This window comes from Paenibacillus sp. NRS-1782, assembly GCF_050467685.1.
Lineage (GTDB): Bacteria > Bacillota > Bacilli > Paenibacillales > Paenibacillaceae > Paenibacillus > Paenibacillus terrae_A.
On the sequence record NZ_JBITPH010000031.1, the window covers coordinates 1 to 53,137 of the forward strand.

General features: G+C 47.0%; 55 protein-coding genes, 4 pseudogenes and 1 riboswitch. Of the genes and pseudogenes, 37 read left to right on the top strand and 22 right to left on the bottom strand.

The annotated features are described in order from the left end of the window. Positions 1–11: 11 nt before the first annotated feature. From ACIFQM_RS12555 to ACIFQM_RS12565, 3 genes are all read right to left on the bottom strand, one after another. Positions 12–350, bottom strand: a complete 339-nt coding sequence (locus tag ACIFQM_RS12555) for a hypothetical protein (protein WP_430065655.1) — start codon at positions 348–350, stop codon at positions 12–14. Positions 351–574: 224 nt separating this feature from the next. Next, positions 575–853: a hypothetical protein gene (locus ACIFQM_RS12560; RefSeq protein WP_430038346.1), complete on the bottom strand. Its 279-nt coding sequence runs from the start codon at positions 851–853 to the stop codon at positions 575–577. Between the two features lie 19 nt (positions 854–872). After that, positions 873–1,511, bottom strand: coding sequence for a hypothetical protein (locus ACIFQM_RS12565; protein ID WP_430047268.1), 639 nt, complete (start codon positions 1,509–1,511; stop codon positions 873–875). Positions 1,512–1,722: 211 nt separating this feature from the next. Here ACIFQM_RS12565 and ACIFQM_RS12570 point away from each other — a divergent pair, with 211 nt between their 5' ends. Further along, the gene (locus tag ACIFQM_RS12570; RefSeq protein ID WP_430038342.1) at positions 1,723–2,163 is read left to right on the top strand and encodes an AbrB/MazE/SpoVT family DNA-binding domain-containing protein; all 441 of its coding nucleotides are present in this window, start codon (positions 1,723–1,725) and stop codon (positions 2,161–2,163) included. A 489-nt stretch (positions 2,164–2,652) separates the two neighbouring features. On the opposite strand, the gene ACIFQM_RS12575 is transcribed toward ACIFQM_RS12570, so the two are convergent. From ACIFQM_RS12575 to ACIFQM_RS12585, 3 genes are all read right to left on the bottom strand, one after another. After that, positions 2,653–3,372, bottom strand: a complete 720-nt coding sequence (locus ACIFQM_RS12575) for a hypothetical protein (protein WP_430038340.1) — start codon at positions 3,370–3,372, stop codon at positions 2,653–2,655. Between the two features lie 714 nt (positions 3,373–4,086). Continuing rightward, a complete protein-coding gene (locus ACIFQM_RS12580; protein WP_430038338.1) occupies positions 4,087–4,245 on the bottom strand; it encodes an aspartyl-phosphate phosphatase Spo0E family protein in 159 nt (52 codons plus the stop codon). Between the two features lie 373 nt (positions 4,246–4,618). Next, the gene (locus ACIFQM_RS12585) at positions 4,619–5,077 is read right to left on the bottom strand and encodes a hypothetical protein (protein ID WP_430038336.1); all 459 of its coding nucleotides are present in this window, start codon (positions 5,075–5,077) and stop codon (positions 4,619–4,621) included. A 210-nt stretch (positions 5,078–5,287) separates the two neighbouring features. On the opposite strand from ACIFQM_RS12585, the gene ACIFQM_RS12590 reads away from it, so the two are divergent. Then, positions 5,288–5,716 carry an AbrB/MazE/SpoVT family DNA-binding domain-containing protein gene (locus tag ACIFQM_RS12590; protein ID WP_430038334.1) on the top strand — a complete coding sequence of 143 codons (429 nt, stop codon included), beginning with the start codon at positions 5,288–5,290 and terminating at the stop codon, positions 5,714–5,716. 75 nt (positions 5,717–5,791) lie between these two features. On the opposite strand, the gene ACIFQM_RS12595 is transcribed toward ACIFQM_RS12590, so the two are convergent. Both ACIFQM_RS12595 and ACIFQM_RS12600 read right to left on the bottom strand, forming a co-directional pair. After that, positions 5,792–5,971, bottom strand: a complete 180-nt coding sequence (locus tag ACIFQM_RS12595) for an aspartyl-phosphate phosphatase Spo0E family protein (RefSeq protein WP_134911264.1) — start codon at positions 5,969–5,971, stop codon at positions 5,792–5,794. 250 nt (positions 5,972–6,221) lie between these two features. Then, positions 6,222–7,596: pseudogene (locus ACIFQM_RS12600) on the bottom strand (transcriptional regulator). Between the two features lie 251 nt (positions 7,597–7,847). On the opposite strand from ACIFQM_RS12600, the gene ACIFQM_RS12605 reads away from it, so the two are divergent. The 7 genes and pseudogenes from ACIFQM_RS12605 to ACIFQM_RS12635 form a co-directional block, all read left to right on the top strand. Then, a complete protein-coding gene (locus tag ACIFQM_RS12605; RefSeq protein WP_430065657.1) occupies positions 7,848–8,894 on the top strand; it encodes a hypothetical protein in 1,047 nt (348 codons plus the stop codon). A gap of 553 nt (positions 8,895–9,447) precedes the next feature. Beyond that, positions 9,448–10,284: a methyl-accepting chemotaxis protein gene (locus ACIFQM_RS12610; protein ID WP_430038330.1), complete on the top strand. Its 837-nt coding sequence runs from the start codon at positions 9,448–9,450 to the stop codon at positions 10,282–10,284. Between the two features lie 154 nt (positions 10,285–10,438). Next, positions 10,439–11,077, top strand: coding sequence for a pentapeptide repeat-containing protein (locus tag ACIFQM_RS12615; protein ID WP_430038329.1), 639 nt, complete (start codon positions 10,439–10,441; stop codon positions 11,075–11,077). 11 nt (positions 11,078–11,088) lie between these two features. Next, positions 11,089–11,694: a pentapeptide repeat-containing protein gene (locus ACIFQM_RS12620; protein WP_430038327.1), complete on the top strand. Its 606-nt coding sequence runs from the start codon at positions 11,089–11,091 to the stop codon at positions 11,692–11,694. 137 nt (positions 11,695–11,831) lie between these two features. Next, the gene (locus ACIFQM_RS12625) at positions 11,832–12,431 is read left to right on the top strand and encodes a TetR/AcrR family transcriptional regulator (RefSeq protein ID WP_430038476.1); all 600 of its coding nucleotides are present in this window, start codon (positions 11,832–11,834) and stop codon (positions 12,429–12,431) included. A 98-nt stretch (positions 12,432–12,529) separates the two neighbouring features. After that, entirely contained in the window at positions 12,530–12,631 is a 102-nt protein-coding gene (locus ACIFQM_RS12630) for a hypothetical protein (RefSeq protein ID WP_014599460.1), read from the top strand. A gap of 285 nt (positions 12,632–12,916) precedes the next feature. After that, positions 12,917–12,997 (top strand): annotated as a pseudogene (locus tag ACIFQM_RS12635) (MerR family DNA-binding transcriptional regulator); the annotation flags it as partial. A 239-nt stretch (positions 12,998–13,236) separates the two neighbouring features. On the opposite strand, the gene ACIFQM_RS12640 reads toward ACIFQM_RS12635, so the two are convergent. Beyond that, positions 13,237–13,701 (bottom strand): AbrB/MazE/SpoVT family DNA-binding domain-containing protein, encoded by a 465-nt coding sequence (locus ACIFQM_RS12640; RefSeq protein WP_430038325.1) that lies wholly within the window; start codon positions 13,699–13,701, stop codon positions 13,237–13,239. A gap of 263 nt (positions 13,702–13,964) precedes the next feature. On the opposite strand from ACIFQM_RS12640, the gene ACIFQM_RS12645 reads away from it, so the two are divergent. Next, the gene (locus ACIFQM_RS12645) at positions 13,965–14,354 is read left to right on the top strand and encodes a MerR family transcriptional regulator (protein WP_430038323.1); all 390 of its coding nucleotides are present in this window, start codon (positions 13,965–13,967) and stop codon (positions 14,352–14,354) included. A gap of 31 nt (positions 14,355–14,385) precedes the next feature. Here the strand turns inward: ACIFQM_RS12645 and ACIFQM_RS12650 are convergent, their stop codons facing one another. After that, positions 14,386–16,386, bottom strand: a complete 2,001-nt coding sequence (locus tag ACIFQM_RS12650; RefSeq protein ID WP_430038321.1) for an FAD-dependent oxidoreductase — start codon at positions 16,384–16,386, stop codon at positions 14,386–14,388. A gap of 196 nt (positions 16,387–16,582) precedes the next feature. Here ACIFQM_RS12650 and ACIFQM_RS12655 point away from each other — a divergent pair, with 196 nt between their 5' ends. After that, positions 16,583–17,176, top strand: coding sequence for a TetR/AcrR family transcriptional regulator (locus ACIFQM_RS12655; RefSeq protein WP_430038319.1), 594 nt, complete (start codon positions 16,583–16,585; stop codon positions 17,174–17,176). Positions 17,177–17,304: 128 nt separating this feature from the next. Here ACIFQM_RS12655 and ACIFQM_RS12660 read toward each other — a convergent pair whose 3' ends face one another. Both ACIFQM_RS12660 and ACIFQM_RS12665 read right to left on the bottom strand, forming a co-directional pair. Continuing rightward, entirely contained in the window at positions 17,305–17,784 is a 480-nt protein-coding gene (locus tag ACIFQM_RS12660; RefSeq protein WP_430038317.1) for a hypothetical protein, read from the bottom strand. 89 nt (positions 17,785–17,873) lie between these two features. Continuing rightward, the gene (locus ACIFQM_RS12665) at positions 17,874–18,353 is read right to left on the bottom strand and encodes a GAF domain-containing protein (RefSeq protein ID WP_430038315.1); all 480 of its coding nucleotides are present in this window, start codon (positions 18,351–18,353) and stop codon (positions 17,874–17,876) included. Between the two features lie 313 nt (positions 18,354–18,666). Between ACIFQM_RS12665 and ACIFQM_RS12670 the strand changes: the two genes are divergently transcribed. The 5 genes from ACIFQM_RS12670 to ACIFQM_RS12690 all read left to right on the top strand — a co-directional run bounded on the left by ACIFQM_RS12670 (position 18,667) and on the right by ACIFQM_RS12690 (position 23,939). Further along, positions 18,667–19,263 (top strand): GNAT family N-acetyltransferase, encoded by a 597-nt coding sequence (locus tag ACIFQM_RS12670; protein WP_430038313.1) that lies wholly within the window; start codon positions 18,667–18,669, stop codon positions 19,261–19,263. Beyond that, positions 19,247–20,005, top strand: a complete 759-nt coding sequence (locus ACIFQM_RS12675) for an energy-coupling factor transporter transmembrane component T family protein (protein ID WP_430038311.1) — start codon at positions 19,247–19,249, stop codon at positions 20,003–20,005. The genes ACIFQM_RS12670 and ACIFQM_RS12675 overlap by 17 nt, the downstream gene beginning before the upstream one ends. A gap of 125 nt (positions 20,006–20,130) precedes the next feature. Then, the gene (locus ACIFQM_RS12680) at positions 20,131–20,721 is read left to right on the top strand and encodes an ECF transporter S component (protein WP_430038309.1); all 591 of its coding nucleotides are present in this window, start codon (positions 20,131–20,133) and stop codon (positions 20,719–20,721) included. A 40-nt stretch (positions 20,722–20,761) separates the two neighbouring features. Next, on the top strand, positions 20,762–22,252 hold the full coding sequence (locus tag ACIFQM_RS12685; protein ID WP_430065665.1) for an ABC transporter ATP-binding protein: 1,491 nt from the start codon (positions 20,762–20,764) through the stop codon (positions 22,250–22,252). A gap of 172 nt (positions 22,253–22,424) precedes the next feature. Then, entirely contained in the window at positions 22,425–23,939 is a 1,515-nt protein-coding gene (locus tag ACIFQM_RS12690) for an MDR family MFS transporter (protein WP_430065667.1), read from the top strand. A gap of 172 nt (positions 23,940–24,111) precedes the next feature. Here the strand turns inward: ACIFQM_RS12690 and ACIFQM_RS12695 are convergent, their stop codons facing one another. Next, complete coding sequence (locus ACIFQM_RS12695) at positions 24,112–24,576, bottom strand: MarR family winged helix-turn-helix transcriptional regulator (protein ID WP_014279758.1); 465 nt, start codon at positions 24,574–24,576, stop codon at positions 24,112–24,114. A gap of 278 nt (positions 24,577–24,854) precedes the next feature. Here ACIFQM_RS12695 and ACIFQM_RS12700 point away from each other — a divergent pair, with 278 nt between their 5' ends. Next, complete coding sequence (locus ACIFQM_RS12700; protein WP_430038303.1) at positions 24,855–25,289, top strand: hypothetical protein; 435 nt, start codon at positions 24,855–24,857, stop codon at positions 25,287–25,289. 184 nt (positions 25,290–25,473) lie between these two features. On the opposite strand, the gene ACIFQM_RS12705 is transcribed toward ACIFQM_RS12700, so the two are convergent. Beyond that, positions 25,474–26,739 (bottom strand): NAD(P)/FAD-dependent oxidoreductase, encoded by a 1,266-nt coding sequence (locus tag ACIFQM_RS12705; protein ID WP_430038301.1) that lies wholly within the window; start codon positions 26,737–26,739, stop codon positions 25,474–25,476. Positions 26,740–27,032: 293 nt separating this feature from the next. Here ACIFQM_RS12705 and ACIFQM_RS12710 point away from each other — a divergent pair, with 293 nt between their 5' ends. From ACIFQM_RS12710 to nadE, 3 genes are all read left to right on the top strand, one after another. Next, a complete protein-coding gene (locus tag ACIFQM_RS12710) occupies positions 27,033–28,772 on the top strand; it encodes a two-component system sensor histidine kinase NtrB (protein ID WP_430048400.1) in 1,740 nt (579 codons plus the stop codon). 142 nt (positions 28,773–28,914) lie between these two features. Beyond that, positions 28,915–29,349, top strand: a complete 435-nt coding sequence (locus tag ACIFQM_RS12715) for a BrxA/BrxB family bacilliredoxin (protein ID WP_430038297.1) — start codon at positions 28,915–28,917, stop codon at positions 29,347–29,349. Between the two features lie 100 nt (positions 29,350–29,449). Continuing rightward, a complete protein-coding gene (nadE, locus tag ACIFQM_RS12720; protein ID WP_430038295.1) occupies positions 29,450–30,259 on the top strand; it encodes an ammonia-dependent NAD(+) synthetase in 810 nt (269 codons plus the stop codon). Between the two features lie 85 nt (positions 30,260–30,344). Here the strand turns inward: nadE and ACIFQM_RS12725 are convergent, their stop codons facing one another. After that, positions 30,345–31,172 (bottom strand): alpha/beta hydrolase family protein, encoded by an 828-nt coding sequence (locus ACIFQM_RS12725; RefSeq protein WP_430038293.1) that lies wholly within the window; start codon positions 31,170–31,172, stop codon positions 30,345–30,347. A gap of 177 nt (positions 31,173–31,349) precedes the next feature. On the opposite strand from ACIFQM_RS12725, the gene acpS reads away from it, so the two are divergent. After that, complete coding sequence (gene acpS / locus ACIFQM_RS12730) at positions 31,350–31,754, top strand: holo-ACP synthase (RefSeq protein ID WP_430038292.1); 405 nt, start codon at positions 31,350–31,352, stop codon at positions 31,752–31,754. Between the two features lie 4 nt (positions 31,755–31,758). After that, the gene (gene mutY, locus ACIFQM_RS12735) at positions 31,759–33,000 is read left to right on the top strand and encodes an A/G-specific adenine glycosylase (protein ID WP_430065669.1); all 1,242 of its coding nucleotides are present in this window, start codon (positions 31,759–31,761) and stop codon (positions 32,998–33,000) included. Between the two features lie 135 nt (positions 33,001–33,135). Here the strand turns inward: mutY and ACIFQM_RS12740 are convergent. Continuing rightward, positions 33,136–33,861: pseudogene (locus tag ACIFQM_RS12740) on the bottom strand (L-threonine dehydrogenase); the annotation flags it as partial. 49 nt (positions 33,862–33,910) lie between these two features. Here ACIFQM_RS12740 and ACIFQM_RS12745 point away from each other — a divergent pair. Together ACIFQM_RS12745 and ACIFQM_RS12750 are read left to right on the top strand one after the other, a co-directional pair. After that, positions 33,911–34,674, top strand: a pseudogene (locus ACIFQM_RS12745) (IS5 family transposase). Between the two features lie 22 nt (positions 34,675–34,696). Beyond that, complete coding sequence (locus ACIFQM_RS12750; RefSeq protein ID WP_430065659.1) at positions 34,697–35,161, top strand: IS5 family transposase; 465 nt, start codon at positions 34,697–34,699, stop codon at positions 35,159–35,161. A gap of 59 nt (positions 35,162–35,220) precedes the next feature. Here the strand turns inward: ACIFQM_RS12750 and ACIFQM_RS12755 are convergent, their stop codons facing one another. Continuing rightward, a complete protein-coding gene (locus ACIFQM_RS12755) occupies positions 35,221–35,793 on the bottom strand; it encodes a TetR/AcrR family transcriptional regulator (RefSeq protein WP_430038286.1) in 573 nt (190 codons plus the stop codon). A 240-nt stretch (positions 35,794–36,033) separates the two neighbouring features. Between ACIFQM_RS12755 and ACIFQM_RS12760 the strand changes: the two genes are divergently transcribed. Then, positions 36,034–36,783 carry an SDR family oxidoreductase gene (locus tag ACIFQM_RS12760; protein WP_430038285.1) on the top strand — a complete coding sequence of 250 codons (750 nt, stop codon included), beginning with the start codon at positions 36,034–36,036 and terminating at the stop codon, positions 36,781–36,783. A 181-nt stretch (positions 36,784–36,964) separates the two neighbouring features. On the opposite strand, the gene ACIFQM_RS12765 is transcribed toward ACIFQM_RS12760, so the two are convergent. Next, positions 36,965–37,420: an iron-containing alcohol dehydrogenase gene (locus ACIFQM_RS12765; protein ID WP_430048406.1), complete on the bottom strand. Its 456-nt coding sequence runs from the start codon at positions 37,418–37,420 to the stop codon at positions 36,965–36,967. Positions 37,421–37,582: 162 nt separating this feature from the next. Here ACIFQM_RS12765 and ACIFQM_RS12770 point away from each other — a divergent pair, with 162 nt between their 5' ends. Beyond that, the gene (locus tag ACIFQM_RS12770) at positions 37,583–38,461 is read left to right on the top strand and encodes a helix-turn-helix transcriptional regulator (RefSeq protein ID WP_430038281.1); all 879 of its coding nucleotides are present in this window, start codon (positions 37,583–37,585) and stop codon (positions 38,459–38,461) included. 80 nt (positions 38,462–38,541) lie between these two features. Here ACIFQM_RS12770 and ACIFQM_RS12775 read toward each other — a convergent pair whose 3' ends face one another. Next, positions 38,542–39,156, bottom strand: a complete 615-nt coding sequence (locus ACIFQM_RS12775; RefSeq protein WP_137061541.1) for a superoxide dismutase — start codon at positions 39,154–39,156, stop codon at positions 38,542–38,544. A gap of 526 nt (positions 39,157–39,682) precedes the next feature. On the opposite strand from ACIFQM_RS12775, the gene ACIFQM_RS12780 reads away from it, so the two are divergent. From ACIFQM_RS12780 to ACIFQM_RS12810, 7 genes are all read left to right on the top strand, one after another. Next, positions 39,683–40,108, top strand: a complete 426-nt coding sequence (locus tag ACIFQM_RS12780) for a GNAT family N-acetyltransferase (protein WP_014279774.1) — start codon at positions 39,683–39,685, stop codon at positions 40,106–40,108. A 130-nt stretch (positions 40,109–40,238) separates the two neighbouring features. Next, a complete protein-coding gene (lepB, locus tag ACIFQM_RS12785) occupies positions 40,239–40,823 on the top strand; it encodes a signal peptidase I (RefSeq protein WP_430038278.1) in 585 nt (194 codons plus the stop codon). 89 nt (positions 40,824–40,912) lie between these two features. Beyond that, positions 40,913–41,350: a ribonuclease HI gene (rnhA, locus tag ACIFQM_RS12790; protein WP_430038471.1), complete on the top strand. Its 438-nt coding sequence runs from the start codon at positions 40,913–40,915 to the stop codon at positions 41,348–41,350. A gap of 89 nt (positions 41,351–41,439) precedes the next feature. Further along, positions 41,440–43,152, top strand: a complete 1,713-nt coding sequence (queG, locus tag ACIFQM_RS12795) for a tRNA epoxyqueuosine(34) reductase QueG (RefSeq protein ID WP_430038276.1) — start codon at positions 41,440–41,442, stop codon at positions 43,150–43,152. Positions 43,153–43,259: 107 nt separating this feature from the next. Further along, the gene (locus ACIFQM_RS12800; protein WP_044646118.1) at positions 43,260–43,514 is read left to right on the top strand and encodes a YneF family protein; all 255 of its coding nucleotides are present in this window, start codon (positions 43,260–43,262) and stop codon (positions 43,512–43,514) included. A gap of 51 nt (positions 43,515–43,565) precedes the next feature. Next, complete coding sequence (gene folE, locus ACIFQM_RS12805) at positions 43,566–44,159, top strand: GTP cyclohydrolase I FolE (protein ID WP_430038275.1); 594 nt, start codon at positions 43,566–43,568, stop codon at positions 44,157–44,159. 120 nt (positions 44,160–44,279) lie between these two features. Next, the gene (locus tag ACIFQM_RS12810) at positions 44,280–45,125 is read left to right on the top strand and encodes a lipoate--protein ligase family protein (protein WP_430038273.1); all 846 of its coding nucleotides are present in this window, start codon (positions 44,280–44,282) and stop codon (positions 45,123–45,125) included. A 36-nt stretch (positions 45,126–45,161) separates the two neighbouring features. Here ACIFQM_RS12810 and ACIFQM_RS12815 read toward each other — a convergent pair whose 3' ends face one another. Together ACIFQM_RS12815 and ACIFQM_RS12820 are read right to left on the bottom strand one after the other, a co-directional pair. Next, positions 45,162–46,511: a Fe-Mn family superoxide dismutase gene (locus ACIFQM_RS12815; RefSeq protein ID WP_430038271.1), complete on the bottom strand. Its 1,350-nt coding sequence runs from the start codon at positions 46,509–46,511 to the stop codon at positions 45,162–45,164. Positions 46,512–46,765: 254 nt separating this feature from the next. Then, positions 46,766–47,803 carry an alpha/beta hydrolase gene (locus ACIFQM_RS12820; RefSeq protein WP_430038267.1) on the bottom strand — a complete coding sequence of 346 codons (1,038 nt, stop codon included), beginning with the start codon at positions 47,801–47,803 and terminating at the stop codon, positions 46,766–46,768. 299 nt (positions 47,804–48,102) lie between these two features. Between ACIFQM_RS12820 and ACIFQM_RS12825 the strand changes: the two genes are divergently transcribed. Both ACIFQM_RS12825 and thiC read left to right on the top strand, forming a co-directional pair. Further along, positions 48,103–48,846 carry an IclR family transcriptional regulator gene (locus ACIFQM_RS12825; RefSeq protein WP_430038265.1) on the top strand — a complete coding sequence of 248 codons (744 nt, stop codon included), beginning with the start codon at positions 48,103–48,105 and terminating at the stop codon, positions 48,844–48,846. A gap of 107 nt (positions 48,847–48,953) precedes the next feature. Continuing rightward, a riboswitch (TPP riboswitch) is annotated at positions 48,954–49,066 on the top strand. Between the two features lie 181 nt (positions 49,067–49,247). Then, entirely contained in the window at positions 49,248–51,035 is a 1,788-nt protein-coding gene (gene thiC / locus ACIFQM_RS12830) for a phosphomethylpyrimidine synthase ThiC (RefSeq protein WP_430038263.1), read from the top strand. 117 nt (positions 51,036–51,152) lie between these two features. Here thiC and ACIFQM_RS12835 read toward each other — a convergent pair whose 3' ends face one another. Continuing rightward, positions 51,153–51,305 (bottom strand): hypothetical protein, encoded by a 153-nt coding sequence (locus ACIFQM_RS12835; protein WP_010348453.1) that lies wholly within the window; start codon positions 51,303–51,305, stop codon positions 51,153–51,155. 485 nt (positions 51,306–51,790) lie between these two features. On the opposite strand from ACIFQM_RS12835, the gene ACIFQM_RS12840 reads away from it, so the two are divergent. Together ACIFQM_RS12840 and ACIFQM_RS12845 are read left to right on the top strand one after the other, a co-directional pair. After that, the gene (locus ACIFQM_RS12840; protein ID WP_430065661.1) at positions 51,791–52,627 is read left to right on the top strand and encodes a YitT family protein; all 837 of its coding nucleotides are present in this window, start codon (positions 51,791–51,793) and stop codon (positions 52,625–52,627) included. A gap of 220 nt (positions 52,628–52,847) precedes the next feature. Beyond that, positions 52,848–53,135 (top strand): hypothetical protein, encoded by a 288-nt coding sequence (locus ACIFQM_RS12845; protein WP_430065663.1) that lies wholly within the window; start codon positions 52,848–52,850, stop codon positions 53,133–53,135. Positions 53,136–53,137 lie beyond the last annotated feature (2 nt).

Genomic DNA, 53,137 nt, shown 5'->3' on the forward strand with positions numbered 1-53,137 from the left:
TTAAGTTCAACTTATATAGAAACCAGTTTTCCCATTTCAGCTCCAAATTCTTTAGGATTTTTAAATCCAATGATTAAACTTGGAATGAAAAAAATAATGGATAGAAAAAGGGTGTAGTGAAACCCAGTATTATCAACAGGGTTAGACCATGCGGGCAATCCTAAAAGGGAAAGCAACTGATCCCCCAATATGTAATTGCCAAATTCAAAAGAAACAAGCATACCAAGAAGAGATAAAAGCAGTGAAAGTGATCCCCAACCTACTTTTTTTTCGTTCCTTCTCAATAAGTTAAAGATAATTAGTAAAATTGCAATTGTTTGTATGCTGTATGTCAATATTGTTGAAAACATGAAGTACCTCCTTGAATTATTTGTCTATGTATTATATGAAGTAAAGTCGACAAACAATACTGGTGGCCCTTAAAGATGTGTTAGGAGCCACCAATAAAAACTAATTTATTGTTACATAATGGGAGCCAGTTACACTTTCACTGTATACTGTCCCAACACCTTGAAAGAAAATAACTAAACTATATCTTCCAGAGCCCTTTATTAGCCACTTTTTGTTGTAATAGCTATTTTTTTGTTTTATTATCTCTGCCTTTTCTCCAGCCATACAGGATGCGTCCAATAACAAGAGTAGAACCAAGCACAACGACTGTATAGTGCCAAGTCCACTCTTGTATGCCACTGAGAAAGACAGGAGTGATGCCTAACGCCAGTCCGATCACTAATCCTATAATTGTTACTACATCAGGCGCTTTACTACCTTCTCCTTGTCTTTTCTTAAAGATATTAAATAGTATATTGCCAGCAATGATTGCAATAAAAAGGACAAGCAAATATATATTCATAAATTATGATCCTCAGTTCTTAGTTACTTGTTACTTCGAAGTATCCGGGGTGAAAATTAATAGTTACACCTCTTCCGTAATCGTTAGCCTTCAACCGATTTAGCACCACCGAAACTCCAGTAGTAAGTATCACCGATGGTACGATTGTTCCTTGCAAGCCGGGGATTGCGGCAAGAATTGCAAATACAAATGCAGAGGTGTCCCTTGTGTTTTCGATCGCTTCAATTTGGTGCTTCGTCTCAGCGTTCGTGAGAGTTAGCGCATAACCCCACCAGTACCAATTACCGTACATATTCGTACCAATCTCTTTGTAGTTAGGGTTTGTGACAAGTTCCCCATTTTTTGTTTGCAGAATCCCATTTTTAAGTTGCTCATTTACAGATTCAACAGCTTTAGAGTAGTTAGTGAAAACCTTCTCACTCACCACAGATTTTGCGGCAGGATCAAGGACATAATGATCCCCATCCAGTTTTATAAACTTTTCAATATCCGTGATAGCATTTAAGGTTTCAGTGTCTACGCTCAGTTGTTTAACCTCTTTGTTTGCTTCTGCTTGTTCCGATTGTTGAATAGGTGCGGCAGAAGCTGCGATTGGAGCTACTGCCGTAAGAGCTAAGACACCCGTAAGAATTACTGCTGTGTTTTTCAATTTTAACATACTAACACGTCCTTTTCTATTATTTGTATTACTACACAACGGTAACACATATAAGGAATCATTTGTATAATTTTTTAAAATAAAATGTAAAATCATACTAAGGTACCATACTACCACATTTATCCTTTCGTTTATAAATTTTCTCTCATCAAAGGCATATATTTCTATCTTTATGAAAATAAGGATCATATGTCTTGGAGGGGTGTATACATTGAATGATGCGATAATGAAAAGAGATTTAGATAGCTTAGGGAGAGTTGTAATCCCAGTGGAAATAAGAAATCGGTTGGGTATCAACAAGAACACAGAAATGGAGTTTTTCACAACTGAAAGCGCTATTGTAATGCGTAGATCAGAAAGTGAATCATGTCTCCTATGCGGGGGAAACAAACAACTCATTCCCTTCAAAAAATCTTATGTATGTATCTATTGTGCAAATGTTCTCAAAGGGTACCCAATCGCAGAAAATCAGCTACCCTCTACATCAGTAGATATTCAAAATGTATCTGATGCACAAACGGTTAAGCTCCTGTTAGACCTCATGAAACAATATCCCGGTGCTTCCATGAAAACCTATGCGCAGCTATTGAAGATTTCACCAACTTATGTCTCTTTCCTTAAAAGTAAGACGACTGAAATAGATCCCCCCTAAATAAGACTAAGTGTTACAATAAATGGGCGAGCGGCCTCATCACAAGTTTCTCGCCCAGAACCATGGATTGTTTGAGTACACTAGCGTGACCAAAGCCATGTTTATTTTGGAGGTCATACAGTTGTTGTCTAGCTACTTCTACCGCTAACACAAAAGACCTCCTATAATTAAGGAAGTCTTTTATGTTTGACCGCTGTGATAGGGCCTACAATAATTCAACTGTAAATACGAAAAAGCATAAAGTCTAGTCCTATGGTGTTACGTTAGTAACAAGCTGAGAAATTCCTACAATAACCAAGAAAATGTAGATTAAAACAATTCCAAAAACAGAGAACCCTACAATTTTCTAAATTTTTTTGTTCATAGTTATTAGGAAGGGACAACACGAATGTTATTGACCACCCATACGTTTAAAAAGAAACAGATAATAAAGATCGCTAAAATGACACCAATTATAATAAAAATAGTTTTCTTTTTCATGCCTCAGCCTCAGTTAAAATCCCAAGTCCAATAACCATCAACGTCACCGTATATTGTAAAGTTGTTCACGCCCACGATTGCTCCAAGTTTAGGGTGAACAAAAGAAGTGGTAAACACTGACCGTTGTACTGCCTTACCACTTGAGTTAACATATCCTTTATCGTCTTTTACATCCATTCGACCCATTGGCACTAAATAACGCTCTATTGTGCCGCCACCATTCAGCACTTGTGATATTCTTTGGTTAGAAGGAGTACCTTCCACGCGATATTCCACTCGTTCGCGTAATATTACAATATCCACGCCTAGAACTGTCGCTGTAGCTCGCTGAGAAACAGCGTAATCTTTTGCTTGGGGAGATACCTTAGATGGTGTGACGGTCTGTTCATTCTTTACTGTAATATCACCACCATTTAACGACACCTTATCTCCGTTGCTCGTAGCTATTGCATTCAGGATTGTTTTATTAATCTCAGGCTCATTTATATACTTGACGAACTTTTCCTGATCTGCTTGAGACAGGTCTGAAAATTGCTGTGCTGTTTCTCCTGCATCCTGCCCCTTGAGCCACGCTATGTAGTCTTGTGGCGAATTAATCTCGGTTGTCTGTGTATTCTGTTCAGTGGTGGGTTCAATGCTTGTCGATTGTGCAGATGCGGCTAGTGGAGCTACTGCCGTAAGAGCCAATACACCTGTAAGAATTACTGCTGTACTTTTCAATTTTAACATACTAACACGTCCTTTTCTATTTTTGTATTACTACACAACAGTAACATATATAAGGTATCATTTGTATATTTTATTGAATAAAATGTAAATTGATACTAAAGTATCATATTACCACTTTTACCCTTTCGGTTATAAAATTTCACTCGCATAAGGCATATATTACTATATTTTAAATAATAAGGATTATGAAAATTGAAGGAGTGAACACATTGGGTGACGCGTTAATGGTAAGAAATTTAGACAGTTTGGGGAGAATTGTGATCCCTATAGAAAATAAGAAGGCGACTTGGCATTAACACGGATACTCCAATGGAGTTTTTCACTACGGAGGATTCCATCATCATGTATCGAGTAGGTAACGAATCATGTCTTCTATGTGGGAAAACCAAGCAATTAATTCAGCATAAAAATTCTTATGTATGTATCTATTGTGCAAATGACCTCAAAGGGTACCCAATCCCAAAAAATCAGCTACCCTCTACATCAGAAGATATTCAAAATGTATCTGATGCACATATGGTTAAGTTATTGCTAGACCTTATGAAACAGTATCCTGGTGCCTCTATGAAAACATATGCCAAATTGCTAAAAATCTCACCAACTTATGCATATTTTCTTAAAAATAAGTCGGAGGAATAATGTCTTCACTCAGATTATGTACTACATAAAAGGCGAGCGGCGCCCCCAAAGATAACTCGCCTTAATCAGTTGCATTTAAACAGTCGGATTCTTTTTACGTCTATAATAAGTGTATTGATATTGATTGATAAGTTCGCCCAGAACCATGGATTGTTTGAGTACACTAGCGTGACCAAAGCCATGTTTATTTTGGAGGTCATACAGTTGTTGTCTAGCTACTTCTACCGCTAACACAAAAGACCTCCTATAATTAAGGAAGTCTTTTGTGTTTGACTGCTGTGATAGGAACTACAATAATTCAACTGTAAGTACGAAAAAGCATAAAGTCAAGTCCTATGGTGTTACGTTAGTAACAAGCTGAGAAATCCCTACAATAACCAAGAAAATGTAGATTAAAACAATTCCCAAAACAGAGAACCCTACAATCTTCCATACTTTCTTCTTATTCATTAATCTCCTTGACTATTAGTTAGGGACAACACGAATGTTATTGACCACCCATACGTTTAAAAAGAAACAGAGAATAAAGATCGCTAAAATGACTCCAACAATGATTAAAATAGTTTTCTTTTTCATTAATATTAGTTAATTAAAATCCCAAGTATGGTTAGCTAATGTCTCCTGTGTACTGACCAGTAGTACCCCAAGCTTCGCCTCTAACTTCGTTACCGTTGGCTCTGAATTGAATTACGTATTCCCCTGAAGGCATCCCATTAGGGAATGAACTAAGACTGGTCCACGTTAATGTGTCTCCTTTGCCAACAGTTTTATAGACATACTCTTTCCCGTTACCTTGCAAGCTCCAAGTGAGATTTGATGTTCCTGTATTCCGAACTTTAATCCTTACATGTCCATAACCTTTTTTAACAGTTAAGTTCATCGTCGGACTTGTCCCACCAAGAAGCTCGCGTACCTCTTGACCAGTTGATTGGATAACTATACCTCCATGATCCTTCGATACTTTGGTTCCCTCAGTAGGAGCAGCAGCAGAAGCTGCGATTGGAGCTATTGCCGTAAGAGCCAGCACCCCCGTAAGAATTACTGCTGTGTTTTTCAATTTTAACATACTAGCACGTCCTTTTCTATTTTTTGTATTACTAAACAACAGTAACATATATAAGGTATCATTTGTATATTTTTTTGAATAAAATGTAAATTGATACTAAAGTATCGTATTACCACTTTTATCCTTTCGATTATAAAATTTAACTCGCATAAGGCATATATTACTATAATTATTAAAAAAAGGACCATGAAAATTAAAGGAGTGAATACATTGAGTGACGCGCTAATGGTAAGAAATTTAGACAGTTTGGGGAGAATTGTGATCCCTATAGGAATAAGAAGGCGATTTGGCATTAACACGGATACTCCAATGGAGTTTTTCACTAGGGAAGATTCCATCATCATCTATCGAATAGGTAATGAATCATGTCTCCTATGTGGAGGAACCAAGCAATTTATTCAACATAAACAAAAATATGTTTGTATCCGCTGTGTGAATGGTCTCAAAGGTAACCCAATTCCAGAAATTCAGCTACCTTCTACACCGGAAGATATTCAAAATTTATCTGATGCACAAATGGTCAAACTATTTCTAGACCTTATGAAACAGTATCCTGGTGCCTCTATGAAAACCTATGCCAAGTCACTAAAAATATCACCAATTTATGTAAAATTTCTTAAGAATAAATCAGAGGAGTGATGTCTTCACTCAGATTATGTACTACATAAAAGGCGAGTAACACCCCCAAAGATTACTCGTCCCAATCTGCTACATTTAAACAGTCGGATTTTTTTTACGTCTATAATAAGTGTATTGATATTGATTGATAAGTTCGTCCAGAACCATTGATTGTTTGAGTACACTAGCGTGACCAAAGCCATATTTATTTTGGAGATCATGCAGTTTTTGTCTAGCTGCTTCTACATGGTGACTCAAAATGTTGTCGGTTTGCATCACAGTTCCCCCTTTGTACTCTTATTTTAGGGATTCATGTGGAAACCATTGAAAAGTAAATGTTTGGTACATGTTCTATATATTCCAAAGAGAAAAGACGTACTCTAAGAGTACGTCCCTTAATTCACTTCATCTAAAATGGGTTACATTTCGCCGTGATGATTCGGTTGATAACTGGGCTCTTTATCTTGAAATTGTAAGGGGACAGTTACAAGGGAAACTAACATAAAGCTGGTTACTAAAAAGGGTCTTACTCTTCGTCTTCACCCACAGCATTAACCAATTTTCTGTAAAATGCCCTGGTGTTAGAAGGTGCATGTTCTTGAAAAGAAACAAAAAGCCTCATACACCTCATTGCTTGTATCCTGTTATTGATTGCAATAGATATTTCCATGCAAATCAACAGAGATCTAAACCCATCTGAAAACATACTTTTACGCAAATAATAGAGCGCTAACTTTCTTGAAAAATGTATAAAACGCTCTGTTATGAATCGTTGAGTATAAAAGCTTTCAACTTTTTGTTGCCCCAGATAAGATGAAATATCCGCTTCGAATTGCTTTAGAATATCGTCTACATCAAAATGATATCGGTTAGCCGCCTCAAGAATGATGTCAAGCGCGGGAAGAACCTCATCTTTTCTTGAAGAAATATAGGCTACATAATCGGGAAGTACGTTCCTTTCCCCCGAAAGAAGCTTAATTGCATACATATTTACTACTGCCCATTCCTCATACTTATTTTTCCCATCTCGAGGTTTCTTCATCGGTATCCGTTACCCAGCTTAAATTAGCATACTTTTTGATATGATACAGTGCCTGTTCATAATCTCCTCTTTCGTCACAGGCTTGACCGCGAAGTAAATGTGAGAATGCCCAGTAAGCGAACAGAGGGAAGCTTGGCTGCTTTGAATCTTCTTTTTTTACACGATGCTGCCGTTTGCTCAATTTGTATTGAATCTCAGCCTTTTCTCCCAAAGCTTTAGCGAATAATTCTACTTTGTCCCATTTATGTAACGCACGATATGTATTCGCTAAAGCCTTTAAACCATCTAGTTGGTCTAGTTCGTCCAAACGTTCAACGTAGGTTCCAAACTGCACGGCTGCTTCATAGTTTTTTTCCTGGTCATCTCCTTGTCTGCTCTGAAACAGGCGGTACTGACATATAGCCAAGCGCTCCGAGTGCTGCTTATTCTCACTTAGAGCCACGTTTTCATAAAGTATAGCCGCTGCCTCATACAAACCGTCTTCAAATAGTTTCTCAGCCAGTTCAAATAATGGAGTAGCATAGCCCAACTTATCCAATAACATATTCACGACTTGCTGAATACAATCTAACTTGTTCAATTTTGCACAATTTTCCAAAAAAGGACTCATTCTACGCCAGTTGGGACTAGCATCAGCTAAGTATTCGGGGATATAACGTTCATAATAATAACCAATGGGATGCCTCATCGCTTCTGTTAATCTGTCCAATTGATAGACTGAAAACTTACGGTTTCCATTAATGAGGCTGCTAACTGTGCCGGGATTCATCTTTGATTTCCTAGCCAGATTGCTAATGTTTAAATCATGTTCGTTCATGTACTTGACCAATTCTGCGAGTATCGTGGTTGTATTGGACAAAATAAACCACCCCTTTAAAGGAAACTTATTAGGATATCAATCCCTGTAAAATAGGAACATCAAAATCAAATGACAAAGTGTCAATTTCAGAAATGAGTATACCATCTTTTGGGATGTTTTTATATATCTTTCAATACGCGTTTGGTAGTGCATTGGTCCATTTGAATCTGCAACAGCGATCGTAAGATCAAATGGCACGCGGAGCGGCCACAGCCATACAATATTTCATCTGAATGTCAAAGGGGATGATTATGTTGGCTACCTTCTCGGCCGCCCTTCAAGTGAAAAAGCGGCTGGCCAAGCAAGTCTTAAAAATGTCCGGTGTCCACGGCATCGGCGTAGGGTATAGGGACCCTGCTCGTCCCAAAAGGGGGGCCGCTGTCATTGTGTACACAGATCGGCTGTCTACGGCCTCTACCGGGCTTCTGTCGGCTACAGCACTAGGCAAGCAAACGAGCGTTCCTGTCCGGATTGTAAAGTCTGGAAAGATGAAAGCCCATGCTACGGACTATATGACGCGTATACGCCCGGTCATTGCCGGCTACAGTGTCGGGACGATTGAAGGCTCCGGTACAACCGGACTCATCGTTGCCCCAACTGGAGCGTCGGCTACACGTTATCTTTTCAGCAATAACCATGTACTCAACCCGTCCAATACAGACAATCGGGAGGCCACGCTTCAGCCCGGCGGAGCCGATGGGGGGACGGATACCCGAGATCGTATAGGGCGGTTGTATCGGTATATACGCCTGAATCCCAAGGGAACCAATTTCATTGATGCGGCTCTGTCCTTGCCGACCCGCAACAGCTTGCTCAGTCCGCGCTACGCTACGGTAGGCGTTGTTCCGGGGCATGTGACCGCTTATCGTGTGGGAGAAAAATTTAAAAAGGTGGGGCGTACGACTGGATTGGTGAAAGGTACGGTAGAGTCCGTCTATACGGATCTACAAATTAATTACGGCGGAAGCTTGGGGCTGCTGACCTTCCAGGATCAGACTGTTATTAGAGGCACCACCCCTGTATCGCTGCCCGGGGATTCCGGCTCTGTCTGGCTCAGACAGTCGGATAATTATGCGGCAGCGGTCAATTTTGCAGGCACGGCAGATGGTCGTATGTCCATTGCCTTCCCGGTGCAGTGGTTCATGCAGGCGTTTAACACACGGGTAGCCCGCCCCGTCGGGGCAGGCCAGGTGCGCAAAGTAGATACAGGATCATCCCCACGCTCTTATACAAGACAGCTCACCAGCAAGGAATTGGCACGCTTACAGCCAAGAACAACGCGGATTAAAAAGAGCTAATACCCCGCAAGTGAAATCGCCATCAATACCACGTATGAAAATCCATTTTCCATTTCATCATAAGCCGGACGGCCTCTAAACCGGGAAGCAACAAGACTTCCACGAGAGCCGCCCGTCTTTTTTACTCCAATGAATAGGGCATATAACCATTCATAGCGTGAGTGATTCACGATACAAATCATTTATGGCACGAATCATTCACAAGTTAAACAGTTAATGGCATAAAATAACGACATTCGTTTAATCTGCCCCTTCGGCATACGAACGGGCTGCCTTTTTAGGGCCTGCAACAGCGCTGCTTACCGAGGACAAGCTGTGAAAACGGCTTTAACGCCATGTTCGTGTTGCGCGTGGCCTCCACACCGTCTACATACATAATCGCTGTATTGCCTGACAGCGTCACGGCTACACGCTATGTGTGGAGGTGGATAGAAAATAGATTCATATAAATCGGGTGCATAGATGACAGATGCAAAGCAATTTATACTATTTATTTAAGGGAAAATGCCGATAAAACTATTATGATATACGAATTTTACTTGAGAGGACATACATGATGAGCATAGTAGATTCTTTATTGAAGGTAGTACCATTGATTCGTCAGGTCATCAGAGAAGATGTTACCATTTTAGTTATGGACAGGGTGCAATATTTATATTTCTCACCGGGGGAGTTTATGAAACTCGATTACAAATCCGGTGACCCTCTGGCCGAGGAAGAACGTAATTTTGCCCGCTTGAAAAATGGTAGAGAAAGATCGTTGACTCACTACGATAAGGAACAGTATGGCTTTGCGTTTGATGCACTTTTTCTCCCGATTCAAGAGGAGAGCGGAGAGGTGGTTGCCACTTTATGCGTTTGCTACAGCATGGACAACCAATCGATACTGCAAGAATTGATGGCTCGAACCGAAACCATTACAAGCCAATTGGTAGAGAGCATTCAGTCCGTCGCAGCCCATTCGCAGGAGCTATCTGCCACATCGCAGCAGATATTGCATAACTCACGCGAAGCTGTTCAGAATTCATCCAACGTGTCGGAGGTGGCGGGCTTCATCCGCGAAATTTCAGATCAGACCAATCTGCTCGGTTTAAATGCAGCTATTGAAGCTGCTCGCGTCGGAGCGGCAGGGGCCGGGTTCGGAGTCGTCGCTCAAGAGGTACGCAAGCTGTCGGTAGATACCAAGGAAGCTACAACCCGGATTGAAAAATCGCTTCAGGACGTTACCCGTACGATTGCACATATGGAAACTGAGATTTCGGATATTACCACATCCTCGCACCAGCAGGCAGAACTGGTAACCAGCTTTATGGAGATTATTGACCAACTGAATGTTACAAGCAAGGAGCTAAAGGTGTTTGTTAACAAAATCATTACCTACGAAGAATAAGAGATACCTGATTGTAGAAAGCTTGGGAGTCGCGCTGGGGTAGCGCGGCTTTTTTCATTTTACAGGTACGTGTATAAAGCCATTGTTACTGCGTCGCATCATCATATAAACTAGACATATGCCGGAAATCAGCACTCAGAAGGTGGAGATCGCTATGGAAATGAAGATAGAGTTGCCGAAAATTCCTTCAGACTTACCTGTATTAACCGATGAAATGTACTCCTTGCGATCCAAGGATGAGTTTAGCACGGGGTCTGTAGAGGATATAACCATGGATAATGTGGAAGCTTCCAGGGTTTCATTGGAGAAGATGACTTTTAAAAATGTTACGATTATGGAATCGTCCTTGCCGGAAAGTGAATGGACAGATGTTATTTTCGATAAATGCGATCTGTCCAATATTAACTTTTCCGGTTCCTTTATTCACCGGGTAGAGTTTAGAAATTGCAAGCTGCTCGGAACAGACTTCTCCAGAAGCAGACTCCAAAATGTTCGTTTTCTGGATTGCTTAGGGGATTATTCGATGTTTCGCTTTTCCAATTTCAAGCAGGTTGGTTTTGAGGATTGTTCATTAATAAGCGCCGATCTTTATCATTTGACGCTACAAAAAATCTTTTTTACCCGTTGCAATATGGATCAGGCCATGCTGTCAGGGTCCAAGCTCAAGGGGGTTGATCTGAGCGATTGTGAATTCGATGGACTACAGGTAGATATCGAAGACCTGGACGGGTGCATAATCTCTCCACATCAAGCCTCGTCTTTTGTGGGGCTGTTAGGGCTAGTGATTAAATAAGGGGGATTATTATGTTTCAGTATCAGGAGCAGCAATATGAGGGCATTGATTATAGCGGGAAAGATTTAAGGGAGGGTGAACTTATTCGTTGCACCTTTGAACGTTGTACCTTTACGAACGGTTCGTTGGAGGAAATCATGACCAGCGAATGTCGTTTTATCGAATGTAATTTTCAAGGGGCGCTGTTGAACGGTTCTATTCATACTGAATCGGCTTTTATCAATTGTAACTTTATTGAAGCCAACCTGTTCGTCTCCAAATTCAGCAATTGTAAAATGACGGGTTCAGACTTTTCAAAAGCAAAAATAGACGGCATTACGCTCGTTCAGGGGGACTGGTCTTATACCAATTTGCGGCAGGCCCGGCTGGAAAAACAGGATTTGAGAGGAGTACGCTTTTATGAAGCGGATCTCTCGGATGCCAATCTACAGAAGGCAGACCTCAGAGATTGCGACCTGACCAGAGCAAATTTAGCTCATGCCAAGCTACAGGGAGCCGATTTACGTGGTGCTAATATGGATGGAGTCGATTTTAAAGCATTTGTTGTCAAAGGTGCACGAATGGATCGAGATCAAGCTCTATCGTTCTTGCGCTCGTATGGTGCGAAGGTCGATTGAGGCGAAGGCTCCACTCAACTGCTCTTCTGTATTAGGACTTTTGAAGGACAGACATATATCATCCTCAAGCCCGTTGTTCTTACCGCAAAGGAACTTTATAATACGATAGATTTGTGTAGTAAGGGGGCAAAACCGTGATGAGAGCAGGAGTCAGAAGTCGGGAAGGTCGACGGTTGTTACTGGAGGCAGGGGCTGAGGAGTTCGCTCAGACCGGTTTTTATCAGACCAAGGTAAGCTCGATCGCGGCGCGTGCGGGATTGACACAGCCGGATTTTTATATTCATTTTGAGAGTAAGGAGCAGATGTATGAGGAGCTTGTTGAGAGCTTCCGTATGTTGGTGAATGAGACGGTCCAATGCATGAAGATGGAACGGGAGCAGAGCCAAGCTGAAATTTTGAGCCGGGGAGAAGTGTTTCTGGAATCCGTTTTTCGTATGCTATCCAATAATCCGGCGATAACCCGTGTCGGATTTTATCAGGCGGCAGACTCGGTGCGCATCAAGGCAGAAATGGCAGGTCATATTAAAAAAAATCTGTTTGCTGCACAGCGATGGGGCTCTTGCCGTGAGGAATTGGACCCGGAGCTGACGGCGGAATGCGTCGTTGGCTTGATTGAACGGTTGACGTTAACCCAATTACTGACTGGACGCGAAAGTCCATCCGTGCTTGCCAAGCAGACACGAAACCTGCTGTATCATGGCTTGCTGACGCATGATGCAAATGGAATCAACGCTTAAAAGACCTACATTTGGGCGGGAGGAGCGGCATCTGTACCTATCATGGCTGGTATCATACGCATAAGATGCTTTTGTAAACCATGAAGGGAGGAATCAGCATGTCTGGAGTAGGCGCTGGTTATGGAGCTTTCACATCTACAGGAGCGATTCTCGTACTTTTCATTTTGCTCGTTATCATCTCTAAAGCATTCGTTATCTAATTCGTTGCTAAACAATCTGCATTCGAGCGATTTGTTTGTAATCAACGAAGAGAGGAGGAAGTTGAGATGGGTGAAGTAGAAAGAGGTTGTGGCGGTGGCTACGGCATGTGGACTTCCACTGGTGTGATTCTGGTACTCTTCATTTTGCTGGTTATCATTACTCGCACTATTTTCATCTAAATTCTATATCTTGGGCTTGAGCGCCAATGCTTCGGGCCTATGACTACGCAAGCCGGAACATGAACCGTCTCCAATAGGGGCGGTTTCTTTTTTTAAAAGCGAGCCATTCGTTATTATGAGGAAATCGGTCTGTTGCCCTCCCCACGGTGCAGCGAAGGGAATATGCGGCTGTATACGCAGGAGGAATACCGTGAACGAAAAATTTTCCGAACAGCATACAATATAACACTGGATACAAAGAACCACCGGATACTGGCTCTTTCGCCTGAATAATATCATCCGGTGGTTCTTTGTACCTAGTATGAAATTCTCGCCATGGCCATTCATTGTTTTTTGTCGGTTAACTATGATGTTTCGTAATACAGCTCAAATGTAATGGTGCATGGGATTGGTGATGAATACCTATGTAGAATAGCAAGCTGTAGTTATAGCATTTTTTTGAGCTGAGATATACGGGCTTGGGAAACGTCAAGTATCTTTGCATATTCGTGCTGTGCTGCATTGGGTTGCTTCTGCATCAATTCTTTTAGGCTTTCGATCATCTGTTGCGTTGATCGCCGCAAACGTTTGGATTGCTTCAATGGCCTTTCCCTGTTGGAGAAAGTCGATTTGGACGGCCTGGTGATAGGGCTGGAATTTGTACCATTTTTCAAATCATGAATACATTCCCCACAAATAAAGCTGTCTCTAAAATAAGTCAATTGCTCGGCCGAACCACACATTTTACACGTTATACCGGTATATTTTCGTAAGGCGAGAGTACCCGTTTCCTCATCAGCGAAAATCTCAATAGGATCACCCATCTTGTAATCCATTGAAATTCGCATTTCTTTGGGAATGACGATACGACCTAACGAATCTAATGGACGTGTCATACCTGTACTTTTCAAATGATAACCTCCTTTTTTTTATATCCTTATAATACTAAATGAAGAGGAGAAAAAAGAATAGGCTTAGAGGAGCAATCGCATATATTAAGTAAACTGTTGAAAAGTATACAAAAAAATTCTATAAAATGGTATACTTTTTTTGAAAAAAAACAATAATTCTAGCACAGCATCACCAAAATACAGATTAGAGCATGCAACTGTACTCCATCAATCTATGATTCAAGATGAGTTGAAGTATAATAATAACGAGGAGGAGAATGATCATGTACTCCATTAGAGAGGTTCAAGTCAAGAGCGGATTGCCCGCATCAACACTTCGTTATTATGAAAAAGAGGGGATATTACCTGATGTCGGTCGGGATGAAGGTGGAAGAAGAGTATATACAGATAAACAAATCGACTGGATCAGGTTTGTCATGGCTATGAAAGATACCGGGATGACGATTGAAGAGATTAAGGCATACCTTGAGCTTAATGCAATAGGCGAGGCCACCGTACATGAAAGAAGAGACCTTCTCGTAGCTCATCAGAAAAAGGTAGAAGAGCATATGGCCCAAACACAACACAATTTGGAGAAAATCATTCAAAAGATTGCCTACTATGATCAAGTTGTTATGGGAAAAAGTTGTTATGGGAAAAAGCCGTTTGCTTAAAAAGCAAACGGCTCTTCGGAGAGCCAGGGCACTATATATTTCTGGTAACCTCATACGCATCCCAGACAGCGTACATAATATTTTGTACTTGCTTGGCATCACCAATTAAGTAGGCTTCGGAAACGTCATTTTGGATGTCTTCATAAAGCGATTGTTGAGGAGTATATCCTACAGCCAGAATCGCTGAATCGGCCTTTAGAATCGTTTCTTCACCATCTTTGTTTTTAAGAACATATTCTTGATCGTTGGCATCGACAATTTTGGTGTTGGTCAGGAGATGGATATCCTTAAATGCAACAAGGTCACGCAGCATATCTTCATTTGCATGGCAGAGGGGTCCGCCTACGGTTAAAATATCTTCTTGCATTTCCACCAAGGTTACTTTTTTACCTTGATCAGCAAGCCAGAGTGCAGTTTCGCATCCCACAAGCCCGCCCCCGACAATTACAGTGGAAGCACCGGGATCTTTTATCCCAAGCAGAACCTCTTCTGCGGAATACACCTTGGTAGATGTACCGATGGAGAAGGTTTTGGGAGAGGAGCCGGTAGCAAAAATAACGGCATCTGCTGCATATTCCTTTACGGTAGTCCGGTTAACCTCGGTGTTCAATTGGACGTCAACCTTTAAATCCTTTAATTCCCCTTCGTACCAGGTCGCAAGTAAATGGTCGTCTTCCTTGAAGTCTGGAATTCCGCCCGGGATTAGATTACCTCCCAATCGGTTATTTTTATCAAATAAGGTAACGTGATGTCCCCGAATAGCAGCTACACGGGCAGCTTCACATCCTGCCGGCCCTCCACCGATCACCAAAACTTTTTTGGATTGATCTGCTTTTCCGAGTGCGTAGTCTTTTTCTCTACCGCAAGCTGGATTAACGGCACATGAAATCGTTGCAAAAGATGCCAATCGACCCATACAGCCCTCCTGGCAGGAGAGGCAAGGACGAATCTTTTCTATTTTCCCAGCCTTGATTTTATTGGGGATATCAGCATCAGCTAACAATGGTCGACCAAGTGCGATCATATCGGTTTTTCCTTCACGTATAGCCTTGCTGGCCAAGTCTGGATTATCCAATCTGCCAGCAGTAATCACAGGTACCTTTAGAATGGTTTTTAAAATTTTGTTATAAGGCAGATAAAGTCCTTTTTCCTGATACATGGGTGGATGTGCCCAATACCAAGAGTCGTAAGAACCGACATCGCCATTAAAAGCATCATACCCGGCTTCCTCTAATATTTTGGCAGCTTCAATCCCCTCTTCAATATCCCGTCCCTGCTCCTTAAACTCTTCGCCGGGCAATCCGCCCTGACGCCAATCTTTAATAAAGCTTTTGATGCTGTATCGAAGAGATACCGGGAAATCCTGTCCACATTCAGCTTTGATGGCTTGAACGATCTCTATGGCAAATCTTAAGCGGTTTCTCAGACTTCCTCCGTATTCGTCTTTCCGATGGTTAAAGAAAGAAATCGCAAATTGATCCAATAAATAGCCTTCATGAACCGCATGGATTTCAATACCGTCAAAGCCTGCCTTTTTGGCAATAGCTGCGGATTCCGCAAATTTTCTGATATAGGTGTGGATTTCGTCAATGGTCAGCTCACGACACGTTACATCGGGAAGCCAGCGATGAGGAATGGGAGAAGGGGCGACAGCCGTTTTACCAACAATTGAAGGGATACTTACCCGGCCAAATCCAGCGGATAATTGTAGAAATATTTTTGCGCCGTATGCATGAATCCGCTCCGTCATCATTTTACCGGTTTTAACGAAATTCAAGGGATTTAGAGTAGGACAGGGCATGGACGGCAGGGCACATTTCTCGATTTCATTTTCAACCATCGTTACACCTGTAATGAGTAGACCTGTCCCACCTTTTGCACGTTCAACATAATATTCGATGCCACGTTCATTAAAGGTACCATCGGCATCACAAAGCCCGCCAGGACCCATGGGAGCCATGACAAAGCGGTTTTTAATTTCCAGTTTTCCAATTTTCATAGGCTCGTATAAAATTTGATGTTCTTCTTTCATAAGAATACCTCCTAAGTATGAATCATTCGTTTAACTGAATGCATTCACCGAATATATTCAGTATAGAATAGGAGTAGGTATTATTATGTGATTGTTTTCACAATTAAACAAAATAGCATTTCCTATTATAATTAAGTAATATGAACAAGGCACCTGAGAAAGAGGAATACTTACAATAGAGAGGGAGAGTAAGTGAGTGTCAAAAAAACAATTGAATGGACGCAAGCTGCAAAGTCTGCAAACTAAAAAAAATATATATAACAGTACATTAGAGCTGATGCATGACAAGAGCCTGGAAAAAATTAAAATTGAGGATATCTGTCGGAAGGCTGGCGTGTCAGTAGGGTCATTTTATAATCATTTCAAGACTAAAAGTGATATTTTGGTGGAGATGTATGCACAGGCGGATGGCTACTTTGAATTGAAATTTAAGAATGAACTGCCGTCAGAAAGTATTATGCAGGATCTTATTCAGTATTTTGAGGTTTATGCGGAATATAATCAGAGTGTTGGTTTAGAGACGGTGCAACAGCTATATACAAGTAATAACAAGCTTTTCATTACTAAGGGTCGTGGTATGCAGCATATACTTCAACAGATTATAGAGAGAGGGCAAGCCGTGGGAGAGCTGGATCAAACCATGACATCCGAAGAGATAACAGACTACTTATTTATTGCTGCTCGTGGGGTCATGTACAACTGGTGTCTTCATGACGGCGACTCGGATTTAATTGTAAATATGCGTGAATATATGAGTCGCCTGATCACGATCTTTAAATTAAGGAATTGATTCTAACGGGTAAAAGGTAATACTAAGGCAATAATGCTGGGTTGACTCTGCGAGAAGAAGTATAAAAAGGGATGAACAGCAAGCTAATTTAATGGCTTGCTGTTCATCCCTTTCGTGTGTAAGCAGTTTTACATGCTGCTGTGTGTCGCTCTCATGCCTTGCTGGCTGTTGTTACCGTAGTGTTGCATGTTACCGCTGCCTGCATAATGCTGTCCAGTTGCACCCATGTGCTGCGGAAGGCTTTGATTCATGTGGCTTCCCATACCATAGGAGGACGGTTGCATACTACGGGAGGCGTAGTTATCGCCAAAGCCGGGCTGAGTCATTTGGCTGCTGGAGCGGATGGTGTTTTCCAACTGACTACACAATTGAATGACTTGCTGGCATTGCTGCACAGCTTGTTGATGGTGCTGGATTGCGGTTTGGATCATTTGAGCTGCATTACGTTCACGCTGCACCAGGTCCTCCAAATTGGATGCATTTTGTTGCTCCTGTTGCAGCAACTGCTGATACATGGCAGTTCCTTGCTGTGTTTGTTGCACCAATTGCTGCATAATTTGTTCACATTGACGAAGCTGCTGTTGTGGAGCCATGGTGTTGTTGTACATTGTTATCAATCTCCTTCACCGGATGGTTTTGGGTTCCAGACCCTCATATATTGTGGCGAAGGAAGACGATGATTATACGCGGATTATGGTTACAGACCGGCTACCAGAATAGCCGTAAATTCCTCTAGGAATACACGATCTTCGTGGTCAAAGCGGGCTTTTAACGGGCTGTCAATGTCCAGCACTCCCAGCAGTTCCCCGTTCTTGATGAGGGGGATAACGATTTCGCTGTTGGATGCCGCGTCACAGGCGATATGGCCCGGGAACGTATGGACATCCTCTACGACAAGGGTTCGTCGCTCCACGGCGGCTGTACCACATACACCGCGCCCCAGCGGAATCCTTATACACGCAGGCTGGCCCTGAAATGGACCGAGTACAAGCTCCGTTCCATCATAGAGATAGAAGCCGCTCCAGTTAATATCCGGCAGAAAATGACCAAGCAACGCAGAAGCGTTCGCCAGATTTGCAATGGTATTGGGTTCATCATGAATGAGTGCCCGGAGTTGCCCGAGAACCGATTCAAATTGTTCGTGACGTGTGCCTTCGTAAGGAATAGCCTGAAACATATAGTCCACGCTCCTATCAGGAAATTTTTTACCATTATCCGTTGTGTATATTGGCAGAAAAAGGTAATTATGCAAGCTGCTTTTACCATTGGTTAATTAATTTAAGATATAACGATTGTATATATTCAGTCAAGAGGAAAATACATCTGTAGCCTTTCGGAGACCTCCGTACTCTAATCTTGGTACAGTGTATTTTCTCATGGATACCGGATCGGCGCATTTGTGGAGCAGGGGGGTGGTTGTATTTGTTGGAGGGGTATGCTTAAATGTAGCGTATATTTATTGCACTTTGATACTGGAAGGATGATTGAACATGTGTGCATATGCATGTAAGGGGCATATACCACTGCTGGAAAGCCCGCGTCTTCGGCTGCGAAAGATGGAAACCGGGGATGCGGCCACGATGTTTGCCTGCTGGTCTGACCCGGAGGTTCACCGTTATATGAACCTTACGGGGATGTCCGGGCGTGAGGATGCAGAGGATATGATCAAGCTGTTGAATGAGCTGGCACAGACGGAGGATGCATTGCGCTGGGGCATAGAGCTGAAGGAGAACGGGAAGCTGATCGGTAGCTGTGGCTTTAATTATTGGCAGACTGAGGGAGCTTATAAAGCCGAAATCGGCTATGAGCTGGCCAAGCCCTATTGGAGAAAGGGCTATATGTCGGAGACACTACGGCTGGTGCTGTCTTTCGGTTATGACACGATTCGGCTGAATCGGATGGAAGCGCTGGTAGACCCGCGAAATACGGGATCGCAAGCTCTGTTGTCCTCTATGGGCTGGACGCAGGAAGGGCTGTTACGGCAAGTGCAGCATACGTCTACAGGCTTTAAGGATATGCTGATGTACTCCTTGCTGCATGAAGAATGGCTCAGATTGGAGGCGAAGCGAAATGCTGTTTCAGTATAACGGAGGGTCGTCGCCGCTGCACAGACTGGGGCCATTAAGTAAGCTGATCCTGGTGGGATGCTGTAGCCTGCTGTCGATGGCATGGGATTCAACACTACATGAAGCTGCGCTGCTGGGTGTACTGATCGCTGCGGCTTGGTTTGGGGCAGGCTTAACGTTGGCACGCCAGCTTCGGGCTATGTCATTTCTGATTGGTTTGGGTATTCCGTATTTTATATTGTCTATTCTGGCGATTCGGGAAGGACATATCGTGGCAGCTTGGGGGCCGATCTGGATTACAGCGGAAGGACTGGATATCGCAGGGGCGTTGACGCTGCGCATTTTTGTGCTGTTTTTGACCTCGTATATTTATTTGTCGACCACCGATCCCAGAGATTTTGTACAGGCTTTGAATCTGCGTTTGCGTGTCCCTTATCGGTTTGCGTTCGGTATTTCGGTGGCACTGACGTTTCTCCCCTTATTGGAAGAGGAAGGACGTACCATAATGGCGGCACGGCGTGTACGTGGACAGGAACCGCCGCGTGGGCTGCGGAATCGGCTATCCTGGTGGGGCGGGTATACGGCTGCTGTGCTGGTGAATGCCGTGAGGCGGGTTCAGCAGACGGCGCTGGCGATGGAGGGCAAAGGCTTTGGAGCATATGCAGACCGGACTTATCTTCACATGCTGGATCGTCGTCGTTCCGGCTATGTATGTGCTGTGGTTGCTGTATTAGGTACTGCTGTTTTATGGTGGAGCTTATAGGGAGCAGCCTCTTTTTTTGATCTCATTGTCAACCATATAAATAAATTTAGGTTGACAATGAGAGCTTGTATGAATACATTTAGAATGTGCTAGTTTATATTTGGAGAGGAGATAGGGAATTACATATGAAGGAATCTCGTTTTTTTGCAAGGTTTACGACACTGGATATCGTACTGATGGCGATGCTGGCAACGTTGAATGGAGTCATGACCGTTTATTTGTCGATCATTAACAAAACATTAAACAGTCTGGGGGGACCTATCGCCACTTCCGCCATTGTCGGGCTGTACATGATATATGGTTTGCTGGCCTATTATATTATTCGTAAGCCGGGTACGGCGGTTATTGCTTATTCATTCGGTGCAGTGGTGCAGTCCTTTATGGGCTCCGTTTACGGAATCGCTTCTATTATCGCGGCTGCGGTCTGCTATATGATTGTGGCTGAACTGGTATTTGCTTTACTACGCTATCGACGCTGGAATGCCGTTTCGTTGATGCTGGCAGGCGGGGCTATGGTTCCGTTGTGGTTTATCGTGGCAGCTAATATATTCGGCTATATGCATTGGGGCTGGAAGGTACTGACGATTACACTGGTCGTGCGAATCCTGAGCGGCATTGTACTGTGCGGTCTGCTAACCAAGCTATTGGGCGATGCGTTGAATCGGACAGGACTGTTAAAACGTTTTGAGCTGGGACGAGCTTCACGTGCAAAATGAATTTAGCAATTATGGTTCTGGATGTAAAATAGCTGTGTCTATGAAGGAGTTTGGCTATCGGTATGATGATCAGGCCGAACCCGCGATACAGGGCTTGACGCTGGACATTGCGGTGGGTGAGCATGTTGCGATTGTCGGGGCCAGCGGAAGTGGAAAGTCTACGCTGTGCCAGCTTCTCCATGGTGGATTGTCCCGTTCGGGTGAAGGTGAACGGACTGGGGTGCTGACCGTATACGGGATGGACCCGGACACGGCTGATCTGGCGGCTGTCGCCTCTACCGTCGGCGTCGTGCTTCAGGACCCGGATGCCCAACTGGTACAGGGAATCGTCGAGGACGAGATTGCCTTCGGGCCGGAGAACCTGCGCGTGCCTCCGGCGGAAATAGCGCAGCGTCTGACGGCTGCGCTGGAGGCCGTCGGCCTTGCCCCCGAGCGCGACTCCTTCGTGCGTCGCCTCTCGGGAGGCCAGCGCCAACGCACCGCTATCGCTGCGGTGCTGGCGCTGGAAGCGCCGCTCGTCGTGTTCGACGACGCAGCGGCGCAGCTGGACCCGCCGGCTGGACGCGACTTCGCCCTGCTATGCCGGCGGCTCCATGCCGCAGGCCGGACGGTGGTCACCGTGTCCGGCCGCATGGACGATGCCGCGCGTGCAGCGCAGCGCGTCATCGTGCTGGAGGGCGGGGCTGTGCAGCTGCAAGGCCCGCCCGACAAGCTGCTGCGCGAGCATGGCGCGCAGTTGGCCGCCTTGGGGCTGCTGCCCTCTCCCGCAGGGAGGGGAGGCGTGCCTCAAGGGCCGGGGGCGAAGCCCGGTCTGCCGTTGCTGGAGGTGAAGGGGCTGGCCTTCACCTATCCCGGCAGTAGCCGGGCAGCGTTGGCTGGCGTGAGCCTTGCCCTTGCGCCCGGCGAACGAGCCGTCCTGCTGGGCGAGAACGGCTCCGGCAAGTCAACGCTCGGCAAGCTGCTGATGGGCCTCCTGCCTGCACCCAAGGGGTGCATGTGGTGGGAGGGTCAGGATATGGCGAAGCTGCCGATCCATCAACTGGCCGCCGGGATCGGTTATGTGTTCCAGCAGCCGGAGCATCAGTTTGCGGCTGCAACGGTGTGGGACGAATGCTTGTACAGCGTCCGCATCAAGCTTGGATTGCGGGCTGGCGAGCCGATTCCTGCTGTATATGAGGAACGGGCGCAGCGATTGCTGACAGCCGCCCGACTGGGTCACAGGCTGGATGCCTCTCCGTACCTGCTGAGTGGCGGTGAAAAAAGGCTCTTAAGCGTAGCTGCGCAGTTCATTCTGCCCAAAAAGCTTTACATTTTGGATGAGCCTACTGCCGGAACGGATTATGAAGGAGCGAGCATCCTGCTTCGCATGTGCGTTGAACAAGCGGACCAGGGAGCAGCCTTCCTGATCATCACCCACGATATGCAGTTTGCTGAAAGCTTTGCCAGTCATGCTCTGTGCATGGAAGAGGGCCAACTTTATAAAGTGGAAAATAGTGAGATTCATCATACGATTACAGTTGACAAAATTTAAGTATATGTAGACAATCATATATATACATCGTACAAAACAGGCGGCCTATATAGGTCGCCTGTTTATGATTATGAATTGCGGGTAATACCAATCCTGTGCAATCGAATTGTACAGGTGCAACACAGCTTATACCAGGAAAGGATTTGTGATTTGCTTGGGAAAAGATAAACCCATGAAGCGCGGGCTCGTGCTGACCGGTGTTTTGCTGGCCACCTTTCTGGCCGCGATTGAGGGAACCGTCATCGGTCCTGCCGGACCGACTATTGTTAGTGAACTGGGCAGTGTGAATTTGCTCAGCTGGATTTTTACGGCCTATTTGCTGACGATGGCTGTAACCACACCTATTTTCGGCAAGCTTAGCGATTTATTTGGCCGCAAACCGATTTTTCTGATCGGCTGTTCATTGTTTGTACTCGGCTCTTTGCTTTGTATGCTGGCTGGTAGTATGGAGCAGCTTATTTTGTACCGGGCTATTCAAGGGATTGGAGCGGGCGGCGTGATTCCCGTTACCTTTACCATTATCGGAGATATATACAAAATGGAGGAACGCGGCAAAGTTCAGGGAATGATCAGCTCGGTATGGGGGATTTCTTCCCTGATCGGGCCTTTGCTGGGCGGTTACGTGGTTACTTATTTTGGCTGGGAATGGATTTTCGGTTTTAATGTCCCTTTTGGACTACTGGCTATGCTCTTCATCGCTCGTTACCTGCGTGAGCAGGTAGCCAAGCGAACCGCACGTATCGACGTGCCGGGAGCCGTTACCTTTACCATCGGAATGACAGCCCTGCTGCTCGTATTGGCGCTGGGCGGACAGTATATCGGCTGGGCTTCTCCTGAATTGCTGACCTTGGCCGCCGTAGCTATTTTATTTCTGATTCTGTTTTTGGTTATCGAAAAACGCGCCCAGGAACCGATGGTTCCGCTAAAGCTGTTTCGGATACGGGATATCGCTTTTTCCTGTGCCGCAGCACTGCTGGTCAGTTCTCTGCTGATCGGCCTGACCAGCTACCTGCCGCTTTGGATTCAAGGCGTACACGGCGGAGATGCCGCTTCATCCGGTTTGGCACTGGCTCCAATGTCAGTAGGCTGGCTGTTTGGTTCCATGATCGGGGGACGCATTTTGCTGACTTTAGGTTCGCGTCGAACCTCATTAGTGGGACTGACCCTGATTGTATTGGGTGCCTTCGTGATGACCTTGATGGGCCAAACGGCGCCGATCTGGCTGCTGTTCCTGTCCACATTACTGTATGGATTGGGCTTTGGCTTCTCCATGACCGTGTTCACGATTATTGCCCAGTCTTCGGTTGGGTTCCAGTTGCGTGGTGCATCTACAGCATTGAATACGTTCCTGCGCACACTGGGACAAACGATTGGTGTGGCAGCCTTCGGATCATGGCTGAATTACCGCATTGCTGCCCAGACAGCAGATGGACAGCTTACACAGCAGGGGGTTACGCAGGAGGATATTAACGGCCTGCTTGCACCTCATGCCTCACAAAGCTTGAGTGACAAGACTGCTGGCTTACTCCGTTCTGTGCTGGAAAACAGTCTGCATTCCCTGTTCATCATCATGGTCGTTATTGCAGTCATTAGTTGGTTTGTCGTTCTCGGACTTCGGAACCGTCCACCGGGTACGGAAGAAGAAGCAAACAAGCCCGCAAAGGCGGCACAGGGAGGAACTGCATAGGAAGAGAGGTATGAACATACAGAATATATACGGAAATAGCGGTAGCTTGGGACAGGAAATCATGTCCAGGGCTGCAAGCTGAAAAGTCCGCCCCAAATACAAAAGGGGCGGACTTTCTATTAAAGTTGGAATGATATGAGCTAAACGCCTAAAAACTAATGGTTTGGTAAAACTATTTGTGATAGGGTGACAGGTTGTCAGCGCTACGGCCCAGCTTTTTGAGCAAACCGATAAGCTGATCTCTTTCGGTTTCGCTGATTCCGCTAAAAGCACGTTCAATCTGACGTGTATAGTCAGGGTAAATTTCGTCCATGACGCGTTGTCCTTCGTCCGTCAATTCCGCATATATAATCCGGCGATCCTGGTCGCACGGGTGACGGTGCAAATAACCGCGGCTTTCCAGCTTGTCGATAACATAGGTGACATTTCCGCTTTGCAGTAACAGCTTTGCTCCAATTTGCTGGATCGGCTGCGCTCCCTTGTGATACAAAACCTCCATTACGGCGAAGGCCGTTGGGTTGAAGCCCACCGTTTTGATGCCAGCAACCGCATGCTCATTTACACTCTTGAATGACTTGCCAAACACGCTATACAAATGCATGGATTGCTGTGTCACCAGTGTCCGGTAATCTATCATCTTCATTCCGCCTTTATGTATGGATTTGGGCATCCTTTGACCGCTCGGCTTGGATGACCGGGCAACCATACCCTTGCTACTAGCATAAAGGGATTTACGTAATGAGAACATGCGATTTGTCACAGTAGCTGTTTTTTTAACTATTTAATTTCAAAGCTTTAAAGTAAATTTTTGAAAAATAAAGGTTTTGAATGTAAAAATACCGTCCCAGATGGTTATATTAAAAAATAATATATATTTTGGATCCAAAATAAGATACAACAAAGGAGATGAGGCACATGGAGACGGGTTCTTTTCGTTTTCAATTTCGTGATCCGCAGCAGGCTGCCCGAGCCTGTGAAACATTAAAAGAAATCGGGTACACTGCCAGCACAAACGGTGACACAGGTCTGAGTGTTCATATTGAGAACCAGGATGTACTATCTGCACTGGAGATTTGCCAAGCCTATGAGGGTAACATAATTGAGGCTGGGAACCATACTTCCGATTCGGAAGCCATTCCTGGCTTGCAAGGAAGTGTGTGGGTGCCAAATCCGGGCTATCGTTCGGAGGATTGGATCATTCCCGCTCACATCATCAACGAGGATTGGAGCGAAGCGTATAAGAACAGTTCCTCCCCAACGAACAGCAACAAGACCAAGGAGCATAATGTCAGCTCCGATCATCAACCCGAAGACGATGTTGACGGCTTCTCTGGCAGCATCCATATCTGACTTCACATGAATGAGCGTAATCACCGACTTAAGTCTCTTTAATTCCCTGTCTACTTTAGCGCTCGTCTTTGCCACGGGATTCTTACCCTTAAATGTTTTATATAAAAAAGAATCCCGTGGCAACAGTGATCGTAAGATCAAAGCCTAAGCGTTGCGTCTCCACACTCCAAAAGCAAGCCCACTCCTACAGCATTTCGTTTAAAGACGCCTGTGTTCCCGCCGTATGCCCCGTCGTAAACGCCGCCGTAATATTATAGCCGCCCGTGTATCCGTGAATATCCAAAATCTCGCCGCAAAAAAACAATCCCGGCATCAGCTTGGACTCCATCGTTTTCGGATTGATTTCCTTCAAGTTCACACCGCCTCCGGTAACGAATGCCTCCTTCAGAGAGAGCGTACCGTTCACGCGGATCGGAAATGCCTTGATTCGCTGGGCTAGCTCCTGCCATTGCTGCTTCGGAATATGATCATACGTCAAATCCTCACGCAGCTCGGTTTGCTGGAGCAGCAGCGGAATCAGGCGCTCCGGCAAATAAGGCTTAAGCACGTTTTTAATCGCTTTTTTGGCATCGGCTGCCGCCAGCTCCAGTGTTTCGCGGTAGACTTCATCAGCATGCTTGTGAGGCTGCAAATCCAGAGTCAGCAGCACCGTGCTGGTTTTGTCCTTTTTCATCCCTTTTACGACAAACTGACTGCATCGCAAGGCGGAGGGACCCGACAGGCCAAAGTGTGTAAAAATCATGTCCCCCTCGTGGGTAATTAGCTTCTTTTGCTTCGCATTCCACACGGTCAGGCTAATGTCGCGCAAGGATAGACCTTGCAGCTCCTTCGTCTGAATAAACGTCTCACCTGACGTTAATGGAACCTCCGTGGGATACAGCTCGGTGATCGTATGTCCTGCTTGCTCTGCCCATGCGTAGCCATCACCTTCCGAGCCTGTATGCGGGACGGACTTGCCGCCAACCGCTACAATAACGTTACGGCTGCGAAGGGTTTCCCCGGAACGCAGTCTTACCCCCGCAGTGCGGCCTTCTTTGTATAGAACCTCCTGTACGGGGCTACCCGTCCGAATGTCTACTCCTTGAGAACGAACCTTGTTGACCAAAGCATCGACAACCGTTTTGGCCTTATCCGTCACCGGAAACATACGTCCGTTGTCTTCTTCCTTTAAGGCTATGCCCAGTTGTTCAAAAAAGGCGATGATATCCCGATTGCCAAAAGCCGCCAGCGCACTGTGCAGAAAACGTCCATTGCCGGGGATGTGCCGGATCAGCTCGTCCAGCTCTTTTGCATTCGTGACGTTGCAGCGCCCTCCACCGGAAATACCCAGCTTTCGTCCGAGTTTATTTCCTTTTTCGAGCAAAAGCACCTTGGCGCCCTCACCGCTGGCTGCCGCAGCGGCCATTAATCCGGCAGAGCCGCCTCCAATCACAATAACGTCGTATGTCATGAACCTCTTCCTTTTTGTTGAAAAATTTTTCGAAATCTCAAAATAGGGTAACAGGATTTTCACCATATCGTAATACCGTTACCTTAGATACACATTATCGCTGTATTTCTGTATAAAGATATACCCTATCAAAAGCTTGGGTATTCACGTAAAGACGTCATCTTCTATGAATCTATATTTCGCAGAATTTGTCGTTCTATACCGGGATTTTAACACATATATTGTAATATATTGTAGCCTGTGCTTTAATTCAACTAACGGCGTCAAGGAAAGATGATGAGGGGGAGAAGTCCTTGTTAATTGCGTTGAAGGAAAGTGTGCTTCAAGTTCTCCTTGCCGTGATGTCGGCGGGTTTTTTCTCTATATTAACGGATTATGGGGATAAGAAAAAGGTTTGGGGTGGCAATCTGCTTTTCGCATCTAATCAAAGGATCCTTTTTTGGTGCTGCTTGCCAGCCATATTGCTGTGTTCGCTCTTTCAATATCAGTCTCCTTATGGCCTACCTTCCAATCTGGGGATGATCCCCCTCGCTGTTGGCATCATGTACGGCAGACGGCGCACCGCGTGTATTCTTGCCGCTTCTGCGCTGGTTAGTGTTCTAATTATAGCCCAGTCTACGGCAATGTCACCAATGTATGTGGGTACGGGTTTTATTCTTTTTCCTTTTATGCTGCTGCACGTCAAGTTCTTTCAAAGAGGAACATTATTGGACAAAAAACTTCTTATTTCTGCCTATGTTGCGGCTGATTTGCTGTTTAAGGCGTTATTCTCGCTACTGTGGGGCAAACAGGATGTTTGGGTATTTGTTCCTGATCTTCTTACGACGCTTTGGAACATTGCAGCAGGTGTGCTGGCAAGCTTCTTGGTCGTCAGTCTGATGAGAAATGCCTTCGAGAAGCTGGCGTTGCGGCGGGATGTGACCGAGTTTACGAGCAAATATCTAATTGAAGCCGATAAGCTGCGTCAAGTTATGGATCTGATGCCGTTAGCTCTAGTCACTCTGGACAGCGAAGAACGGGTTATACATATGAACAAAACGATGCTGGAACTCTATCGGGACGTCGATCCGTTTATTACACTCCCTGAGGTGGTGGGGCGTCCTTTGACATCGCTGTTTGGTTTAAGCACTGCACCAGTGGTCAATGAACGGGTTGCGAGGGCCCTTGAAGGAGAGGCGGGTGCTGATTTTATAAATGTGCCTCCCAAAGTGTTTTTCTCAAGCTTCCTGCCCATTCGTGATAAACATGTAAGCAAAACGACGGGTGTCATTATCGCCTTGCAGGACATTACAGAGCTGGAGACACTGCGCAGCGAATTTAGCAATTTCGAGAGGCTTAGTCTGGTCGGACAGATGGCGGCGGGCATTACTCATGAAATACGCAATCCGATGGCGGTTGTGCGAGGATTTTTACAGCTCATGCGCGAAAAGAGTCCCGATTCCCTCGGTCACTATTATCGTATTGTGATGGAGGAGCTGGACCGGGCGAATGGAATTATTAACGATTTTCTGTCACTTGCCCAGAACCGAATTGTCGAGAAGGAACAATGCCATCTGCATGATATTATCCGTGAACTCACTCCTCTGCTGTGGGCAGATGCCAATCTGAGAGGACAGACGATCGAGCTGAAGCTGGAGGATCATGTCGCAATGCTGCATTTGAACTCCAAGGAAATGAAGCAATTGCTGCTCAATCTGTCGCGTAATGCGATGGAGGCTATGGGGGATAAAGGTGTGCTGACAATTTCAACGCATGAAGAGGGCGATTTTGTGGAGCTGGAAGTGAAGGACACGGGTCCCGGTATTCCGCAAAATCAGCTTGAAAAGCTGTTCCAGCCTTTTTATACGACCAAAACGAAAGGTACAGGTCTGGGCCTGGCATTATGCCAAAGTATTGTAGAGCGTCATCACGGTACGATTGCTGTAGATTCGGTGGAGGGAATGGGAACGCAGTTTAAAGTTCGATTGCGCAGAACCATTCCAACTCACAGGGATCATTCTGAATCACCTTCCATGAATTCCATACAGAAATAATTGTACCAATATATATCTGGATTTTTGCAAATTGCGCGAAAAAGATTGTATAATAAAGATTAGACGTCCATGTCTTACACACGGCAGAGGCTGAAATGAAGCAACGTAATATACATGATTTTTCGAAAAGGAGTGAACGAATATGTCGATGTCTTTTGATCAATATATGAGAGATTCTGTTCAGCCGATGCGCGAAGAACTGACGAGTCTCGGAATTCAGGAGCTGCGTACTCTGGAAGATGTGGAGGCCAAGCTGCCTGATGCCAAAGGCACAGTGCTGGTTGTTGTGAACTCGGTGTGCGGTTGTGCCGCAGGTCAATGCCGTCCGGGTGTAGCCGAAGCGCTGAAGCATGATATTACACCGGATCACCTATACACGGTTTTTGCTGGTCAGGATAAGGAAGCAACGGCGAAGGCACGCGAATTTTTCGCACCATATCCGCCATCTTCTCCTTCGATCGCGCTGTTGAAGGACGGCGAACTGGTTCACTTCATCGAGCGTCATCAGGTGGAGGATCGTTCGGCAGATCAAATCGCTGCTGATTTGACCAGTGCATTTGACCGTTTTTGCCGGTAAAACAGCTCAAGCTAGGCCCCGCATTTTTCGCTTGCGAAACTTGCCGGGGCTTTTGTATGTTGGCCTGTGAAGAAATTCCTAAAAAAGAGGTGCTTATCTGATGAGTTTGCAGGAACAGATTATTGCTGAATTGGGAGTACAACCTACCATTAACGTAGAGGCTGAGGTCCGCAAGCGTGTGGATTTCCTCAAGACGTATGTCACGAAAACCGGAAGCAAGGGTCTGCTGATCGCCATCAGCGGCGGGATCGACAGTGCCGTAGCCGCTGCCTTGTGCAAACAGGCTACGGACGAGCTGACGCAGGAGCAAGGCGAAGAGTACAAAACGCTTGGCGTATTCCAGCCCTATGGCAAGCAGGAAGATATTGAGCACAGCTACGCGGTAGCCAAAGCGTTCGACCTGAAATATGCCGGGGAAACGAACATTCAGGAAGCGGTGGACAGGGTTGCCGTGGAAGTAGAGCATTCGTTGAAGGATATCGGTCTTGAGCGTTCCATTACTCCACAAGTGAGAGGGAATGTGAAGGCGAGAACACGTATGGTGGTTCAGTACGCGCTTGCGAATGAACTGAATCTGCTCGTTGTGGGTACGGATCATGCCTCGGAAGCCATCACAGGCTTCTATACCAAGTGGGGCGATGGTGCTGTTGATATTACGCCGCTCAGCACGCTGAACAAACGTCAGGTGCGTTTGCTGGCGAGCTACCTGGGAGTTCCGCAGGCCATTCTGGACAAAGCCCCTACAGCGGGATTGTGGGAAGGCCAGACGGATGAAAAAGAACTGGGCATCTCTTACGAAGCGAACAGCGACTATCTGGAAGGCAAGGAAATTGACCCGGCGGCACGTGAAAAGCTGGAAAGCTTCTTCACACGCACAGCGCATAAGCGGACAAGCATTCCAGGCATTTAAGCAGCGAACAACTATGGAATTGTAAAATAATAATGCGGCGATCCGCCCGGCGGATCGCCGTTTGTATTAACGGCAGGGTATAGCCTTAATTGGTAATCCATTCAATAAAGCGGCGGGTTTCGGTAATCGCCTGATCCAGCGGAAGGCTGCTTCCCTGAAACGGATGAACGGTATTGAAGGTATGATTGCCCCCTTGAATTTGTACCCACTCAATATCAGGACGAACTGAGGTAAGCAGGGCAGAGCCTTCACGCAGGCGTTTGGAATCATCGGTACCTTGAATGAGTACGGCAGGCAGTTGGCTGTCTTTAAGCCTGTCCACGATGGCAAAGCGTTGGCGATTCTGTTCCATATCTTCCAAAATAACAAGATCCAGCGGAAGCTGCTGCCCGGTTCTGGCGTTTGGTACGTAGCTGCGCCCCTTGGTGCGCATTTCTTCTTTTTGCGGCAAGGTGAACAGGTCCAGGTCAGTCATGCCATTCCATGAAATGACGCCTGAAATCTCGTCCGGATGATCCAGTGCATAGATGAAGCAGCTTCCCGCACCTCGGCTGTGTCCTAACAGAAACAACGGCAGTTCTCTGAACTCGTGGCGTGCTCTCAGATTTGTCAGCAATACGTCCAAATCCTCTTGTTCCCGGCTGTAGGTGTTCCGTGCGAATTTTTCCAGCTCGGTAAAATTCGTTAGATCCTCACCTATGCCGTTATGTGAAAAGTTGAAGGTTACGACATGGTTGTCTGTGCTCAAGGCTTCTGCTATATAGGGGAACATGCCCCAATCCTTGAAGCCCTTATAGCCATGAGCGATGACCAGCAAGCTTTTGGCTGTATTTTTGGCGGGAAACCAGGAAGCTCGGATGACCGCATCTGCTCCTGCTTCCGTACCTGCTTCAATAACGAGTGATACTGACATTCTATCCTTCCTTTCTAAGGGAATTTAAATGGGCATATAAGCTAAATCAACATTCGCAAAGTGCCTCTCTTATTTTAACATATTTTGGTGTCGCTTTGACGGCTTTGTGACTCGCCATGATGTGGACACGCTGTTACAATAGGGGCAGTAAAGTATAAAAGGACGGGGAATACCCAAATGATCTACGGAATCGGACATGATGTGCTGGAAATAAGCCGGATGGCTGACATATTGGCAGGCAAGCATGCAGACGCTTTTTTAAATCGGGTGTTGACCCCGGCTGAACGCGACCTTGCGGTGGAGCGAAGGGGCAGGCTGGCGGAGTTTGTAGCAGGGCGCTTTGCCGCGAAGGAAGCGATAACGAAAGCCTTTGGTTGCGGAATCGGGCAGATCATCGGGTTCGGCGATATGGATATTTTACCGGAGCCTGGGGGCAAGCCAGCGGTTTATTTGTCTGCCCCTGCGTGGGACAGACTGGGGCTGCCGGGTGCGGGCGGCTCGGATTACAGCATTCACCTGAGTATTACACATCAACCCAACATTGCCTCTGCTTTTGTGATTGTTGAATATAAGGAGACGTGATGTGATGACTAACCATACATTGGAACAAAAACGTTATTTCAGCTTCGAGCTGCTGAATTGGTATACACGAAGCAAGCGGGATTTGCCGTGGCGCCGCCATAGGAATCCTTTTTATATCTGGATCTCGGAAATTATGCTTCAGCAGACGCGTGTAGATACGGTGATTCCGTATTTTAACCGCTTTATTGCACGCTTTCCGACGATTGAGGCGCTGGCGGAGGCACCTGAGGAGGATGTGCTTAAGCTGTGGGAAGGGCTGGGATATTATTCCCGAGCCCGGAATTTGCAAACGGCGGCGAAACAAGTGGTTGAGCTTCACGGCGGAGAGGTGCCGGATGATACGCAAGCTGTCGCCGCTCTGAAAGGCGTAGGTCCGTATACGACGGGAGCGATTATGAGCATCGCCTTCAATCGGCCGGAGCCTGCTGTGGACGGTAATGTGATGCGGGTGCTGTCGCGCTATTTTCTGATTGAAGAGGATATCATGAAGGGCAGCACGCGAGCGCATATGGAGGGTCTGGTGCGGGAGCTGATCCCCGAAGGGAGAGCCTCCGACTTCAATCAGGCACTAATGGAGCTGGGGGCGCTGGTCTGCACGCCGAAGTCGCCCCAGTGCCTGACCTGCCCGGTCATGGAGCATTGCTCGGGCCGATTGGCAGGCCGCGAGGAGACGCTGCCGGTCAAGACGAAGGCGAAGCCGCCGCGACTGGAGCCGCGTTCTGTCGCCCTCATCGAGGGCAGCGGCGCGAATGCAGGCCGCCTGCTCGTGCGTCAGCGCCCGGCCAAGGGCCTGTTGGCCCGCATGTGGGAGCTGCCGCACGAGCTTGTCGGGCCGGAGGGCTACAACGGCCCGGTGCCGGATGAGCCAGCTATGGATCACCTGGCGGCTCATTTGCTGGCGGAGGGCGTGCTCGCCCGTCCGGTGCGGTTCGTACGTGAGGCGGAGCACACGTTCAGTCACATTCACTGGAACCTGCGTGTGTTCCAGTGTGAAGAGGTCGCCAGCCCTGCCGGAGAGGCGGGCGGACAGTCGCTGGCTGCCGAGCAACGGGCAGGCTACAGCACCGACGGTGCGAAGCCGGGTGCGCTGATTGCACTGGCGGAGCAGGAGGAGCACACGCGCAATGCGCTGCCAGCGGGGTATCGCTGGATCAGCGAGGCGGATATGGCCACCTTGGCGTTTCCCAAGGTGTTCCTTGATCTGATCACCGAATATTTTGCGAAGCAAAAAGGGACCTTGGTGTAGGTCCCCAAGCTGTCGGGAGAAGTCCTGACAGCTTTTTTTGTTCTTTTTTCGTTCAGTCCAACATCTCATTTAAATAACGATACATATAGGCAGTGTCTATCCATGGTGTAGCCGAGTGCGCAGCGAAGGATTTATCTACATCGCCTGTTCAAAAATGTCGATCACTTCCTGCTGTGTAGGCTGAATCGGATTGGTTACACCGCAGGCATCCTTGAGTGCGTTGGCAGCGAGAACAGCGAAGTCTTCACGCTTGACGCCGAGTTCTGCCAGCCCGGAAGGGATGTTGACCCGTTTAGCCAGCCTTTCAATGGCGCGCAAGGCGAGGCTTGCACCTTGTTCTGGTGTAACACCGTCCGTTTTTTCGCCAAGTGTACGGGCAATGTCGGTGAGTCGTTCGGCGGAAGCCTTGGCGTTGTAGCGCTCTACATGCGGCAGTAAAATGGCGTTACAGACCCCGTGCGGCAGATTATAAAAGCCACCCAGTTGATGCGCCATGGCGTGAACAAAGCCCAATCCGGCGTTATTGAACGCCATCTTTGCGAGGAACTCGGCGTAGGCCATTTGGCTACGGGCTTCCACATCGTTTCCGTCATCGACGGCTTTGACCAGATGATCCCGAATCAGCTCAATGGCTTTAAGCGCGCAGGCATCCGTGATCGGTGTGGCATTGGTGGAAACATAAGCTTCAATAGAGTGAGTGAGCGCATCCATCCCTGTTGCGGCAGTTAAGGACTTGGGCATAGCCATCATCAGATCAGGATCATTGACGGCAATGAGTGGTGTCGTGTGCTTGTCAACAATCGCCATTTTGATATGACGCTCTTCATCCGTAATAATACAAAACATAGTCATTTCACTAGGGCGTGTCTTCAAAGTGTTTAAGTAGGAATATATTGGTTAAAACCATTAAATGAGTACACGATATGAAATTCAAGATCAACAATGGCGGCAGATTCAAGATCTTTTTCCACCTAAACGAAAACCACAAGGAGGACGTCCTGCAGTGGACAATCGAATCATGTTGAATGCCATGCTATGGGTGGCCCGTTCAGGCGCCCCTTGGCGTGATTTGCCCGATTTCTTTCCCAATTGGAAATCTGTCTACACCCGCTTTCGACGCTGGCAGAAAGCGGGGATTTGGGATGAAGTGTTAAAACACGTTTCGCTGGATTCCGATGAGGAAAGCGTAATGATTGATGCCACGATTGTGCGAGTTCACCAGCATGGATCAGGCGCAAAAGGGGGCAAAGCAAGCAAGCGATCGGACGTTCCCGTGGCGGATTAAGCACCAAAATTCATGCTGTGGTGGATGCGTTAGGCAACCCACTTCGCTTTGAATTGACCGGAGGCGAGGCGCATGATTCCGTCCATGGATACGAAATGCTTAAATCCATGAAACTGACCATGAAGCAAGTCTTGGCCGACCGAGCTTACGATACGAATGCAATCCGGGCTTTTTTGGAAGAACAGCGGGCCATCCCCGTGATTCCGGGAAAGAAAAACCGCCGAGTGCCCCCGAAATATGATCGGGACATCTACAAAGAACGTCACTTAGTAGAATGTTTCTTTAATAAAGTAAAAAACTACCGTCGTCTGGCGACTCGCTATGATAAATTAGCGTGTACGTTCAGGGCGTTTTTGACCTTGGCATCCATTTTAGTGTGGCTTGCTTAAGTTTGAAGACACGCCCTAGCAAATGGTAATACATGGGTTGATTGTATTAGATGAATACACGATACGAAATAAAAGAGACGACCTGTTTCCACCTGAACGCCCCCCCCAAGGAGGACGTCCCGCATTGGACAACCGAATCATGTTAAATGCGATGCTTTGGGTGGCCCGTTCAGGCGCCCCATGGCGTGATCTACCTGACCACTTTCCACATTGGAAATCCGTCTTCACCCGCTTTCGACGTTGGCAAAAAGCGGGGATTTGGGATGAGGTGCTTAAGTCTGTTTCCCTGGATGTTGACGAGGAAAGTGTAATGATTGATGCCACGATTGTACGCGTTCATCAGCATGGATCGGGCGCAAAAGGGGGCAAAGCATCGAGTTTATCTTCAATATATGCGCAAAATAACCATCAATATCGGCGTTTAATCGCTAGCCAACAGTTGAAGAAGTTCAAACTTCTAGCCTCCGTATTAGCGAATGTTACATGACCAAATACAATAAGCTTTATTTTTAGGCACGTTCTCATACCATTAAGTTTAGGCAATATCTAATCGGGATTAGACGCATGTTCGTGTCCCTCGACACCACGGTTCAGCAAATTCCAAAATTGTTCAACCATGACTGATGCCGGATATGGCATCGAACGGGTAATCCACCATTCCAATACTCCCACTGCCGCTGAAATTAAAAATTGCACCGTAATGTCCCTGTTCATTTCCTGATCAAGGTTGATCGAATCCAGATGCTCGCTCAGACTTTGCCGTAACATTGTCTCCATTTGGTTCCGAAAAACCCTACTTCCCTTGCTCGTCAGCATTATGGAATAGAAAGAAGCATGTTGCTCCAAATATTCAAACGTGCGCAGTAGTGCGGTTTTGGAAGGGAGATGAAACAAGTCATCTTCAGACATACAATTGCGTAGTAACTCGTTAATTTGAGCTTCCATGCATTGATCGCGCAGATCGTACTTGTCAGCGAAATGCAAATACACCGTTCCGCGATTGACATTCGCTTTCTCCGCAATTTGATTGATCGTTATGCTCTCGAATTCCTTTTCTGACATCAGCCTCATAAAAGCATCAATAATTGCTTGCCTCGATTTTTGAATACGCCTGTCCATATCCTTCCCCCCTTTATACCATCCAAAAAAAATGATCACTTCGAAGCCCTCTGTTGAAAAATCAACAACCGAGCTTGTTTTAACCATTGAACACCATTTATTGCTCTGATACATTCACTATATAAAATTTATGTTGATAATTCAACATATGTTCAATTATAGAGGAGGTATAATCATAAAATCTATTTTTTACAATATTTGAAATAATTTAATTTACATTAAATCAGGAGGGTTTAAAAATTGAAACTTACAGGAAACACGATTTTTATTACAGGCGGCGGTTCGGGAATTGGACGTGCGTTAGCAGAAGCTCTCCACAATCTTGGAAACAAAGTTATTATCTCTGGTCGACGTAAAGAGCGTCTGGAGGAGACGATCAAAGCGAATCCCGGCATGTCCGCAGTGGAATTGAATGTACAAGATCCTGCCAGCATAGAGGCGGCCGCCAAACAGTTAATCGAAGAATACCCGGATTTAAATGTCTTGATTAACAACGCTGGCATCATACAGTCCGATGACGCGGCGAGCGTGATCGATGAGGATGTTTTGGTTTCGACTGTCACCACAAACTTGCTAGGTCCAATTCGGTTGACTTCTGCATTAATCGAGCATTTGAAGTCCAAAGAAGAAGCGGTTGTCATCAACACGACTTCGATACTTGGATTTGTACCGTTAGCGACAACTGCTGTATACTCCGCGACGAAGGCAGCACTTCATACCTATACGCTGTCCCAAAGGTACATGCTTAAAGACACTTCGGTAAAAGTAATAGAAATTGTGCCACCATGGGTTCAAAGCAACAACGATGAACCGCGTGCGATGCCACTTGCGTCATTCATTGATGCAACGATAAAGGTACTTGGCACGGATACAGACGAAGTTCTGGTGGAAGAAGCGAAAATGTTTCGAAATAACCCTGGGCCGAACGAAGGTGTTTTTGTGACCCAGCTTAACGATATGATGAATTCTGAACCTCCAAAGATTCATTGATCCACCTGTAATTCAATTTTCCGAAATTTAGGCGAACATGAATTAGACACTTAGGTCTGTCTAATTCATGTTCATTTTATTGTAACTTGCTCGTGGAGTAAGAAAAAGCGCCAAGCGGTCACGCTCAAGAGCTTAGCGAATATTTTCGTTAAAATGTTGACGGTCCCCCATGTGTTCCCATTTAATCAGTTTGAAGACACGCCCTAGCTGTGCCTGCCGTGGTGTTAATGGCAATCAGAGGGAAGGAGGGCTTCGCGGATTTATCCACGCCTTCGTAGTCGCCGATCTGTCCGCCGTTGGAGGCCAAAAGCGCGATGCCCTTGGCACAGTCATGCGGTGACCCGCCTCCGAGCGAAATAATAAAGTCGCACCCGGATTGGTTCAGTAGCTCCAAGCCCTCGTTTACATTGGAAACCGTGGGATTCGGCTGCGTGCCGCTGTACACAACGGATTTTACGTTTAGACTGTCCAACATGCTCGTTACTTTTTTCACAATCCCAATATCAACTAAAGGCTTATCGGTTACGATCAATACATGTTTAAAGCCCAATTTTCCGATTTCTGTACCTGCATCCGCCAGTGCACCCGAGCCCATAAGACTCATACCCGGCATCATGAATTTGGAGGTTCCCGTCATAAATATGCATCCACCTTTGTTATTATTTTGAGGTAAATTAAGGTATAATGATGGAATTAAAGGATCTTTCAACCATCCTTATATTCTTATCATACTGCCCTATATTGGCGGGAACTAACGCATTTTATTATAAAATATCGTGATTTTTTAAAGGGTGAAACGATGGAGCATTCCAAAACTTTAGGCGACTTTAATCGTTATAGTGAGCTGAAATATGGATATGAAACCGAGCTGATCCGAATTTTGTATTATGAGCTTCCAGAAAATTATTACGAGAAATATGCTTCATACGAATACCCGAAGCTGTGTACGATTTTGGAGGGGAGAAAAGAAGTCAAAATTAATGAAACGGAGCATTTTGAATACGATTCTCAGGAAATTATCCTGCTTCCTCCCCAGTCCAGCGTTGAAATGAGGATCAAAGAACACACCAAGGCACTGGTCTTTGAATTAAGCGATCAGTTGATGGAACGGTTAAGGAACGTGGTAGAGGAGGAATTTCAGGTCCCGGAGAGTTCCCCGACTCATGCGGTGGTTCGCTGTGAGCTGAACGAAAAGGCGAATTCACTTACCGCATCTATGGAGCGGATCAAGCAATATATGGCACATCCCGCCGAAAGAAAAAATTTCCTGATTGATCTGGGCGCCCAGGAAATGGCCTATCATCTGCTACAGATGCAGGTGCTTGAGCAGAATCTGCTTACGAACCATCGGCATCCTGTGTTTCGGGCAATACGGGATATTCAGGAGCAGCTGCCTGGGATCAGGCATGTGAAGGATTTGGCGGATAACTATAATATGTCACATGCGAATTTCACGAATCAGTTTAAAAAAATAACAGGACTAACCCCGCTTGACTATATAACGAATCAAAAAATGCAGCTTGCCAAGCAATGGCTCCAGCATCGGAACGTGACAGAGGTCGCTTTTGATTTGAATTATGAGAGCGTTTCCTATTTTATCGGTCTTTTTAAGAAAAAGTACGGGGTTACACCCAAGCAATATCAGATGAGTGTGCAGCGCCAAGTTGTAGTTACGTAATGTGAAAAAAAGCCAAGCGGCGATTCCACAGTAACTGGGGAATCGCCGCTTGGCTATCTTACAGATATAGTGTTACCAGCTTATTTTTTCGCTGCTGCGTAACGTTTGTTCACTTCATCCCAGTTAATTACATTGTAGAATGCTGCAATGTAATCCGGGCGTTTGTTTTGATATTTCAGGTAGTAAGCATGCTCCCAAACATCCAGTCCAAGTACCGGAGTCAGACCTTCGGAGAGCGGGCTGTCTTGGTTAGGAGTGCTGGTGATTGCCAGTTTGCCGTCTTTGCCGACAACCAGCCAAGCCCAACCGCTACCAAAGCGTGTTGTAGCTGCTTTCGTGAAATCTTCTTTGAATTTGTCATAGCCGCCCAGCTCGTTGCTGATTGCTTCTGCAATAGCGCCAGTTGGTTGTCCGCCGCCGTTAGGGCCAATAACTTCCCAGAACAGGCTGTGGTTGTGGTGTCCGCCACCGTTATTGCGAACCGCAGGGCGGATGCTTTCAGGAACGCTGTCCAGATTGGAGATCAGATCCTCCAGGCTTTTGCTTTGCAGTTCAGGAGCGCTTTCCAGAGCTGCGTTCAGGTTTGTTACATATGTGTTATGGTGACGATCATGGTGAATTTCTACTGTCAGCGCATCAATGTGCGGCTCCAGTGCGTCTTTCGCGTAAGGAAGTTCTGGTAATTGAAATGCCATTGTAAAATCCCTCCTGATTATATGGTTTGGGTAAGGTGTCCCTATGTAATAATACCCTCTACAGTTATATTAAACCGCATTCAGGCTATTTTATCAACATTTTTGTTTGTAAAATAGCAAACTGGGTAATACGACCTGGTAGCTATCATGTCCAAAAACCCGCTTGGAATACATGTATATAGGTAATAAGAGGAAAATTATGTAGCTCAAAAATGTAAACGTTTCATATACAGCGCTTACATGAGAAAAAGGGATGTATTCCATCTAAAAGTGTGGTTTAATGTTCAAGGAAGCAGAAATTTCGGCTTTTTTGTCGACTGCTATATCTTGTCATGTCTGCGGATATGACGAATTTGAGGGAATTCACCCTTTTCCTGTTCTTCAATTCATATATAGCAGATCGTTTGCATTTTTATCATAATGCCTTGTGATTAACACCGTGCTAAGAACTTTAAGGATTTATGTAAAAAATGATGGTGCTGTCTCAATTTGTTTTATTAAGCTTACGAAAAGGGAGATATTACTTATGCACGTTCGTTCCTTTCAATTGAGTGATGTGAATCCAGTAATGGAACTCATGCAGATTGCCTTGTCTGAGGAGTGCTACAAAGAGACGGTGGGTGCTTTTGCCCGTCAGCTTTCGTGGGATTCTGGCTTGATCGTCGTTGCGGAAGAGGATGAAGAGCTGGTTGGCGCTCTAATCGGCACGATTGATCAGAATCATGGTTGTTATTATCGTATTGCTATTCACCCGGACCATCGTCGGATGGGAATTGGCAAATCGCTTGTAGAGTCCATGGAGCAGCGTTTTCAGCAACGTAAGGTTAGCCGCATCTGGGTAGCCGGAGACAAGCATAACAGCGCGGCCATGCCTTTATATGAAGCGATGGGCTACGGGGCAAGCCAGATTTTACAGACTTTTCAGAAGCTCAGCATTTTGGCTCCTCATTAATCGGCAATGGTTATAAAGAGAATCGAATATTTTCAAAGCTAATACTTCCATCTAGAGCATATCTGAGTAACCGTTGCAATCGGGTACGGGATATGCTTTTCTATTTATAACAGGGTTGAGGAGGTTTTTTATGGACGCTTTGGCTCCTTCGTCAGGTCCGCTTCCCTCGCCGGAAACGTCCAAACCTGTAGGTCGTGGGGGATATATACGCGATTGGTTGGTGACTCTTCTGATTGCGATGACCGTCTTGCTGCTGCTGAACCTGTTCGTGTTTAATTTGTCTACGGTCAGGGGGCATTCCATGCAGCCGACACTTATGGAAAGCCAGCATTTGTTCGTTAACAAGCTGATTTACAATTTTCATGATCCGGGCAGAGGGGATATCGTGATATTACAAGATCCCGACTCCAAGTCGTCCAGCCCGAGATTTTTAGTGAAAAGAGTCATAGGTACTCCAGGGGATGTAATCTGGGTTGAGCATAATCATCTATATGTGAACGGCGAGCTGCAAAACGAGCCTTACACCGACTCGGAGATTGAGGACGGTGATTACGGTCCTTTTACAGTAGAGCCGGGGCACTTTTTTGTCATGGGCGATAATCGACACGCCACGGGCAGCAAGGACAGCCGATATTTTGGCAGCATTAAACCTCAGGATTTGCTGGGGCGTGCGGAGTTTGTATTTTGGCCGTTATCCGAGTGGAAATGGCTGTAAAGTAACCATAGTTTATCAATGCGGAACGTGTGCAAATCGTCAGGACCATGACGGAGCAGGCAGTTACCGATCAGGAAAGGAAGAGGATTATGAAAGAAGTGATGGTATATACCGACGGCGCTTGTTCCGGCAATCCCGGACCTGGGGGGTGGGGCGTCGTTTTGCTATATGGAGAGCATCGCAGGGAGTTGTCCGGGGCAGAAAAAATGACGACAAACAATCGCATGGAGATCAAGGCTGTCATTGAAGCGCTTAAGCTGCTCAAGGAGCCTTGCCATGTAAAGGTACACAGTGACTCCGCCTATGTCGTAAACTGCTTCAAACAGGGCTGGATTAAGAATTGGCTTCGTAACGGCTGGCGCAACAGTAAAAATCAGCCAGTTGAAAACAAGGAGTTATGGGAAGAACTGTGGGAACTGATGAGTAAGCATGAGGTAGAGTATGTGAAGGTCAAGGGTCACAGTGACAACGAGCTGAATAATCATTGTGATTTTCTGGCGACCAGTGCTGTTAAAAATTTACGGTAGCATCTGCTGAACTATTCTGTTGAAATTTGAGATATGAGGATTTTGCAAAAATCCTCATATAAGTGATATGAAAGAGAGGTGAGTATCGGATGCAACGCGGACAGACACCAACGGCTGCCGGAACCGCTTTGACTTGGGCCTCGCTCAAGCAGGAGATTATCCAAGCCGCTCCAGGACTGGGCATCGACTCTATCGGGTTCGCATCCGCCGATCCCTTTCTGTCTCTAAAAGCAATATTGGAAGAGCATCGCGCCAAAGGCTATGAATCCGGTTTTGAGGAGCCGGACATTGATAAACGGATCTACCCGGAGCTGTACGGTTCGCAGCCTGCATCCCTGATTGCCATTGCGGTGGCTTATCCTTCCAAAATGAAGGACCCGCCGAAGTCAGACAAAGGCAAGTACCGTGGTATTTTGGCGCGTTCCGCCTGGGGTAAGGACTACCACTTAGTGCTGCGCGAGGCCATGGAAAAGCTGGAGGCTTTTATAGGTGAACGGGTTCCCGACGCGATTATGAAAAACATGGTGGATACCGGGGAGCTATCAGATCGGGCTGTTGCGGAACGGGCGGGTATTGGGTTTAGCGGAAAAAATACGATGATGATTTCACCAACACTGGGATCATGGATTTATCTCGGTGAGCTGCTGACGAATATCCCTTTTCAGCCGGATGAGCCGGTTACGGACGGGTGTGGGGAGTGTACAAAATGCTTGGATGCGTGCCCTACGGGCGCGCTTGTTGGGCCGGGACAGCTCAATGCCCAGCGGTGTGTGTCCTTTTTGACGCAAACGAAAGGATTTCTGGATGAGGAATTTATGCTGAAAATCGGGAATCGGTTGTACGGATGTGATACCTGCCAAATCGTATGCCCGAAAAATCGGGGCCTCAACTGGGATCATCATCCTGAGCTTACACCTGATCCCGAAATTGTGAAGCCACTGCTGCTGCCGTTACTGGATTTGAGCAATCGTGAATTCAAAGAGAGATTTGGTCAAAGTGCGGCAGCCTGGCGGGGAAAGAAGCCGATTCAGCGCAATGCGGTTATTGCGCTCGGCAATTTCAAGGATATTAGTGCCGTGTCCAAGCTGACGGAGGTTTTGCTGGATGATCCGCGTCCTGAACTTCGGGGCACGGCGGCTTGGGCTTTGGGCCGAATAGGAGGGAAAAACGCAATGACAGCGATCAAGCAAGCATCTGAGAAGGAACAACATGAGCAAGTACGCGAAATGGTCGCGCAGGCGCATTCCAAACTTGAGGAACGAGAACAGGCTGAACAGCAAAAGGTCTCAGAAGGGCCGACTACGATCTATTATGATGAAATGGAGACACCTATAGGCATTTTAACGCTGTGTGCAACGGACCGGGGGCTATGCCGGATTGATTTTGACGTTTTTCATGCGAAGGAGGCGCTGCTTCAGCAATGGGCCCGTACATGGATTGGGGAATATGTCTATGTGCAGGAGCCGGAAAAGCTGCGCGAGGCTGCGGTTCAACTGCGTGAGTATTTTGCCGGGAAACGACGGGATTTCACTGTGGCCTATGATTTGAGGGGCACCCCTTTTCAGGAGCAGGTATGGCGTGCGCTGCAAAATATTCCGTATGGTCAAAGCGTGTCCTACAAGGATATCGCGGAGTCAATTGGCAGAGCCAAGGCGGTACGTGCGGTTGGAGGAGCGAACAACAAAAACCCGTTGCCCATTCTGATTCCATGTCACCGGGTATCGGGTGCGGACGGGAGCTTGGTTGGATATGCTGGAGGCCTGCCGATCAAGATGAAGCTGCTGGATTTGGAGAAGGAATGAGGACAAGTGTTTGCAAATTGTGATTTGCTAGCTGTCCCATGTTTTGCTATGATAGGTTCGTGTATAATTCAAGAGGTTTCATATAAATATACAGAGGTGACGACTTCGTGGTATGGAATATTGTCATTCCGATCATTACCCTGATTGTTGGTTTGGTCGGGGGATTTTTCATCGGTGCTTATTATCTTCGCAAACAGCTAGAAAAGATGCAAAACGATCCTGAGACGCTGCAAAAAATGGCCAAACAGATGGGTTATAACCTGAATGGGAAGCAAATGCAGAAGGCCCAGCAGATGATGAAGAACCAGCAGTTCTCCAAAAATCAGCCAGGTCAGCGTAAAAATCAGGGCAATCGTAAATAATGAGCAACATAAGCACGAATGCCGCATGAGGTTGCACAGAGGAGGATTACTGTGGCTGGCGTAAAAGATTATATTAACCGCAAAGCTGCGGATAACCGGGATAAAATCGAGTACCATGTGGAGCAGATTCTACAACTGATCGGTGAGGACCCCAAGCGTGAAGGCTTGCTGGAAACACCGGCACGCGTAGCGCGCATGTATGAGGAGATATTTGCAGGTTATGAGGTTGATCCCCGGGATGCGCTGGGTGTAACATTCGACGAAAATCACGAGGAGCTTGTGATTGTGAAGGACATCGTCTATTACAGCCAGTGTGAGCACCATATGGCTCCTTTCTTCGGAAAAGTGCATATCGGCTATGTACCCAGCGGCAAAATTGTAGGACTAAGCAAGCTTGCCCGTCTGGTTGAGGCTGTGACGCGTCGTTTGCAGGTTCAGGAGCGCATTACGGCACAGATTGCAGATATTTTGAATGAAGCGGTCTCCGCTCACGGGGTTATGGTGGTCGTGGAAGGCGAGCACTTGTGTATGTGCGCAAGAGGCGTCAAAAAGTCTGGCAGCAAAACGGTAACATCTGCGGTACGTGGAACGTTTCGTGATGATGCTGCGCAGCGTGCAGAGTTCCTCTCGTTGCTCAAGGATTGACCGAACAGGCGTGACGGTGATGTGATGATTAAAAAAGAGTGGTTTACGCATAGGCGTAACCACTCTTTTTTGCTAACATGAGAATAGGTAGCCGGTAGCTGCTTTGAAGGAGGATAGCGTATGGAGAATGTACATATGTCAGCAGACAAAACAACGGTTTTGCCTGATCTGCAATGGTTTCAAGCGCCACTCGTGACCACTCAGACGGATGTTTTGTCTCCACTGGCGTGGGAGGAACTGGCCTGTCGGCAAGTAGGGCAAGGAGCTGCGCCTATTTTGCATCTATGGCGACACCCGGCTGCGCTGGTGATCGGCCACCGGGACCGCAGGCTTCCGTACGCGCCGCAGGCGATGGAGCGTGTGCGGAACGCCGGAGCCTCGGTATGTGTGCGTCCCTCGGGCGGAGCGGCCGTGATGCTGGACAGGGGGGTACTGAACCTGTCCCTGATCCTGCCGAATCCGCAGCGAGCAATCAGCCTGCATGAAGATTTTCGGCTTATGGCGGGGCTGATTGCCGATGCGCTGGCCCCGTGGTCTGCCGATGCACAGACCGGGGAAATCGTCGGGTCCTTCTGTCCCGGCGATTACGATGTCAGCGTCCGAGGCCGCAAGTTTTGCGGCATTGCGCAGCGGCGGCAGGCCAAGGCCTATATCATCACGGCCTTTGTGATGATTGAGGGCAGTGGCGCGGAGCGCGCACAGGCGGTGCAGCGGTTCTATGCGGAGGCAGCCGGAGCTGCGCCGACGGGCGTGCCGAAGCCGGATTATCCGCAGGTGAATCCGGCAACGATGGGCAGCCTGGCGGAGCTGGCAGGGGTGCCGTCGGTTGAGGCTTATACGGCATCGCTGCGCCGTGTAGTCGAGAGCCGGGCGGCGATTGTGCCTGCCGATGGCTCACTGCTACAGCCGCAAGGACTGACGGAGCAAATGAGAGCGCTCAGAGAGCGATACGATTCGCAGGTGTAGTGGGAAGTATGTTCCTGGCTACAGAGGAGTCTTAGCTTAGAACGGCTGCCATCTCAGCTTAGAGGCTTGGGCATAGCGTTTTTCCACCTCAGGCCAGTTCACGACATGCCACCAGTCCTCAATGTATTTGTTGCGCTCGTTCTGATGCTTTAAGTAATAGGCATGCTCCCATACATCTATCGCCAGCAACGGAATGGACTCCCATTGAGTCAGGTTCTGGTGCTTTTCGGCCTGCAAAATTTCAAGCCGTCCTGCACGTGGACTCCACGTCAGGATAGCCCAGCCGCCGCCCTCGACCTTCTCGGCTGCTGAGCTGAATTGCTTCTTGAATGCCTCATAGCTGCCAAAGTCCTTTTTGATCTGCTCCGCCAGCGGCCCGCTTGGTGTTCCACCGCCTTGAGGACTCATAATTGTCCAGAAAAGAGTGTGCAGATAATGGCCTGCACCGTTAAACGCCAGCTCGCGTTCCCAATGCTTCACAAGGTCAAAATCACCCGTTTTCCGGGCTTCCTCCAGTTTTTTCTCCGCTTTGTTTAAATCATTCACATAGCTTAGATGATGCTTGTCATGGTGGATACGCATCGTTTTCTCATCAATGTACGGTTCAAGCGCATTATAGGGATAAGGAAGCGGCGGCAAACGATGTCCCCCGATAGGAACAGATCGGCCGGGGGAAGTTTTTTCCGTAGCCGAAGGCTCTGTCTGGCTGGACTGGACGCCTTTGTCTTTGTTCGCCCACGGTCCTTCCCACCTCGTGCCGTCTGTTTGCCCTGTCTGCCGCTCTCGCAGCGCATCCTCGGGGTAATCCTCACCCTCTGTCGCCACATGAAACAACGCAGTGGCCCGCGCAATGGAGCCGGGCTCCTGAAAGGGATTGGTCGAGATCAGGAAATACTGGCTCTCATATGCCGCATGCAACACAATTCCGGTGGATTTCGGCTGCTGTCGTAACGCATGGCTGTGCTCGGTCAGCAGACTGAGCTGCCGTACATACTCCTGTGACTGGCGGTTTGCGGTTTGCAGCAATTCGTCCAGACGATGATTCAGCTCTTGTGAGATAGGCTGTGAATCTGATGCCGATCCTGACCCCGATTCTCTCGATTGCCCGGCTTGTGCTTGTGCAGCAGCTGACGACCGCTCCCATTGACGATGCCACGCCTGATCTGCCGGATCAAGGGCGCTTCGCTGCTCTTCAAGCAGCTCTATAGCGGTGCGTTCCGTCTGCTCGAATACCGTCCTCCAGTCATCCAGCAGCCGCACGTAATCAGGCTCCAGCCCCTCTGTAGCGGACTTAATTACTTCCACATGCCAGCTTTCCTGCTGCTTCCAATGCCGGATTTCCTCCAGCACACGTAAGGGCAGGAAAGACCCGTAAGTACTCAGCATCGTTTTTACCTCCCGTATCCCACTATGGCTATCCGGGCTGGTCCCAAGAACCTGACCCGGATGCATACGTACCCAGTATATTCGCCGTCTCATCGGGAATATGTCTATAAACTCCCCGATCCGGCACGGACATGTAATGTGGGACAATGAATACATAGTTGGACGCAAAAAAGAAGCCTCGCTTCGACACGGGCTAAGTGTCCATAGACGGGCTTCTCCATATTAAAAGGAGTATGGCTTCTACAATAGAAGCGTTACTTCGTAGTCGTTTGTTTACTGGCATTAGCGATCATTTTCTTGTCCTCCAGCTCTTGTACACCGCTTAAAAACGTCGATACCCGCCGCAAATACTCACGTGGATGCTCTCTGAAAATAAGCTCATGCAGCCCTTTTTTGACAATCCATACACTGGAAAGCGGGTTGGTTTGATTGGCAGCGAGCTTTTCCGCAATCGGGTAAGGAGCCTTTTCATCCTGCGTCCCATGTACGAACATGATCGGGAACGGATAGTTTTCTGCTTTGACCTCTTGATATGGAATCTGATGCAGGCTGGTACCGTTCAAGACTGGAAACAGCAGCTCCAGAATTTCCAGAGACGGATGGCGAGGCAGATCAATTTGATTATGAATGTTATGGTACAGTGTATCCGGCTCCAGCAGGAAGGTGCTGTCCAAAATCATGGCGTCCACATCCTTGGTCTGCAAGCCCGCCTGAAGAGCAGTTCCTGCCCCCATCGAGAAGCCCCATACGATAATCTCCGAGGAACCGCGTTGCTTCGCAAGCTGGATCGCCCCGAGAAGCTGCTGGGATTCCGCTTTGCCTCCGGTTGCGACGGCTTTGTTATTTTGTGATGCGAATCCGTAATCGAACATGACAACGTTAAAATTCAAACGGTGGGCATAATGGGCCAGATCATACATCGGAATCCAGCTTTCTTCGCGGTTGGCCCCATAACCGTGGCTGAAAATAATCGTTTTCTTCGATTGATCTGCCGGGATATACCAGCCCTGCACCATCCGGCTGCCGTCCTTGGCGGGGAAGCTGACATCCTCGTAGGGCATTCCTTTGGCCTGCATCGGGTTCGAGTACAGTGGCGCGACAGCTGGATTCGTCAGTACCCATGCGATATAGGCGTGCAGGGTAATAAAGCAAAACAATAGAAAAAATACGACCGACAGCAGCAAGGCAATGACAACATGCTTGATCCGCAGCAGCCGGGGATTGATCAGTGGGGTGGACGGCTCCTGGACAGCATGCTGTAGCTGAGAGCTGCGCTGGGATGTCGAAATCATGTAAGAGCCTCCTTATATAAAAATGAACTTCGTTTCATATAATTCTAGGTACAATTTCACTTGAAAATGATAGTCTATGCCCGTATTGATACCTATTATCGTATGATGCGTGTTATCCAAAGTCAACGGCTGAACCGGAAAAGTAAAAATGATGCAAAGAATTGTCGATGTTTGTCCTCGTTCTGTAATATGGCTGTCACAAAAACATTGGTTTACAGTAGCCACGACTATTCTATATAATTTATGTAACCATGTTTCATGGTGTGAAACGAATATGGAACAAAGAGGAGCGGTTCACAATGGAAGACCGTAAATTAACCGTTCGCGCCGTGGAGCGTGCGCTTGATATACTGATGTGTTTTACCGGAGATTCCGATCTGGGCCTGACAGAGATTGCCTCCAAAATTGGTTTACATAAAAGTACCGTCCATCGGCTGCTGACCACGCTGGAGGATCGGGGCTTTGTCGTTCGGAATCCCGCAACGGAAAAATATCGGCTTGGCATCCGGATATGGGAGCTATCCACCCATCTGTCACAAAGCGACGAGCCGGCGATCCTGTTACAGCCAGCGATGGAAGGATTGCGTGACCGTCTGGGCGAAACGGTCAGCCTATACCTGCGCGATGGCAGCATGCGTATCCGCATTCAGGCCGTGCAGAGCAATCAGGCGATCCGTCGCGTTGCGCCAGTGGGTGCGCGCATGCCGCTGGCTGTAGGAGCCTCCAGCAAGGTACTGGCGGCCTTTATGCCGCCGCAGGAGCTGGAAGTCCTGCTAAGCGGGGACGAATGGCCGCCCTCGGTAGATCCGGAGGTTTATAAGGCTCAATTGCAGGATATTCGCGAGAAGGGCTATGCGACCAGCTATGAGGAACGTGAGCCGGGCGCTGCTGCTGTGGCTGCGCCTATCGTGAATCGGAAGGGACAGGTCGCTGCGGCCTTGTCTGTATCCGGTCCGGTCAGCCGACTAGCGCCCGAGACGCTGCATGATTTTGCACCGATTTTGATCGAGGCTGCCAAGGAAATGGGGCTTATGCTTCCATAATTTTTGGAAAAAGGGACCAGGGAAGGGTTGCCAAAGCCGCAAATTTGAAGTAGTCTGATGGGGATGGCGGGTTGTCCTATATAGCCGCCTCATACGAATAGAATTAACAGAGTTACTGGGGGAGCCTGTAATGCCGGGCTGAGATGGAATCGCACTAGATTCCGGACCCTTTGCACCTGATCTGGATCATACCAGCGTAGGGAAGTAATCGGCCATTGAAATGTATACGCAGCCGCTGTCTACGGCAACGCATCGGAGTATGTTTCCGCGTGCGTAGCCGTCTGGATAGCTGTTTCGTTAGATTAGCCGGTTCCCTGGGGAACCGGCTTTTTTGCATAGATCAGCCAGCCTGGGGTGGTTCGGATCGGTGTGTCATTTCATCGAAACGGGAGGATTGGACAATGAAACCGACAGAAACAGAGGGAACAGCAGGGAACGCAGTGGATGAACAGACCGGAGGGGTAAAGCCCTTTCCAGGGAGCCGCAAGGTGTATATTCAAGGCACGCGGCCGGGCATTGCCGTGCCGGAGCGTGAAATCGCGCTACATCCCACACATACGCCACAGGGCACGGAGCAGCATGAGCCGTTACGTGTGTACGATACGAGCGGTCCCATGACCGACGAAGCCTATCAGGTCGATATCCGTCAGGGCTTGCCTCCATTACGGCGAGCCTGGGCACTGGAACGGGGCGATGTGGAGGCTTACGAGGGGCGTGCCGTCAAGCCGGAGGATAACGGGCTGAAACCCGGCTCCAAACGGGAGACGGCTGAATTTCCCGGCGTCACCAACCGTCCGCTCCGTGCGCGGCAAGGGCGTACTGTAACGCAAATGCATTTCGCTCGGCAAGGGATCATTACGCCCGAAATGGAATTTGCGGCCATCCGCGAAGGGGTAGAGCCTGAGTTTGTGCGGCAGGAGTTGGCGGCAGGGCGAGCTATTTTGCCTTCAAATATCAATCACCCGGAAAGTGAGCCGATGGTGATTGGTCGTCATTTTCACGTGAAGATTAATGCGAACATTGGTAATTCTGCGGTTACGTCCTCCATCGAGGAGGAAGTGGAAAAAATGACCTGGGCTGTACGCTGGGGCTCGGATACGGTCATGGACCTGTCCACAGGCCGTAACATCCATACGACGCGTGAATGGATCATCCGTAACTCCCCTGTGCCGATTGGGACTGTACCGCTGTATCAGGCGCTTGAAAAGGTGAACGGCGAAGCAAAGGCGCTAACATGGGAGTTGTATCGTGACACGCTGATTGAGCAGGCGGAGCAGGGCGTGGACTATTTCACCATTCATGCGGGCGTGCTGCTGCGGTATATTCCGATGACGGCAAGCAGAATGACGGGAATTGTGTCCCGTGGAGGGTCGATTATGGCGGCTTGGTGTCTTGCGCACCATCGGGAGAACTTTTTGTACACGCATTTTGAAGAAATATGCAAAATCATGAAAGCCTACGATGTGTCCTTTTCCCTCGGAGACGGTCTACGTCCAGGCAGTATCTATGATGCGAATGATGAGGCACAGTTTGCTGAGCTGGATACGTTGGGCGAGTTAACGCAGATTGCCTGGAAGCATGATGTTCAGGTTATGATTGAAGGGCCGGGACATGTCCCGATGCACAAAATCAAGGAGAATGTGGACCTGCAAATGGAGATTTGCAAGGAAGCTCCCTTTTATACACTGGGACCGCTCACGACGGATATTGCGCCCGGCTACGATCATATTACCTCGGCGATTGGGGCGGCAATGATCGGTTGGTTCGGGACGTCCATGCTGTGCTATGTGACGCCGAAGGAGCATTTGGGCCTGCCGAACAAGGATGATGTTCGTGAAGGAGTCATTACGTACAAAATTGCGGCACATGCAGCCGATCTGGCCAAAGGCCATCCACGGGCGCAGCAGCGGGACGATGCTTTGTCCAAGGCACGCTTTGAATTCCGCTGGCGCGACCAGTTCAATCTTTCGCTCGACCCTGAGCGGGCCTTGTCCTACCATGATGAGACGCTGCCAGCAGAGGGAGCCAAGGAAGCACACTTTTGCTCAATGTGCGGTCCCAAGTTTTGCAGTATGCGTATCACGCAGGACATTCGCGCCTATGCGGCAGATAAGGGGCTGGACACCGAAGAAGCGGTAGCCGCCGGGATGCGTGAGAAGGCAGAGCAGTATCGGGATGCCGGGCAGTAAATCCTTAAACTTATAAACACATGAATAACAAAAGCCGTGGTTCTCTACAGATGATGTAGGGGCCACGGCTTTTTAGCTTATGTAAAGCGGGATCATCTAACCGGATAAACGGCTGCTTTATTTTTTACCCATTTTCTCATTCAAAATGTCCTGAAAGCTGAGCTTCTTCTCCGAGCTGTCTTCCTTCTTCTGCATACTCACTGCGTTGGCACGTTGGTATTGGTGATGAAAGGGCATCAAGGTGTGTACAGTTAAATTCATTGTATTCATGTAGGTAGTTCCTCCAATTCCATTTTGTCAAATTCAGATTGAGTTGCTTAGGACGTCTGTATAGGACTATTCGTATGTACTTGATGCCGTAATACCGGGTAGACTGCTTGGTAATGTTTCAATCATTATAAACGCATTTTTTCAAATTAAAACGCTTTTGACATAAAACAGGAAGATGGTCATATGTGTCCAAAATGAGGATTAGGTGTATGGTCATTCTGAGGGAAAATGTGCCTAGGTCCAGAACAAGGGCCAGAGGCCCGTTTTCTTAGTTTAGTAGTCGGGACCGTGTTTTTTTGTCGAAGATCCTTATATAAGTCAAAATGAAGTCAGTCTGGTGGCGAATTAAAGTGTCAAAGTTGTATTGACTTTATGTTTGGGAGTGGATACCATGAACTGGTTGTAAGCGTGTTTTAGCTACTAGGATCAGCCAATCCATCTGGCGATTCATCCTTTGAAATGTTTAAGAAAGGACCAGGACATATATGAAAAAAAGAATTGCAGACATCGCATTTATTATTCTGGGTGCGTTTTTTTTCGCGCTGGCTGTTAATCTGTTTGTTATCCCGAATGAGTTTGGCGAGGGGGGCGTTACAGGGGTCACGATTATTTTGTACTACCTGTTTCAGTGGTCCCCTTCGATCGTCAATCTGGCGATCAATGGCTTGCTGCTGATTGTCGGGTATAAATTTTTGGACAAGAGAACGACCCTGTACACCGTGATTGCAGTCGCTTTTAACTCGTTGTTTTTACATTTAACGGCCAACTGGCGGATTGATTCGCATGAGCCGACGATTAACGCCGTATTTGCCGGGGTTTTGGTGGGTATCGGGATTGGTTTGATCGTGCGAGTAGGCGGAACAACGGCGGGAACGGTCATTTTGGCCCGGATCGCCAACAAATATCTGGATTGGAACATCAGCTATGGCTTGCTGTTTTTTGATCTGATTGTTGCATTTTCGTCCTATTTTATTATTGGCCCGGAAAAGCTCATGCTGACCATTGTTATTTTGTACGTCGGTACGAAGGTTATGGATTTCATGATCGAAGGTCTGAACCCGAAGAAAGCGGTCATGATTATTTCGGAGCATCAAAATAAAATTGCAGAAATGGTCATTACCCAAATGGATCGGGGAGTTACAGTCCTGTCAGGCCACGGGTACTACACGAAAAATCCGAAAGAAGTTCTGTATATTGTCATCAGCAAGCAAGAGGTGTCAGCGCTTAAAAAGATTGTGAAGGCTATCGACACAGCGGCGTTTATCACGATTCATGACGTGCGGGATGTGTTTGGCGAGGGCTTTTTGGATATTTCGAAGTAGTTGGCGTGCAATATATAGGAGAATACAGTTGAAAGTCGGTCCTGAGGAATCGGCTTTTTTTGCTGCTATTCAAAAGTGAACCACTATGTGATAATGAAATTATGCTTTTTAAGCACTTATTTTTTGTGGTTTTTGGGTTGTGAACTAAGATTTATTGCTTAATAATTTTGATATTTGGATAAACTAATATTATATATTTTAATGTTGTGGGGGGCTTTTTATGTCAAATAATCAACATATAACGCAAGTTGAATTTACTGATTTCACTCTATTCTCTAGCGTTCGCATTCCATTTGCTAGACATATTAATATCATCAGTGGAGAAACTGGTGCAGGGAAAACGAACGTTTTGAAAGCTTTGTATAGCTATGGAAAAACAATTAATGAAGTAAAGGGATTACCAGACTCAGTTTCACTGGAAAGAATTAGCGAAATGATTGCTTCAAAATTATTAGGAGTGTTTAGACCTGATGATCGTAAAATTGGAAGACTATATAAGTTGAACTAAAG

Bases quoted from the DNA above. Each gene is read 5' to 3' on its own strand.
- ACIFQM_RS12555 (WP_430065655.1), bottom strand. From the start codon at position 350: ATGTTTTCAACAATATTGACATACAGCATACAAACAATTGCAATTTTA.
- ACIFQM_RS12560 (WP_430038346.1), bottom strand. From the start codon at position 853: ATGAATATATATTTGCTTGTCCTTTTTATTGCAATCATTGCTGGCAAT.
- ACIFQM_RS12565 (WP_430047268.1), bottom strand. From the start codon at position 1,511: ATGTTAAAATTGAAAAACACAGCAGTAATTCTTACGGGTGTCTTAGCT.
- ACIFQM_RS12575 (WP_430038340.1), bottom strand. From the start codon at position 3,372: ATGTTAAAATTGAAAAGTACAGCAGTAATTCTTACAGGTGTATTGGCT.
- ACIFQM_RS12585 (WP_430038336.1), bottom strand. From the start codon at position 5,077: ATGTTAAAATTGAAAAACACAGCAGTAATTCTTACGGGGGTGCTGGCT.
- ACIFQM_RS12595 (WP_134911264.1), bottom strand. From the start codon at position 5,971: ATGCAAACCGACAACATTTTGAGTCACCATGTAGAAGCAGCTAGACAA.
- ACIFQM_RS12605 (WP_430065657.1), top strand. From the start codon at position 7,848: ATGTTGGCTACCTTCTCGGCCGCCCTTCAAGTGAAAAAGCGGCTGGCC.
- ACIFQM_RS12610 (WP_430038330.1), top strand. From the start codon at position 9,448: ATGATGAGCATAGTAGATTCTTTATTGAAGGTAGTACCATTGATTCGT.
- ACIFQM_RS12615 (WP_430038329.1), top strand. From the start codon at position 10,439: ATGGAAATGAAGATAGAGTTGCCGAAAATTCCTTCAGACTTACCTGTA.
- ACIFQM_RS12620 (WP_430038327.1), top strand. From the start codon at position 11,089: ATGTTTCAGTATCAGGAGCAGCAATATGAGGGCATTGATTATAGCGGG.
- ACIFQM_RS12625 (WP_430038476.1), top strand. From the start codon at position 11,832: ATGAGAGCAGGAGTCAGAAGTCGGGAAGGTCGACGGTTGTTACTGGAG.
- ACIFQM_RS12630 (WP_014599460.1), top strand. From the start codon at position 12,530: ATGTCTGGAGTAGGCGCTGGTTATGGAGCTTTCACATCTACAGGAGCG.
- ACIFQM_RS12645 (WP_430038323.1), top strand. From the start codon at position 13,965: ATGTACTCCATTAGAGAGGTTCAAGTCAAGAGCGGATTGCCCGCATCA.
- ACIFQM_RS12650 (WP_430038321.1), bottom strand. From the start codon at position 16,386: ATGAAAGAAGAACATCAAATTTTATACGAGCCTATGAAAATTGGAAAA.
- ACIFQM_RS12660 (WP_430038317.1), bottom strand. From the start codon at position 17,784: ATGTACAACAACACCATGGCTCCACAACAGCAGCTTCGTCAATGTGAA.
- ACIFQM_RS12665 (WP_430038315.1), bottom strand. From the start codon at position 18,353: ATGTTTCAGGCTATTCCTTACGAAGGCACACGTCACGAACAATTTGAA.
- ACIFQM_RS12670 (WP_430038313.1), top strand. From the start codon at position 18,667: ATGTGTGCATATGCATGTAAGGGGCATATACCACTGCTGGAAAGCCCG.
- ACIFQM_RS12675 (WP_430038311.1), top strand. From the start codon at position 19,247: ATGCTGTTTCAGTATAACGGAGGGTCGTCGCCGCTGCACAGACTGGGG.
- ACIFQM_RS12680 (WP_430038309.1), top strand. From the start codon at position 20,131: ATGAAGGAATCTCGTTTTTTTGCAAGGTTTACGACACTGGATATCGTA.
- ACIFQM_RS12685 (WP_430065665.1), top strand. From the start codon at position 20,762: ATGAAGGAGTTTGGCTATCGGTATGATGATCAGGCCGAACCCGCGATA.
- ACIFQM_RS12690 (WP_430065667.1), top strand. From the start codon at position 22,425: ATGAAGCGCGGGCTCGTGCTGACCGGTGTTTTGCTGGCCACCTTTCTG.
- ACIFQM_RS12695 (WP_014279758.1), bottom strand. From the start codon at position 24,576: ATGATAGATTACCGGACACTGGTGACACAGCAATCCATGCATTTGTAT.
- ACIFQM_RS12700 (WP_430038303.1), top strand. From the start codon at position 24,855: ATGGAGACGGGTTCTTTTCGTTTTCAATTTCGTGATCCGCAGCAGGCT.
- ACIFQM_RS12705 (WP_430038301.1), bottom strand. From the start codon at position 26,739: ATGACATACGACGTTATTGTGATTGGAGGCGGCTCTGCCGGATTAATG.
- ACIFQM_RS12715 (WP_430038297.1), top strand. From the start codon at position 28,915: ATGTCGATGTCTTTTGATCAATATATGAGAGATTCTGTTCAGCCGATG.
- nadE (WP_430038295.1), top strand. From the start codon at position 29,450: ATGAGTTTGCAGGAACAGATTATTGCTGAATTGGGAGTACAACCTACC.
- ACIFQM_RS12725 (WP_430038293.1), bottom strand. From the start codon at position 31,172: ATGTCAGTATCACTCGTTATTGAAGCAGGTACGGAAGCAGGAGCAGAT.
- acpS (WP_430038292.1), top strand. From the start codon at position 31,350: ATGATCTACGGAATCGGACATGATGTGCTGGAAATAAGCCGGATGGCT.
- mutY (WP_430065669.1), top strand. From the start codon at position 31,759: ATGACTAACCATACATTGGAACAAAAACGTTATTTCAGCTTCGAGCTG.
- ACIFQM_RS12750 (WP_430065659.1), top strand. From the start codon at position 34,697: ATGGTAATACATGGGTTGATTGTATTAGATGAATACACGATACGAAAT.
- ACIFQM_RS12755 (WP_430038286.1), bottom strand. From the start codon at position 35,793: ATGGACAGGCGTATTCAAAAATCGAGGCAAGCAATTATTGATGCTTTT.
- ACIFQM_RS12765 (WP_430048406.1), bottom strand. From the start codon at position 37,420: ATGACGGGAACCTCCAAATTCATGATGCCGGGTATGAGTCTTATGGGC.
- ACIFQM_RS12770 (WP_430038281.1), top strand. From the start codon at position 37,583: ATGGAGCATTCCAAAACTTTAGGCGACTTTAATCGTTATAGTGAGCTG.
- ACIFQM_RS12775 (WP_137061541.1), bottom strand. From the start codon at position 39,156: ATGGCATTTCAATTACCAGAACTTCCTTACGCGAAAGACGCACTGGAG.
- ACIFQM_RS12780 (WP_014279774.1), top strand. From the start codon at position 39,683: ATGCACGTTCGTTCCTTTCAATTGAGTGATGTGAATCCAGTAATGGAA.
- lepB (WP_430038278.1), top strand. From the start codon at position 40,239: ATGGACGCTTTGGCTCCTTCGTCAGGTCCGCTTCCCTCGCCGGAAACG.
- rnhA (WP_430038471.1), top strand. From the start codon at position 40,913: ATGAAAGAAGTGATGGTATATACCGACGGCGCTTGTTCCGGCAATCCC.
- queG (WP_430038276.1), top strand. From the start codon at position 41,440: ATGCAACGCGGACAGACACCAACGGCTGCCGGAACCGCTTTGACTTGG.
- ACIFQM_RS12810 (WP_430038273.1), top strand. From the start codon at position 44,280: ATGGAGAATGTACATATGTCAGCAGACAAAACAACGGTTTTGCCTGAT.
- ACIFQM_RS12815 (WP_430038271.1), bottom strand. From the start codon at position 46,511: ATGCTGAGTACTTACGGGTCTTTCCTGCCCTTACGTGTGCTGGAGGAA.
- ACIFQM_RS12820 (WP_430038267.1), bottom strand. From the start codon at position 47,803: ATGATTTCGACATCCCAGCGCAGCTCTCAGCTACAGCATGCTGTCCAG.
- ACIFQM_RS12825 (WP_430038265.1), top strand. From the start codon at position 48,103: ATGGAAGACCGTAAATTAACCGTTCGCGCCGTGGAGCGTGCGCTTGAT.
- thiC (WP_430038263.1), top strand. From the start codon at position 49,248: ATGAAACCGACAGAAACAGAGGGAACAGCAGGGAACGCAGTGGATGAA.
- ACIFQM_RS12835 (WP_010348453.1), bottom strand. From the start codon at position 51,305: ATGAATACAATGAATTTAACTGTACACACCTTGATGCCCTTTCATCAC.
- ACIFQM_RS12840 (WP_430065661.1), top strand. From the start codon at position 51,791: ATGAAAAAAAGAATTGCAGACATCGCATTTATTATTCTGGGTGCGTTT.
- ACIFQM_RS12845 (WP_430065663.1), top strand. From the start codon at position 52,848: ATGTCAAATAATCAACATATAACGCAAGTTGAATTTACTGATTTCACT.